Source organism: Variovorax sp. Varisp36 (genome assembly GCF_047304235.1).
In the GTDB taxonomy this organism is placed as follows: Bacteria; Pseudomonadota; Gammaproteobacteria; order Burkholderiales; family Burkholderiaceae_C; genus Variovorax.
The window spans coordinates 1-57239 of sequence record NZ_JBGLYU010000029.1 but is presented as its reverse complement, the minus strand read 5'-3'; the positions used below and the strand labels follow the sequence as shown (position 1 = coordinate 57239).

Below are 57239 nucleotides of genomic sequence, written 5' to 3'. Positions count from 1 at the left end.
GCTCACCGTGACCTTTGCAGGCAACTCGAGCGGCGGCATCTGGTCCGAGTTGTAGACGCGGCCGATGATGATCGGCCGGTCGGGATGGCCGCCGATGAAATCGACGATCACTTCCTGGCCCTTGCGCGGATGATTCACCGCGCCGTAGTTCGAGCCGGCCCAGGCGCTGGAAACGCGCACCCAGCAGGAGCTGTTCTCGTCGCTCTTGCCGTAGCGGTCCCAACGGAACTGCACCTTCACGCGGCCGTATTGGTCGACCCAATACTCCTGCCCCGCCTTACCCACCACGGTGGCGGTCTGCGGTCCGTTGGTGCGGGGCATCGGCGTCACGCGCGGCGCGCGGAACGCATACGAGGTCGGCTGCACCGCGAAATCGAAGCTGTACGAGCTGTCGGCCGCACCGGTGTCGTAGCCGCCTTCGCGCAGCGCATAAGACACCGACACGATCAGGTATTCCCGGTTGTCGTCCTGCCGCGGACAGTTCTGCATGGTGAAGCGGTAGCCCGGCGCCATGCCGCGCACGCTGGCGTGGCCCACGTCGCGCTCGGCCTGCGATTGCGCCTCCTCGAGCCGGATGCGCGAGTAGCGCTCGCCCTGCTCGGCCTCGCTGAAACCGCCGAGCCACTCGTAGATCTCGTAGGTGTCGTGTGCGTTTCCGCGCGGCTGGCTGCGCATGCTCAGCAGATCGGCCCTCGACTTCTTGAAGTCGTAGTCGTCCACCACGTAGGTGCCGGGGCGGATTTCCTCGGTGACCTGCCATTGGTCGATCACCTCCTGCAGCGGGTCCGCGTCGCGGTCGGCCGCGAGGTAGCTGATCTTCGGATAGGCCGGCAGGGTCTCGTGCGCGCCCATGTCATCGGCCAGCACCAGCGTGTGCTGATTCTTTTCGTGCTTGAAGTAGTAGTAGATGCCTTCATGCTCCATCAGCCGGCTCACGAAGGCGAAGTCGGTCTCCTGGTACTGCACGCAGTACTCCCACTGGCGGTAGGTTCCGCTGAGCTTCTTCTCGAACGCGAAGTTGTAGTCGGCGAAAACTTCCTCGAGGATGTCGACGACCGATTTGTTCTGGAATATCTTGCAGTCGCTGGTGCGCGTCAGGTACCAGAGCCAGGGTCGCACGGTGGCGCGGTACACCACATAGCGCGAACCGCCGCCCTCCTTGCCGATCATCGTGAACCGGACGATCTGTCCATTCAGAAAACGAGGCTGGCCTGCCGTCAGTATTTCGAGCGTGAGCGGCTTGCCCAGTACCGACTTCATGTCGAGCGACACGGTCGGGCTCAGCAGATCGATCTCGAATTCGAACAGCTGCGAGAGGCCCTCGGTCCCGTGCATCGAGCGGAACAGCAACTGGTCCTCCGCGAGCGGTGTGTGGGCTTTGACGACTCTGGCCATGGAGCTCTCCCTTTCTACGCTTGGTGCTCAGAAAATTCGTAGTGAAAATCGTCGCCCGCCGCGCTCAGCTGCACGCCGGCGAGCTTGCGCGCACTGACCGTGGCGCCGATGACTTCCTCGCTCAATCGCGGAAGGATCGTGTGCGTGAGGATCGCGTCGATCATCCGTCCACCCGACTCTATGGCCGTACAGCGGCGCGCCACGAGTTCGACGGCGCTGTCGTCGTAAGCCAATGCAATGCCGTGGTTCGCCTGAAGGCGCGCCGCGATGCGATCGAGCTGGAGGCGGATGATGCGATGCAATGCCTCGGCGTGCAACGGGTAATAAGGCACTACAACTAGACGGCCGAGCAGCGCCGGCGCGAACACCTTGAGCAGCGGCTCGCGCAGCGCGGTGGCCAGCGGCTCGGGGTCGGGGCGCAGGGTCGGGTCTTCGCACAGCTGCATGACCAGGTCGGTGCCGACGTTGGAGGTCATGATGATCACGGTGTTGCGGAAGTCGATGTGGCGGCCTTCGCCGTCTTCCATCCAGCCCTTGTCGAACACCTGGAAGAAGATCTCGTGCACGTCGGTGTGGGCCTTCTCGATCTCGTCGAGCAGCACCACGCTGTAAGGCCGGCGGCGCACGGCCTCGGTGAGCACACCGCCTTCGCCATAGCCCACGTAGCCGGGCGGGGCGCCCTTGAGCGTGGAGACGGTGTGCGACTCCTGGAATTCGCTCATGTTGATGGTGACGAGGTTCTGCTCGCCGCCGTACAGCGCCTCCGACAGCGCCAGCGCGGTCTCGGTCTTGCCCACGCCCGAGGGGCCGCACAGCAGGAACACGCCGACCGGCTTGTTGGGGTTGTCGAGCCGTGCGCGCGCGGTGCGGATGCGGCGCGAGATGGTCTCCAGCGCATCGGGCTGCGCGACCACGCGGGCCGAAAGGATCTCGCCGAGCTTCAACACCGACTGCGCGTCGTCGCGCACCATGCGGCCGATGGGAATGCCGGTCCAGTCGGCCACCACGGTGGCGATGGCCTGCGCATCGACGGCCGCGAGGATCAGCGGCGATTCGCCCTGCAGCTGCACGAGCTTGTCCTGTGCTTCGTTGAGTTCGGCGCGAATCTCCTGGGTCGTGCGCTGGAGTTCGGCGGGTGGCGCGTCGGGGTCCGCATCGACGTTCGCAGCTTCCACTTCCTGCGCGTCCGATGCCTCGGCCCGCGCCTGCGGCACCGCGGCCGGCGAGAGCTGCTTGCGCAAGGCCACGATGCGCTCGACCAGCGCGCTTTCTTCCACGCGCCGTTTCTCCAGCACCTCGAGTTCGGCCTGCGCCTGCGCGACCTGCGCCGCGATGTCTTCCACGCGCTGGTGCTCACCGACACCGATGGCCGCCTCGCGCCCCGCGATGCCCGACTCGATGCCCAGCACCTCGATGCGGCGCTGCAGGTCTTCGATGGCGGCGGGCAGCGCATGCTGGCTCAGCGCCACGCGCGCGCAGGCCGTGTCGAGCAGGCTCACGGCCTTGTCGGGCAATTGCCGTGCGGGAATGTAGCGGTGCGACAGGCTCACGGCCGCCTCGAGCGCGGCATCGAGGATGAGCACCCCGTGGTGCTTCTCCAGTTCGGCCGAGATGCCGCGCAGCATGATCACCGCCTTGGGCTCGGTGGGCTCGTGCACCTGGATGGTCTGGAAACGCCGCGTGAGCGCCGGATCTTTCTCGATGTACTTCTTGTACTCCGACCAGGTGGTCGCGCCGATGGTGCGCAGCCGGCCGCGCGCAAGCGCCGGCTTGAGCAGGTTGGCCGCGTCGCCGGTGCCGGCCGTGCCACCGGCGCCGACCAGTGTGTGCACCTCGTCGACGAACAGCACGATGGGCTTGGGGCTCTTCTCGACCTCGTCGATCACCTGGCGCAGCCGCTGCTCGAACTCGCCCTTCACGCCCGCGCCGGCCTGCAGCAGCGTGGGGTCCAGCACCCACAGCGACACGTCCTTGAGCGAAGGCGGCACATCGCCCGCGGCGAGGCGCGAGGCCAGGCCTTCGACCACGGCCGTCTTGCCAACGCCGGCCTCGCCGGTGAGCAGCGGATTGTTCTGCCGGCGGCGCATCAGGATGTCGATGATCTGGCGGATTTCGTCGTCGCGACCGTAGACCGGATCGAGCTCACCCGCGCGTGCCTTGGCGGTGAGGTCGCTCGCATACTTGGCGAGTGCAGAGCCGCCTGCCGCGGGGCCATCGCCCTGGTGGTGCGCCACCGCGGGTGCGCCGCCTGCCGCGCCTGCGCTCGGTGCGGCGTCGAAGTCGTCTTCGGGCGACCCCTCGGTCCACGCAGCGAGCTGCGCCACCAGCACGTCGGGCACGATCTTGTCGAACTCGCGCGAGATGCCCGAAAGCACCTGCCGCAGCCCCGGCGTCTTGATGATGCCCGCGAGCAGGTACGCACCGCGGATGGAGGTGGCCTCGAAGCGCAGGCTCGCATAGACCCATGCGCGCTCGACGGCGTTGTCGACGTGTTCGGAGATGTCGCTGATCGATGTGGCGCCATGCGGCAGCCGATCGAGCGCGCGCACCAGGTCTTGTTCGATCGCATCGAGGTTCAGCCCCGCGCGCTTGACGATGCGCAACATGTCGCTGTCCTGCAGCTGCAGGATCTGGTGCAGCCAGTGCACGAGTTCGACGTAGGCGTTGCCGCGCAGCTTGGCGAAGGCGGTGGCGGTCTCCAATGCCTTGTAGAGCATCGGGTTGAGCTTGGAGAAAAGAGAGACGCGGCGGATGTCGGTCATAAACCCATGGAAGAAGGAGCGGAACGGGAAAACAATGCTTCGGGCTGGAACACCATGTCGCCCGCGTCGGTGTCCGACATGCGCGTGCCGAGCCAGCTGCCCCAGCCGAGACGCTGGCTGCTGTTGAGCCGCATGCCGTGCGCGTCCTGCTTCTTCAGGACGAGCCGCAGATCCCACGCGAACTCGATGCCGACGTACTGTCGCACCCAGTCGACCACCTGCTGCAGCCGCTTGCTGCCCGGCAGGAACTCGCGGAACTCTTCCTGCGAGAGCGGCCCGAGTTCGAGGCGGAACTTGGCTTGAGCATCGCGCACGGCCAGGCCGATGGTGGCGCCGCCGCCGAGCCGCTGGTTGCGGCCGGAAAGGCCGATCCGGCTGACCTGGTGCTCGTCGAGCATCACCCAGTCGCTCACGAATTCCTCGACGTGCACGGGCACGTCGAAGTAGAGCTTGAGGATCTGGATCAGGCCCTCGGGGTTGCGCGTCTGGCGCACGAGGTGCCCCGCCATGAAGGTGCGCGCATGGTCGGCGATGCGGTCGCGCTCCTTCAGGCCGGGCTGCCCCATGTTCATGAGGCTGGACACATAGTCGACGAAGCGATGGCCGTCGGGACGGTCCAGGCTGTTGACCGACTGCGCGTCGGCCCAGGCCCGGTAGAACAGCAGGATCAGCCGGTGATGGAACAGGTCGGCGAACGCGCTGAGGGTGTCGTCGGCGTGATGCCGCTTGCGCTCGCGCGCGTACTCGGTCAGGTGCAGCGGCAGCGGGCCGTTGGGACCGAACAGGCCGAAGCCGTAGATCGAAATGCGTGGAGGTCCATCGCTGTCGACATCGACGCCCGACACGTTCGACGGCGCGAACGCCATCGAGGGCTCCTGCCCGAGGCGCAGCGGCTCGTCGAGCGGACGCGGTGCCCGGCCCAGCAGCGGATGGTCGCCCTGCGCGTCGAGGCGGCGCAGCAGCATGAACAGGTCGTGCTCGAAGGGCTGCTCCAACAGCCTGGCCCAGAGCACCGGATCGACCTCGGGCACGCCGCGCCGTGGCGCCGTGCCGGGCACGGGCGGCGCGACGTCGTGTTGTCGAATCTCGTCCGTATCGAGCACCACCTCGCCTTCACTGGCGGCCGGCGCGTCCTGCTGCATTCCTTCAGTGAAGCCGGTTTCGCTCATACGGCAGGCCGACGTCCCACGCGCGGCGTCCAGCGCGCGATCTCGCCGCGCTGCAGGCTGGACAGCGCGAACTCGGTGAAGGCATTGAGCGACACGTGCCGGCTGAAGAACTGCTCCAGCACGGCGCCGAAGAGATAAGGGCTCGCGCCGGAGAAGGCGACCTCGTCGATCTTGAGTGCCACCTCCACGCCGCGCCCGAACACGATCGGGCCCGGCTCCGGCAGGCGGCGGAACACCGGCGCCAGCGCCATCGAGCGCACGCCCTGGATCTGGCGGCGCACAGAGGGGTCGGCGAGGTTGCCATATAGGTCGAGCATCTCGCGCAGCGCGGCTGCGCCCTGCGCCGCATCCACGTCGGTGAGGCTCAGGTAGTTGAGCCCCAGGTGGCTGATGAGGCGCCAGGTCAGCGCGCCCTCGGCCAATGCGGGGTACGGGCGCGAGGGCCCGCGCAGGATGCGGATGGCGCGCACCGGCGCCGACACACGCAGCGTGAAGTCCGATTCGAGTCCGGTCGGCAGCAGCAGCGGGAGGTCGCGGTTGGTGCACAGCGCGTCGAGCGTGATGTGGCGCAGGCTGTGCGGAAAGGGCGCGTCGTGCTGGTCGACGAGCGACACGTAGACCTCGCTGCCGGTGTAGCTGGTGCGCGTGCCCTGCGCGCGTGCGCGGTCGGACACCAGTCGCGGTTCGCGGCGCAGCGAGAAGTAGGCGCCGAAGTCGCCGTCGTCGGCCGCGAACGAGCCGAGGAAGGGGCGGAACTCGCGCTCTTCGGAGCCGTTGGCCATGTGGCCGGTGACACGTTCGACGGTGAATATCTCGAAGTCGCGCGGGCGTGTGCGGTCGATCACCGCATGGTGCTCATGCTGGCCCGGCCCCACCGGAATGCGGTCGCTGCGGCGCGGCACGAGGTTGATGACGGGCGTGCAGAACAGCGAGAAGTGCTTGGCGTCGACCAACCGTTCGAGGTCGGCGTCGGCGCGATCGAGCAGGATCACGATCTCCATCGTGGTGCCGCCCATGGCCGCGGCCGCCGCGCGCAGCTTGTTCACGCTGAAGAACAGGTAGCGGTCGGGAAACGCGAAGTACTCGTGCAGCAGCCGGTAGCCCTGGAACGAGCGCGCGTCGTAGGGCAGCAGCGCCTGGTCGGGGTCGAAGCCCTCGTGCCTGACGGCCTCGTCGCCGAGCGGCACGATGCGCGCGGTGCTGCCCGGCCCGCTGCGGCAAACCACGCCAACGCTGTGGTGCGCCACGAGTTCGAGCACGCGCAGCGCATGCAGCTCCGCGCCCGAGAGAAAGAATTCGAGCCGATCCAGCGGCATGTCGGCAAAGCGTGCGCCGCCCACGGCTTCGAGCTTGATGGTGATCGCGCTCTTCGCCTGCCGCGCGACCATCGGCATGGCATGCGCGATCTCCGCCGGCACGGGGCCGATACCGGCCTCGGCGATCTTGATGGGCCACAGCGTGACGGCATGGCCGGTGCGGAACTCGCAGGCCGTCTGTTCGCCCTTGATCATGCGTCCGCGCAGGATGGTGTGGCGCGGCAGCTCGTAGCCGGCCTTCAGCGAACCTTCGTTGAGGTTGCCGTCGATCTGCACCACGGCCATCGCGGGCAGCGGCGCAAGGAAGTTGGGGTACACCACTTCGAGCAGCCGCTGCGAGAAGCGCGGAAATTCCGCATCCATCTTGAGCTGGATGCGCGCCGTGAGGAAGCTGAAGCCTTCGAGCAGGCGCTCCACGTACGGATCGCTGACCTCGATGCCGCGCATGCCGAGGCGGCCCGCGATCTTCGGGTAGCGCTGCGCGAACTCGGCCCCGAGCTCGTGCATGTAGGTGAGTTCGCGGTTGTAGTAGTCAAGCAGCCTGGCATCCATCAGAGGCCTCCGGTGGGCCGCAGCACCATGTGCCCGCTTTCAAGGTCGAGCTCCGAGCGCAGGATGAACTCGATCGGGTACGGCACCGACCACAGCGTGCCGCGAATCTCCAGCGCGAGCAGGTTGTGGTGTTCGAGGTCGGTGGCATCTGTCACGCAGCGCACGTCGATGCTGTCCTTCATGATGCGCGGCTCGAAGTCGATGATGGCCGATCGGATGGCCGCTTCGACGTCGGCGAAGTCGACCTCCGACATGCGCCCGCCAGCCCAGCCGCGCACGCCGAAGTTCAGCACCGAGCGGCGCGCGCGGGGCATGGTGTTGATGTTGTGGTCCGCGCCGAAGTTGGTGGTGTTGAGCAGCCACTGCAGGTCGCGCAGCACCGAGTCGCGCAGCAGCCTGCCGCTCATGAGGAAGGCGCCCGCGCGCTCCTGCCGGGTCTGCGGCGTCTTGTCGGTGAGGCGATCGAGCAGCACCGGCTGCAGGCGGTCGCGTGCAACGCTTTCCTGCTGGTCGCCGTCGGTGTCCATCATGGCGCTCATGCGTCGGTGGCCTCCCGTGCGAACTCGATGAGCCGCAGGTCGAGCAGCGAATGGTCGCCGGCTTCGCTGATCAGCGTGCGCTGCCCCAGGCCCGCGTACTGATCTTCGCCGGCCAGCGGCAGCCAGTCGGTGCGGCGGCCCAGCGTGGTCTCGTCGTCGAGCCCTTCGAGCGAGCCCGGGTAGCGCACCGGCACCAGGCCGTTGAGCGCGCGGCCATCGTGCAGCTCGAGCTCGGCGGGGGCCCACAGCAGGTCGACCAGGTGCTGCGGGCGCGAGAACTTGATGCGGCGCACCTCGGGCAGGGGCAGCCATGCATAGCCCGAAGGCGTGAGCAGCTCCAGCACCGGGCCGATGCGCACGTCGCCGTCGCACAGCCAGGCGAAGTCGCTGCGCTCCACCGGTTCGCCGTCGAACGCTTGGGTAGCGCGCGAATCGGAACGGTCGACGCTGGTGAGCGCGCCGTGCAATGCGGGCGCGGCCTGCCGCGCGGTTTCGCGCAGAGCAGCGGCTTCATCGGCGCGGTCGGCCGGCAATGCGGCGGCGGCGATCAGCTGTTCGACCCAGTCCGCATTGCCGCAGACGATGGCCGGTGCGCGCCCGCCGGACCAGAAGTCGCTGCGGTGGCGCTCACCCGCAAGCGCCATCGAACACGTGACGCTGGCAGGCGTGAAAGTGGGATCGAGCTTGGTGGCGAGCTTGAGCTGGTCTTCGGCCCGTTGCCAGTCGCCGCGCAGGGCGAGAAAGTGGCACAGGGCAAGACGCAGGCTGGCATTCTGGGGACTGGCGCGGATCTGCCGCTGTACCCATTCGGTGTGCTCGGCCACGGAGCGTTCGCCCAGCACTGCAAACCCATCGCCCATGAAGCTTCCTCGCTGACTGACTGGCACACGGCGCGAAAGGCCAGTGTGTAAAAGACGGCCGCGAAGGCCGTCGGGAAAACGTCGCGGGGGGCCCGCCGGGCCGGCCGCGCATCGGGAAAAGGGAAATCAGGATTCCCTGTTTTCCTTGATGTTCCAGCCCAGGACCGTCTCGGCGCCCTTGCCGCCCTTGTCGGTCTGTTCCCAGTACTGCTGCTTCACCTTCGCGGCCTGGAAGGCGTACTGCACGAACACGGCGTCGGAGCCTTGCTCTGCCGTGTACTGCACCGAGGTGACCAGCACTTCCTCGAGCGTGACGCGTGTGTATTCGATCTGCGAGCCCCCCGCCTTGCACACCGAAACCTCGACCTTGCTCAGGTGCTTGCCGCTGGCGCAGTTCTTCAGGACGGAGGGTGCCGCCTTGTCGATGCGCGCGAGCACCTGCAGGTCATTGAAGCTGGCCTTGCCAACGCCACCGCCACCGCCGCTGACCATGTTTCCAGGCTGCGTCGCTCCCCAGGCAAACGACTTGATGTCCGTCCACTCCTTGTGGTTCGAGTCCTTCGATTCGCCGTTTGCGCCTTCGACGCGCATGAACATGTCTACTGCCATGATTAACCCCCAAAGTTATATGTGCCCGATTACGGGACACCGTTGAATTAGCTGCTGTCCTTCTTGTTGGATGGCAGCTTCGAAACCAGCCGCAACGACACCGTCAGCCCTTCGAGCTGATAGTGCGGCCGGAGAAAAAACTTGGCGGCGTAGTAGCCCGGGTTGTCCTCGATGGCTTCCACCTGGACTTCCGCCGCCGCCAGCGGCTTCATTGCCTTCGTGTCCTGCGACGAGGTGCCGGGGCTGCCGTCGACGTAGTTCATGATCCAGTCGTTGAGCCAGCGCTCCATGTCCTCGCGCTCGCGGAACGAACCGATCTTGTCGCGCACGATGCACTTCAGGTAGTGCGCGAAGCGGCAGCAGGCGAACAGGTAGGGCAGGCGCGCCGCGAGGTTCGCGTTGGCCGTGGCATCGGCGTCGTAGTACTCGGCCGGCAGCTGCAGCGACTGCGCGCCGATGAAGGCTGCGAAGTCGGAGTTCTTGCGGTGCACCAGCGGCATGAAGCCGTTCTTGGCGAGCTCGGCCTCGCGCCGGTCGCTGATGGCGATCTCGGTCGGGCACTTCATGTCCACGCCGCCGTCATCGGTCGGGAAGGTGTGGGTGGGCAGGTTCTCCACCGCACCACCCGACTCCACGCCGCGAATGGACGTGCACCAGCCGTACTGCTTGAACGAGCGGTTGATGTTCACGCCCATCGCATAGGCCGAGTTGGCCCAGGTGTAGCGGTTATGCGCGGCCGAGTCGGTCTCTTCCTCGAACTCGAACTCGTCGACCGGGTTGGTGCGCGCGCCGTACGGCAGGCGCGCCAGGAAGCGCGGCATGGCCAGGCCGATGTAGCGCGCGTCTTCCGAGTCGCGCAGCGAGCGCCATGCGGTGTGCTCGGTGTTCTGGAAGATCTTGGTCAGGTCGCGCGGATTCGACAGCTCCTGCCACGAGTCCATCTGCATCACCGTGGGCGAGGCGCCCGCGATGAACGGGCAATGCGCGGCGGCCGCGATCTTGGCCATTTCGCTGAGCATCTCGACGTCGGGCGGGCTGTGGTCGAAGTGGAAGTCGCCGATCAGCGCGCCGAAGGGCTCGCCGCCGAACTGGCCGTACTCGGCCTCGTAGATCTTCTTGAACAGGGGGCTCTGGTCCCAGCCGATGCCCTTGTGGCGCTTGAGCGAGCGCGCCACTTCGCGCTTGGACGCGCACATCACGCGGATCTTGAGCTGCTCGTCGGTCTCGGTGTTGTTCACGAGGTAGTGCAGCCCGCGCCAAGCGCCTTCGAGCTGCTGGAACTCCTCGTGGTGCAGGATCTGGTTGATCTGCTCGGAGAGCTTGCGATCGATTTCGGTGATGATGGCCTGCACCGTGCGATAGGCATCGTTGGAGACGGTGACGGTGCTTTCCAGCGCCTGCACGGCCAGCGTCTTGACGGCGTTCTCCACCGCCTCGCGGGCCTGGTCGGTCTTGGGCTTGAACTCGCGCTGCAGCAGGTCGGCGAACTCGTTCGGCTCGAGCGCTTCGACGGTGGCGGGTGCGCGCGCGGCGCTCTGATTGGATGCGGTGCTCATGATGGCGGTCCTTGCTGCTCGCGCTTACTCTGAAGATGTGCCGGGGGCGCCGGCCTTTTCGTTCGCGGCTTCGACCGCCTTCGCCACGGCCGGGTTCGGCGCCGATGCCAGCGACTTGAGGAGGCCGGGGTTCTGCAGCGCCTGCGCGATCAGCTGCTCCGCGCCGTTCTTGCCGTCCATGTACGAGAGCAGGTTCGACAGCTCGGTGCGCGCTTCGAGCAGCTGCTGCAGCGCACCGACCTGGCGGGCGATGCGCGCGGGCGAGAAGTCGTCCATGCTGTCGAAGGTGATGTCGACGTTCATCTGGCCATCGCCGGTGAGCGTGTTGGGCACCTGGAAGGCAACGCGCGGCTTGATGGACTTCATGCGTTCGTCGAAGTTGTCGATGTCCACCGCCATGAACTCGCGCTCGCCGAGGTCGGGCATCGGGTCGATCTGCTTGCCCGCGAGATCGGCGATGACGCCCATCACGAAGGGCAGCTGGATCTTGCGTTCGCTGCCGTAGATCTCGACGTCGTATTCGATCTGCACACGCGGCGCGCGGTTGCGCGCGATGAACTTCTGACCACTGTTTCTGACACGGTTGTCTGCCATAAGCTTCCTCTTGAATCTGTAATGCGTGTGGGTGCGATCCCGGTGGCCTGCCGGCCCGCGGAGCTCCCGATGGCTTTCGCCTTGCTATTCCGTGCTGCCCCCAGCGTTCAGCGGACGTCCTGCAAGGCTCTCTATCTTTTGCAATCCCTCGGGCACGAGCTCTTCGATGATCTGGAAGAAGTTCAGGTCCATCAGCCGCTGCGCTCTTCGTATCAGCATGGGCGCCGGATGACTGGGCTCCATGCGCTCCAGGTACTGGCAGGCCTTCTCCAACACCACCTGCACATCATCACGAGTCGATATTTCAATATCTTTAACCAGCACCGTGCGCGGGCCGGTGCCGCCATTGGCGGTGGCCGCGGCGGCCCCGTTCGCCATCGGCACCGAAGCACCCGCCCCTTGCGCGTCGGCGCCGTCGCGCGCTTCACCGGCCACGGCTGCCGCGTCCTGCGCCTGTTCGGGCAACAGCTGGACCACGGTGCGCAGCGAGCGCTCGAGCCGCGAAAAGTCCGGCGCCCAGCTCTGGCCGAGCGCGCGCTCGCAGGTCTCGCGAATGCGCCGCAGCAGGTCGAGCGCCGCGCGCAACGCCACCACCGGAGGCGCCGCTTTCTCGTGCGCGCGCCGCGCCGCGTCCCGCAGCCGGCCAATGCCGCCCGGGTAATCGATCTGATGGTCGGTCTTGCTCGAATCGAGCAAGGCTTCGACCTGTCGCAGGCTCATCGATGCGCCGCCGTCCTCGAGCAGCCGGGCATCGCGCACGCTGCGCCCGAGTCCCTCGGCTTCGGCCAGCGCGGCCAGTGCATTCATGCGCGGCAGCGGATCTTCGAAGTCGCCATCGACGACGCGCGGATGCACGTCGTTCCAGAATTTCTGCAGCACGGCATCGACGAGTTGCAGCCCATCGACGTAGCCCGGCAATCCACGGTTTTCGGTCCAGGCCAGCGTGAGGGGCACCAGCACGCGCAGGTCCCGCGTGCGTGTGCACAGCTGCTTCGCGATGCGCTCCACGCGTGCCCAGTCGGGCGGCTCCGCGGGGATGATCGTCGAGCCGAATTGCTGCTCGCGCTTACCTGTTGTTGCTTGGTGCAACGCCATGAAATCGGGGTCGTATTCCAGGTCTTCCCCGCAGGAAAGCGGGCCTTCCACAGGCAACTGCAATAGATCGATCTCGCTCGTCGACAACCTCTTCTCCCTTGTTCAACCGTTTCTCAACAGCAGCGATCTTGAGGGGAACAAGAGGCGCGGTCAACAGCAACAGACTGCAACGCGAACCATATGAATCACAAAGGAGTACAACTCCTTTTAAAACTCAAACAGAACGTCTACATGTTCACACTCAGCAGTCCGCGTTCACCCAAGTTGCGCATCAATGCGCTGATGCCAAAAGTCCACATCGGCGCCTGATCGGCGTGCACCACGCGATTGACGAGGGCGCCGAGTTCGGGCGCGGCAATGCGCACGCGGTCACCCACGACATGGGTGAATCCTTGCCCAGGCCCGTGACGGTCCTGTGTCGGCGCGAACATCGTGCCCAGAAACAGCATGAAGCCATCAGGGTAGGCGTGGTGCTTGCCCACGGTCTGCGCCACGAGATCGAGCGGATCGCGGCTGATCTTCGACAGCGAACTCGAACCCTCGAGCGTGAAACCCTCGGGGCCGGTGACTTCCAGCGCGACGGTGATGCGTCGCACGTCCTCGATGCCGAAGTGCGCATCGAACAAGCGGATGAAGGGGCCGATCGCGCACGAGGCGTTGTTGTCCTTGGCCTTGCCGAGCAGCAGTGCGCTGCGGCCTTCGAAGTCACGCAGGTTGACGTCGTTGCCGAGCGCGGCGCCGAGTGTCTCGCCGCGGCTGTTGACGGCGAGCACGACCTCCGGCTCGGGGTTGTTCCACACTGAACCCGAATGGATGCCGACATCGGCACCCGTGCCCACGGCGGCGAGCACCGGGGCCTTGGTGAAGATCTCGGCGTCGGGGCCGATGCCGACTTCGAGGTACTGCGACCACACGCCTTGCGCGATCAGCACGTCCTTGACCTTCATGGCCTCGGGCGATCCCGGCACGATGTCGGCGAGGTTGTCGCCGAGCACGCCGCCGATGGCCGCGCGCGTGGCCTCGGCCTTCGAGGCGTCGCCGCGCGCCTGCTCCTCGATCACGCGTTCGAGCAGGCTCGCGACGAAGGTGACGCCGCTGGCCTTGATGGCCTGCAGGTCGCAGGGCGCGAGCAGCCAGGGCTTGCCGGCGTCGCGTGCGCTCTCGTCGCTGTTGGCGATGGCCTCGTCGAGCGAGGCGATGCGCGGTGCGCTGCGCAATGCACGGCGAACGGCTTCGGCGGGCGCCTCCTTGCCTTCGAGCAGGTCGCTCATGGTCGGCGCGAGCCTCGACAGGTCGTACAGGCCGCCTTCGTGTACGGCCACCAGCACGGGGCCCACGCCGGGTTGCCAGAGGCGGCCGACGAGGGTGGCGCGTTCGGCGTCGCGGGGCAGGCTGGAAGAAGTTGAAAGATCGAGCGGCATGGCGTGGTGTCTCCGTGAGGTTGTGTGCGCTACGTTGCATCGTAGCGGCGCAGCGGGGAGGCGACGCGGCCGGCCGCTCCTTTTGTGTCAGTGCCGCGCGGCTCGCACGCGCGCCACTTCGGCGGGCAGGTTGGCCCACGCGGGCTCCTGCGGTGCGAAGCGCGCGCGCATGTAGCCGGCGAGTTCGGCGATCTGCCGGTCGTCGAGCGCCTCGCGGAACGCAGGCATGAAGCCGATGTCGCGGCTTGCGGGCTCGCGCACGCCGTCGAGGATGGTGCGCAGCAGGTTGTCGGGCCGCGCGCTCGTGAGGCCGCTGTTGAGGGCCAGCGGCGTGTTCACGCCGAGCAGCGTGGGGCCGTCGCCGTCGTGGTGGCATGAGGCGCAGGCGCTGTCGAACATGCGCTGCGCGGGGCCGAGAAGCTGGCCCTGGGTGCGCGCCGCGTTGTCGATGGCCTGTTGCGCAAGCGCTTGCGGCTCCGCCACCGGTGCGGGATTGAGCGAGCCGAGGTACACGGCCATCGCGCGCACATCGTCGTCGGGCACCTGCGCGAGTTCGCGCACCACCTCGGCCATCGGCCCGCCCGCGATGCCGTGGCGCGGCGAATGACCGTTACGCAGGTAGCGGTACAGCGCGTCGGTGTCCCACGGCACGGCGGCCTTCGACAACTGCGTGAGTGCGGGCGCCTCCCAGCCGTCGACCATCGCGCCCGAGAGGAACGCGCTGCCGCCCTGCTCCGCGCCGAGCGCGTTGCGCGGCGTGTGGCATGCGCCGCAATGACCCAGGCCGTTGACGAGGTACGCGCCGCGGTTCCACTCGGCGCTTTGCGTGGCCACGGGCCGCACCGGCGTGGGGTCGTGGAAGAGCGCGTTCCAGCCGGCCATCAACGGGCGCATGCTGAACGGGAACTTGAGTTCGGACTTCGGCGTTTCCGCACGCACCGCAGGCATCGACATGAAGTACGCATAGAGCGCCTGCAGGTCGTCGTCGCTGGTCTTCGCAAACGCGGTGTAGGGGAACGCGGGGTACAGGTAGTGGCCGTCGCGCGAGACGCCTTCGCGCATCGCGCGCTGGAAGGCGCTGAAAGACCAGCGGCCGAGGCCCGTGTCCGCATCGGGCGTGAGGTTGGTGGTGTAGAGCGTGCCGAAGGGCGTCTCCATCGCGCGGCCGCCTGCGTTCGGTGTGCCGCCGGGCACGGTGTGGCACACGGCGCAGTCGCCGGCGGCGGCGAGCACGCGGCCGCGGTCGATGGTGGACTGGCTGTAGACGGGTGCGGTGAGCGATACGGGCGCGATGGCGGAGCGCCAGCCGAGCAGGCCGGCGATGATGCCGAGGCCGCCGATGAAGAGTGCGGCACCAGTGGCCCACAGGCCCTTCCTCTTGGGCCAGATGGCTCCCGCATTGCTCCTTCCGCCTCTGGGGGAAGGTTGTGATGGGGGCACGGCAGCGTCACCATTCGTACGCCGCTCACCCCCGCCCTCCCCCAAAGGGGGCGGGAGAAATTCCCGATTCAACTCCGCCAACACCGTCTCCGGCGTGAACGGCGGCGATCTGAACCGCACTCCCGTCGCATCGAAGATCGCATTCGCGATCGCCGCCGTCCCCGGCACCGACGACGATTCGCCCGCGCCCAGCGAAGGCTCGCCGGGCCGGGGCATGTGCATCACCTCGATCACCGGCACTTCGCGGAAATTGATGATCGGGTAGCTGCCCCACTCACGGCTCGCGACCACACCGGAAGGCAACACCCCAGGCAGTTGTGCGCCGCCAGACCCGCCCTGCGGCGCGAACTGCACTTGCTCCTTCAGCGCCCGGCTCGTGGTCTGGATCACGTTGCCGTGCACTTGGTGTTCGACACCCGCTGGGTTGACCAGCAAACCCGCGTCGTGCCCCACCACGACGCGGCGCACGTGCACCTCGCCGGTCTTGCGGTTGACCTCCACATCGGCCACCCACGCGGCCCACGCCGCGCCGAAGCCCGGCCACTTGCTGTGGATGTAGCGCGCATACGCGAAGCCCTGCCCGAAGAGGATGTCGCCGCCCTCCCCGAGCCCGCCGTCGGCGTTTTCCTGCGGTCCGGTGCGCATGCGCCAGCCGGCCTTCTGCGCGGTCGCCTGCACGAGCTCGAACGCGCGCGGATCGTCCAGGTGCCGCAGCCGGAATTGCACCGGATCGACACCCGCCGCCGTGGCGAGCTCGTCGATGTACGACTCATGCGCGAACGAACTCGGCAGCGCCGACACGCCGCGCAGCCACGAGGCGCGCACGATCGGCGCCATGTCGTTGACCTTCACGCGCAGGTTGTCGTAGCTGTATGGCGGGCGCGCAGTGCGGTCGCCCATCTCGTAGGCCTGCGCCACCGGCTCGATGGTGCGCGTGAGCAGCAGCGCGAGCGTGGGCGCGCCGTTGGACGGGTACGAGGTTTCGAAGTCGTAGGCGGCCACGCGGCCATCGGCCATCAGGCCGCCGTCGATCTCCATGAGCTGCGCGGCGCCCTTGGGCTCCCAGGCGTGCTCCTGCTCGCGCGTGAGCTGCACGCGCACCGGCGCGCCGACGGCGCGCGCGAGCAAGGCGGCATCGGCGGCCACGTCGTCGGCGCCGTTTCGGCCGTAGCAGCCTGCCGCTTCCATGCGGATGACGTCGACCTGCACGTCTTCCACGCCCATGAGCTTCGCCAGATCGGCGCGCAGCACATGCGGGTTCTGCGAGCCGGCCCAGCAGCGAAGGACGATGCCGCCGCCATCGATCGGCTGCCACTCGGCCAGCGCGCACGAGGGCCCGATGGACGCGTGCATCTGGTACGGCCACACATACGTGCGGTGCATCGGCTGCGCGGCCGCGGCGATGGCGCCATCCACATCGCCTTCATCGACCAGCAGGCGCTGCGTCGAGGGGTTGTCGCGCAGCGCCCGTGCAAGGTCGCCGAGGTCGGGCATGCCGGGCCACGGTTTCCACGCGACGCGCAGTTCGCGCAGCGCCTGCTCGGCGTGCTCCTCGCGCTCGGCCACGATGCCGATGAAATCGCGGATGACGACCACCGCGCGGATGCCGGGAATGTGCGCGATGGACGATTCGTCCACCGACTCGAGCGTGTTGCCGATGAACTCGCCATGGTCCGCGCCCGCATACGGCGGGCGCACCACGCGGCCATGCAGCATGCCGGGCACGCGCATGTCGTGCACGAACACGAGGTCGCCCGCGAGCTTGGCCGGAATGTCGACGCGCGCCTGGCGCGTGCCGACGACGCGGTAGTCCGCCGGGTCCTTGGGCTGCGCCTGGGAATCGAGCCGCAGCACGGTGCGCTGGCCGGCCACGAGCTCGGCGTAGCCGACGTGGCGATCCGGCGCCTCGGTAACGCGCACCACGCCGTTGCGCACCTGCAGCGCATCGACGTCCACGCCGAGCCGCTCGGCCGCGCGTGCGACCAGCCACGCGCGCGCCTGCGCGGCGGCGAGGCGCAGCGGCTGCGCATGGATCTGGATCGACGCGCTCGCGATGGTCGCGCCCTGGTTGGGCGCGCGCGCGGTGTCGCCGAGCATCACGCGCACGCAGGGCATGCCGAGGTCGAGCTCCTCGGCCACGATCTGTCCGAGCGCGGTCTGGATGCCAGTGCCAAGGTCGACGTGGCCGTTGAGCGCGCAGGCGCTGCCGTCGTCCCATACGGCGAGCAGGATCTCGTCGCCCTCGATGGGGTTGCCGGCGATGAAGGCTGGCTGGCCATTGGCGGTCGGCGGCGCGGGCGGGGTCTCGCGCACCACCAGCAGAACGCCGTTGGAAGCGAGGAATTCGGCGCGCGTGCGCGGCAGATCGGCGCGGCGTGTCATGGCTGTTGCCCCCTCTCCCACCGGAAGAGGGAAAAAGGCCACCGGCTCATGGAGCCACCTTCGCGCGCATGCGGAAAGCCGCGCGCTGCACCGCATCGAGTATTTCGATGTGCGTGCCGCAGCGGCACAAATTGCCCGACAGCTCGCTGCGGATGCGCGCCTCGCTCGCATCCGGATCGCGCGCGAACAAGGCGGCCGCCTGCATCACCATGCCGTTGAGGCAGTAGCCGCACTGCGCGGCCTGCGCATCTTCGAACGCGGCCTGCACCGGATGCCAATCGCCGCGCGCGCCCAGCCCTTCGAGCGTGGTGATCGCACGCCCCGCCACGCCATGCGCGGGAATCACGCACGAGCGCGCCGCCACGCCGTCGACGTGCACCGTGCACGCGCCGCACTGCCCCAGTCCGCAGCCGTACTTGGGGCCGTTCAGCCCCAGGTCGTTGCGCAGCAGGTGCAGCAGCGTCGCCTCGCGCGGCACGCCCTCGATCGATTGCGCCCGGCCGTTGACCAGCAGGTGCAGCGGCTCAGCGCCGCAACTGTCCGTCACGGGTGTACATCTCCAGGTCCACGAAGGTCGAGCCGTTGTGGTTCTTCGCGCTGTACTCGATGGGAAAGTCGCCGAAGCGCGTGCTGCCGATGCTCTCCAGCCCGGCGATGAAGCTGTCGCGCGTGAGCGTCTTGCCCGCCCGGCGCAGGCCCTCGGCCATCACGCGCGCGACGATGTAACCCTCCAGCGCGGTGTAGCTGTCGATCTTCTCGCCGAACTCGGCGCGGTCGCGCTGGTAGTCGGCCACGATGGGCACGCGCTGCGCCGTCGGCGGCGGCACGATGCTGGCCGTGACCAGCCCCGCGAGCTTGCCGTCGAGCCGCTTGGCCGAGCCGGCCGCGTCGGTGATGCCGACCGACAGCGTGTACAGCGGCGAGCCCACGCCGTTCGCGCGGTAGTCGCGCATGAACACCTCGACCATGCGGCCGGCCATGATCATCACGACCGCGCCGGGCTTGGCTTCGGCGAGGCTGGTGGCGACCTGCTTCGCGTCTTCCGCCGTGATCGCGAGCGGCAGCGTTTTCACGACCTGCACCTTGTAGTCGGCCGCCAATTCCTCGCAGGTGGCGAGGTTCGACTTGCCGAAGGGGCTGTCCTGGTACACCACGGCGATCGACGAAATGCCGATGGTCGAGAGGTGGCTGATGATCTTGCGCAGCTCCAGGTCGTAGCCCGCGCGCACGTGGAACAGGTAGCGGTTGACCTTGGCGCGGAACGAGCTGGTGCCCACCAGCGGCGCGAACATCGGCACGCCGGCCTTCTCAGCGAGCGGCATCGCGGCCGCGAGGTTGCCGGTGGCCACGTAGCCGGTGAGCGCGAAGACCTTGTCCTCATCGATCAGCTTCGCGGTGTTGGCGGCCGTCTTCGCCGGGTCGTAGGCATCGTCGTAAGTGACGAGTTCGATCTTGCGGCCATTGACGCCACCCGACTTGTTGACGCGGTCGAAGTACAGCTTGATGCCCGCGCGGTAGTCGATGCCGAAGTCTTTCGCCGGCCCGCTGAGCACGGCCGACTGGCCGATGCGGATGGTGGTGTCGGACACGCCGTTTTCAGCGCGTGCCGATCGAAGAAATCCAGGGCCGAGCGCCAGCATTGCGCCGCCCGCCACCATGGCGCGCCTTGATATCGAAAGCTTCATGCGTCTTTTTCTCAGGTTGTCGTCGTCAGGGAACGATTCGTTCGTTCAGGTGGCCTGTACATCGGCGGACTGGATGCGCTTGACGCCCTTGGCCGCCATCTGTTTCCAGGCCGCGGCGAGCGAGCCGTTGAGGTCGATGCCGCGCGTGGCGTCCTCGATTACATAGGCCTCGAAGCCGGCCTTGCGCGCGTCCATCGCGGTCCATGCCACGCAGAAGTCGGTGGCCAGCCCGGTGACGAACACGGTCTTGATGCCGCGCGCCTTCAAGTAGCCGGCCAGGCCGGTGGCCGTCTTGTGGTCGGCCTCCTCGAAGGCCGAGTAGCTGTCCATGTCCTTGTGGAAGCCCTTGCGGATGACGAGTTGCGCGGTCGGCACCTTCAGGTCCTTGCCGAGCGCCGCGTCGTCCGTGCCCTGCACGCAATGGTCGGGCCACAGCACCTGCGTTCCGTAGCTGAGCTTGGTGGTCTCGAAGGGCTTCTTGCCGCTGTAGGTGCTTGCGAACGAGGCATGGCCCGCCGTGTGCCAGTCCTGCGTGACGACGATGTTCTCGAACGCCGGTGCGAGTGCGTTGATGACCGGAATCACCTCGTTGCCGCCCTTGACCGCGAGCGTGCCGCCGTCGAGAAAGCAGTTCTGCACGTCGACCACGATCAACGCAGCCTTGGCGCCCGGCTTGATCTTGCCGGCCGCGAAAGCGTTGAAGCCGAAACTGCCGAGGCCGCCGGCCATCCCGAGGGCAGCGGCGGATTTCACGAGGGTTCTGCGATGCATGGCGTGGACTCCGGTGGGTTGATGAAGAACGAAAGACTCAGACGCTCAGATAAGCACGGCGCACTTCGTCGTTGGCCGCGAGCTCGGCCATCGTCGCGTGATAGCGGATCTGCCCCTTCTCGAGCACATAGGCGCGGTCGGACACCAGCTCGGCGAAGTGCATGTTCTGCTCCGACAGCAGGATGCTCACGCCCTGCGCCTTCAATTCGAGAATCATGTTGGCCATCTGCTCGACGATCACCGGGGCCACGCCTTCGGACGGCTCGTCGAGCAGCACCAGGTAGGGGTTGCCCATGAGCGTGCGCGCGACCGTGAGCATCTGCTGCTCGCCGCCGCTCATGCGCCCACCCGGTCGGCTGGGCATCTCGCCGAGGTTGGGAAACAGCTTGAACAGCCGCTCGGGCGTCCACAGCGGCGCGTCGGTGCCGTCGGCCCAGCGGCGCGCGGGCTGCTTGCCGACCTCGAGGTTCTCCATCACCGTGAGGTCGGTGAATACGCGGCGGTCTTCGGGCACGAAGCCCAGGCCCAGTCGCGCGGCGTGGTGCGGCTCGCTCTTCGAGATGTCGTGGCCCAGGAAACGCACGGCGCCTCGGCGCTTGGCGAGCATGCCGATCAGCGCCTTGAGCGTGGTCGACTTGCCCGCGCCGTTGCGGCCCATGAGCGCAACCACTTCGCCGCGGCGCACGTCGAGGTCGACGTCATAGAGGATCTGCGCGGCGCCGTACCAGGCGCACAGGGCCTTGGCCTGCAGAAGAGGTTCTTGCGTGCTCATGCTGCGACTCCAAGGGCTGCGGCTTTCTCTGCAATCTTCTCGAATGTCTTGCCGCTGCCGAAGTACACCTCCTGCACCTTCGGGTGATCTCGGATTTCGAGCGGTTTGCCCTGCGCGATGAGGCGCCCGCGCGCCAGCACGATCATGCGGTCGGCATACGCAAACACCACGTCCATGCTGTGCTCGGTGAACAGCACGGCCATGCCGCGCTGGATGACGAGGTCCTTGGTCAGCGCCATCAGCGAGTTGCGCTCTTTGGGCGCCATGCCGGCGGTGGGCTCGTCCATCAGCAGCAGCTTGGGCGAGTTGGCCATCGCGATGGCGAGCTCGACGCGCTTCACGTCGCCGTAGGCCAGCACGCTGCAGGGCCGGTCGGCCTGCGATTTCATGCCGACCTGGTCGAGCAGTGCCAGCGCTTCGTCGCGCTTGTGGTCGGCCGCGCGGCGCCACATCGAGAACAGCTTGCCGTCGTGCGACAGCAGCGCCATCTGCACGTTTTCGGCCACGGTGAGCGAGGCGAAGGTCTCGGCGATCTGGAAGGTGCGGCCCACGCCGCGGCGCCAGATGTCGCGCGGCTTGCGGCCCACGAGCTCGTGCCCGTCGAACAGGATCGAACCCTGGTCGGCCTTGAGCTGACCGTTCACCATGTTGAAGGTGGTGGACTTGCCAGCGCCGTTCGGGCCGATCAGCGCGAGCAGTTCGCCGGCGTGCAGCTCGAAGCTGATGCCATCGACGGCCTTCACGCCGCCGAAGGACTTGCCGAGGTTCTCGACCTTGAGAAGGGGTGCACTGGAGGTGGTCATGCCTTGGCCTCCTTCACCTCGGCCGCTGTCGGTGAATCGGGCTTGGCCCGGCGCAGCACGCGGTCGGTCAGCTGCTTTGCGAAACCCGCGATGCCCTGCGGGAACAGCAGCACGAGGAGCAGGATGATCGCGCCCAGCGTCGCGCGCCAGTAGTCGGTGTTGCGCGCCACGGTGTCGTGCAGCCAGCTGAAGGTGACGGCGCCCACCACCGGCCCCGCCAGCGTCTGGATGCCGCCCAGCAGCACCATCACCAGCCCGTCGACCGACTTGTCGACGCTGAGGCTTTCGGGCGAGATGCTGCCCTTGGAGAAGGCATACAGCGAACCCGCGAGGCCAGCCGCTGCACCGGCGATGACGAAGGCCGTCCACTGCATGCGCTTGACGTCGATGCCGATGGCATCGGCGCGCAGCAGCGAGTCGCGGCCCGCGCGCAGCGCGTAGCCGAAGGGCGAGAACAGCACGCGGCGCAGCATCAGGATGCCTGCGGCCGCGAGCACCAGCGTGAGCCAGTAGTAGGTGCGCTTGTCCGACAGCCACTCCGAGGGCCACACGCCCGTGAGGCCGTTGCTGCCGCCGGTGAACGAGTCCCACTGGTAGACGATGGCCCAGGTGATCTGCGCGAAGGCCAGCGTGAGCATCGCGAGGTACACACCCGACAGCCGCACCGCGAACCAGCCGTAGACGAAAGCGCCGATGGCCGCGACCAGCGGCGCCACGACCAGCGCCGCTTCCATCGGCAGGCCGCTCGCGCGCACCAGCAGTGCGGCACCGTAGGCCCCGAGGCCGAAGTAGGCGGCATGCCCAAACGAGTGCATGCCGGCCGGGCCCATGATGAAGTGCAGGCTCGCGGCGAACAGCGCGGCGATCAGCAGGTCGATCAGCAGCACCGTGGTGTAGGGAGAGTCGACCGTGAGCAGCGGCATCGCCATCAACACCACGCCCAGCGCGGCGACCAGCCACAGGTAGCCCTTGCTCGCGCGGCGCAGCGGCTCCTCGGCCATGCCCACGTAGCGGCTCGGCGCCTGCGGCCGGCCGAACAGGCCCCACGGGCGCCACACCAGCACCACGGCCATCACGACGAAGTCGACCACCAGCGTGAGCTTGGAGAACGACACGCTGTAGCCGAAGATTTCCACCACGCCGATCCAGATGCAGACCGCCTTGATCTCCGAGATCAGCAGCGCCGCCGCATAGGCGCCCGGAATGGAGCCCATGCCGCCCACCACCACGACCACGAAGGCCGCGCCGATGGTGTTGAGGTCCAGCGCGAGCGTGGCCGGCTCGCGCGGCAGCTGCAGCGCGCCGCCCAGGCCCGCGAGCATCGCGCCGAGCCCGAACACCGCGGTGAACAGCCAGGCCTGGTTCACGCCCAGCGCGCTGACCATCTCGCGGTCCTGCGTGGCGGCGCGCACCAGCGTGCCCCAGCGGGTGCGCGTGAGCAGCAGCCACATGAGCCCGAGCACGACCGGGCCGACGACGATCAGGAACAGGTCATACGTGGGGAACTGCCGGCCCAGGATCTCGACCGAGCCCGACAGGCCCGGTGCGCGCGGACCGAGCAGTTCGTCGGGGCCCCAGACATAGAGCACCGCGTCCTTGATGACCAGCACGAGTGCGAAGGTCGCCAGCAGCTGGAACAGCTCGGGCGACTTGTAGATGCGGCGCAGCAGCACCATCTCGATCAGCGCGCCGAGGATGCCGACCGCGACGGCGGACAGCACCACGGCCGGCCAGAAGGCCATGCCGCCGCCGAGCTTCTCGACCAGCGTGTAGGCGAGGTAGATGCCGACCATGAAGAAGGAGCCATGCGCAAAGTTGACGATGCGCGTGACGCCGAAGATCAGCGAAAGGCCGGCCCCCACAAGGAACAGCGACGAAGCCGACGACAGCCCGGTGAGGAACTGAAGCAGCAGGGACGAGAGGCTCATGGGTGCAAGCATTCCGGGAAGAAAAAGGTCAGTCGGCGGCGCGGGACTTCTTGACGTCGGCGGCGCTCGGCTGGAACTTGGCGCCGTCGAAATACGTGTAGTCGACCATCACGCCCTTGCCGTTCTCGTTCTTCGTCTTGCCGACGAAGGCGCCCATGGTGGACTGGTGGTCCTCGGCGCGGTAGCTGATCTTGCCGAACGGCGTGTCGACCTGCAGGCCCTTGAACGCGGCGACGAGCTTCGGCGTCTCGGTGCTCTTGGCCTTCTCGATGCCGGCCGCGACCGACTTGATCATGCTGTAGCCGACCACCGAACCCAGGCGCGGATAGTCCTTGTACTTGCCGTGGTAGGCGAGGAAGAAGGCCTTGTGCTCGGGCGTCTGGATGCCGTACCAGGGGTAGCCGGTCACGATCCAGCCGTTGGGCGTTTCGTCCTTGAGGGGGTCGAGGTATTCGGGCTCGCCGGTCAGCACGCTGACGACCGCGCGGTCCTTGAACAGGCCGCGCGTGTTGCCTTCGCGCACGAACTTCGACAGGTCGGCGCCGAACAGCACGTTGAAGATCGCGTCGGGCTTGGCATCGGCCAGCGCCTGCGCGACCGCGCCCGCATCGACCTTGCCGAGCGGCGGCGCCTGCTCGGCGACGAACTCGACGTCGGGCTGCGCGGCCTTCAGCAGCGTCTTGAACGCGGCCACGGCCGACTGACCGTATTCGTAGTTGGGGTACACGACCGCCCAGCGCTTCTTCTTGAGCTTGACGGCCTCGGGCACGAGCATCGCGGCCTGCATGTAGGTGCCGGGGCGCAGGCGGTAGGTGTATTCGTTGCCGCCCTGCCAGGTCATCTTGTCGGTCAGCGGTTCGCCGGCCAGGAAGAAGATCTTCTTCTGCTTGGCGAAGTCGGCCACGGCCAGGCCGGTGTTCGACAGGAAGGTGCCGGTGAGCACGTCGATCTTCTCGCGCGCCACCAGCTCCTCGGCCACGCGCACGGCGTCGCCCGGGTTGGCGTTGTCGTCGCGCGTGATGAGTTCGACCTTGCGGCCGTTGACGCCGCCCTTGGCGTTGATTTCTTCGACGGCCAGCTCCATCCCCTTCTTGTAGGGCTCGAGGAAGGCGGGCTGGGCCTTGTAGCTGTTGACCTCGCCGATCTTGATCACGCCCTGCGCATGCGCGGGAACGAGAGCAGTGGTCAGCGCGGCGAGGGCCGCGGCGCTGAAGACGTGACGCAATGGGTTCATGAGGAAAACTCCTTGGGATCGAAAGAGAAGAAAACGGCGTGAGTGGATGCGGGGCGGGCGGGACGGCGTTAGCGCAGACCGTCTTCGCCCTTGATTTCGCTGACCTGCAGGCCGCCAATGCGCGGCAGTGGACGGCCGCTGTCGGTGACTGCGACCGCCACCACGATCTCGTTGGCGCGCGGCGCATCGCTCACGCGGGCTTCGATGGCGTCGAAGTGACTGCGAACGAAGGCCGCGTCCTTATGGCCGAGCGGCACGTCGATGGCAGTGCCCAGCGTGCCCAGCTTCTTGGCCGAAGGCACGAGCGCCGCGCCCTTCTCGACCGCCGCGCGCAGCGGCGCGCCGAGCTTGGGATGCAGGATGGCAGCGGCGTGTTCGAGCTCGCCGCGCTCGCCGACGATGGCGGCCTTGCCGTAACTCTGCGCCTGGCCGGGCTCGATGTCGAGCGCCTTCACGGCCTTCTGGCCCAGCAGCGCGCCGAGTTCTTCGCCGATGGCGATGAGTTCGTCGAGGTTCTCGCTGTAGCGCCCCGCGTAGGGGTTCTCGATCACGGCGATGGCGACGGCGCGGCGCGTGGGCGGCGTGACGTCCTGGCCCATCTCCTTGCGGGTTTCGTCGACCTGAACGACGAGCTTGCGGATGTTGGCGGTCATGTCTTGTGTTCCTTCGTGTCTCTTGTTCAGGTCAGCGCAGGCCGTCCCATTTGCTGATGTCTTTGGCGAGCAGGCCGCCGACGCGGGCGTGCACGCGGTAGCCGGTGCTCATCGCGAGGATGAAGACGATCTCGTCGGCCGCAGGCGCGCCGGGCACGCGCACTTCGATGGCATCGAACTGGCCGCGCACGTAGCTCGCGTTGATGTTGGTCAGCGGCACGTCGAGTGCGGCACCGGGCGGCCCGACCTTCTTGGTCGAGGGCACGATGGACAGCGCATTGCCTGGCTGGCCGGTTTTCTCTTCGGCCTTGCCCGCGGTGTAGGCCGCGCGGCTGCCCTTCCAGCCGAGCAGTTCGCGCATCGCGTAGCCGCCGGGCACATGCCACAGTGCGCCGTGCTCCAGCTCGCCATCGGCGCCGACGATGGCGCCCTTGCCGTAGGTGGCGATCTGCTCAAGCGGCACGTCCATGGCGGCGTGCAGCCTGTGCGCCATGTCGACGCCCACGGGGTCGAGCAGCGCCATCATCGGAAGGATGTCGGGCTCGTAGCGGCCGGCGAAAGGATTGGTCAGCACCGCGCCGATGGCACCGCGCACCAACGGGGTGTCGGCACGCGGTCCGAACTCGTGGTGGATGTGCTCGACATGGGTGAAGACGCGGCGTATATCGATCATGAAAAAGGACCTTGCTTTTCGTTAAGCAAATACTGAACCAACTGCTTTCGGCAGCACTGTCTGCAGCGACTTCGAGCATAAGGGCTCGACAAGTCGAAACTGCCCCTGGCAAACGAGTAGAACGGCCCAGGCGAGCCCCCCTTTTTGCAGGACCTTGGCGCAGATCGCGCCCGTATCGAGTGCGCTTTTGACCTGCGACGGTGCGAGCGTCGGCACGTCGACGGTGACGAGCATGTCGCCGAGGTCGCTGTCGTCCTTGCATTCGTTCGCGGGGCGGCGCGCGATGGCGTCGTCGTCGACATCGACGGCGTTGGCGATCACTGTCGCGGCGGCGTCGGCCTGCGCTGCGGTGGCGGCCAGGACCGTCACGCTGTCGGCGATGCCCAGCGAAAAGCTGCGCCCGCGCCAGCCGCTGGTGGCGACGCCGCGCACGGGCTGGTCCGCGTGCAGTTCGAACTGGCCGTCGGTGATGAGGGCGCCGCCGTGGTCGCGCCAGTCGAAGCGCGCGAGGTCGGCGAACACACCCACGCGCGCCGACTGGCCGGGCGCGAGGTGCAGTGCGATGTCGCCGCCGTTGTTGATCCACGCGCGCTCGATGCCGGGGCGGTCGTAGAACGCGATCAGCTCCTGCGCGACCGAGCCCGCGACTGCTGCCATGGGCGTGATGAACATCGGCGAGAACGCGGCGCAGGCGTCCCACATGCGCCTGGCGACCACGCCTCGCGGACGCATGTCGTCGCTCACGGGCAGGCGCAGCAGCGGCAGCTCGCGCACGAGCTCGTCGAGCACATGGACGAAGCGTGCCCACGCAGCGTCGTGCGCGGCCGCCACGGCGTAGGGGTCGCCGTGCGCCTCGGCCACGATGTCGATCGGGCCGTGGTTGAAGTGCCAGCGGCCGCTGTCGAGGGCACTGCGTTGGGCGCTCATGGCTGCGCGCCCCCGTCTTTCTCCCTCCCCCTCCGGGGGAGGGTCGGGGTGGGGGCACGCGGCGTATCCATTGGGCGCTCTGCCTGCCCCCATCCCAGCCTTCCCCCGGAGGGGGAAGGAGCAACACGCAAGCCGCACATCGACGCGAGCATGGATCAGCCCAGCATGGGTGCGTGGCCGAGCGGCCACGGGTTGGCATCGTCCATTGCGAGCCATTGGCGTGCGAGCGGTGCGCCGTCTTCCTGCCATGCACCGCGCGCGAGCGCCTGCTCGAGCGAAAAGATGTGCTCCATGTGACCGCCGAGCGCCTCGTAGTCGTCGCGCCGCATGCTGAACTCGATGGGCGCGACGATGGCTGGCGTGGGCACGGTGCCGAAGCTGTTGTCGGGCATGCGCATGACATCGGCCATCACGGTGATGCCGCCGCCAGGCCACACGTAGGCCGGCGCGCCGCCGCAGGTGACGTTGACCAGCGCGCGCTTGATGGCCCGCGTGAGCAGCACCGGGTTTTCGGTGACGCCCGCGCGCAGGCTGCCACCGGCGCCGCCGAGGAACAGCACGGTGCACAGCGAAGGCTCGCAGTTCTCGCCGATGCGATCGACGATGCGCTTCACTTCGGGCGGCATTGGCTGTTCGACGGGCTTGAGCGCATCGTCGAGCACGTACCACTGCGCGTGCTCGCCGGTGGTCGAGGTCATCAGCAGGCGCAGGCCGGGCCGCGCCACGCCCTCTTCCCAGCCCTCGATGATCGCAAGCGGATCGGCGATGTCGGTGCCGCCCCAGCCGTTGCCCGGGTTGGCCACCTGGAAGTAGCGCCCCGGCGTCGACTTGCGCCCCAGCATCTGGATGCCCGAGGGCGCCATGTCGAGGCAGCGGCCGGCCTGGTGCTCGGTGAGCACGCCGGTGATGTGGTCGTCGACCACCACCACCTCGTCGGCCACGCCCGCGAACTGGCGCGCGAAGATGCCGACCGCCGCCGAGCCGCAGCCCACGCGCATGCGCTGCTCTTCCACGCCGTTGACGATGGGCGCCCTGCCGGCCTGGATGACGAGGGTGGAGCCGCCGTCGATGGTGCACTCCACGGCCTTCTTGTTGCCCAGCAGCTGCATCAGCTCGGCCGTCATGCGGCCTTCTTTCTTGCTGCCGCCGGTGAGGTGGTGCACGCCGCCCAGCGAGAGCATCTGCGAGCCGTACTCGGCCGTGGTGACGTGGCCCACGACCTCGCCGCGGTAGCGCACGTTGGCCTGCTCGGAGCCGAGGAAACGGTCGGTATCGATCTTCACCTTGAAGCTGCAGTAGCTGAAGATGCCTTCGGTGACGACGGTGACCATGTCGACGCCCCGGGCTTTCGAGGCCACGATGAAGGGGGCCGGCTTGTAGTCGGGGTAGGTGGTGGACGAGCCCACGCCGGTGACGAAGACTTCGTCGGCGTGCAGCAGGTCGCCGTTCCAGTCGGGGGCCTGCGCCGTGGCGGGCTCGGCGCCCGGGCGATCGAAAAACACCAGCGCCGGCGCCTCGCTCTCGATCGTCCGGCGCAGCAGCACCACCGGATCGACGCGCACCAGCACGCCGTCGCGATTGGCGTAGCGGTCGCAGGCGCCGGTGCGGCCGTCGGAGATCTGGCACAGCACCGGGCAGGCGTTGCACTCGACCTTGGCAGTGCTCATGCGCTCGTTGCGCGGCGGCGCCTTGCCGAAGGCGCCGCTGCCGGCTTCGGCCACCACGGGCATGTCCATGCCGGGGAGGCCATCTGTCTTGGTGTGTTCTGTCATCGGGGCGATCTCGTGGGCGTTTCGGTGATGTGCGGGGGCAAATCCTGGCTGCCGGGGTTTGCAACAAACGTGCCGTCAGCCCGCTTGTGCACCGACTTCCGTTTGTGTAGCATTCCCTACACTTTCATGTTGCGTTCACTACATTCGCAGTCAATGTAGCAAACGGGCCCGATGCTTGCAATGGTGTTTTCTCGCGCTGTCCGTCGGGGTTTTTCCGACCAACGACAATGGAGGGTTCGCAGCCGGCCGGCGGCCGCATGCCCCAAGGGCGTGCATCCCGGCCCAGCCACCTTCCACTGTTCCAACCAACTCTTGAGTTCCGTATGAGTGCATTCAGCGAAGAACGCGTCCTGAGCGTCCACCACTGGACCGACCGCCTGTTCACCTTCACCACCACGCGCGACCCGGCGCTGCGCTTTTCGAACGGTCATTTCACGATGATCGGCCTGAAGGTCAACAACAAGCCCCTGCTGCGCGCCTACAGCATCGTGAGCCCGAACTACGAGGAGCATCTCGAGTTCCTGAGCATCAAGGTGGAAGAAGGCCCGCTCACCTCGAAGCTGCAGCACATCCAGGTGGGCGACACCGTCATCGTGGGCCGCAAGCCCACCGGCACGCTGCTGATCGACTACACGCTGCCGGCCAAGCGCCTGTACCTGTTCGGCACCGGCACCGGCCTGGCACCGTTCATGAGCATCATCCGCGACCCGGACACCTACGAGAAGTTCGAGCAGGTCATCCTGGTGCACGGCGTGCGCCAGGTCGACGAGCTGGCCTACCACGACCTCGTGATCGACCACCTGCCCAAGCACGAGTTCCTGGGCGAGATGGTTGCCAAGCAGCTGCTCTACTACCCGACGGTCACGCGCGAGGAGTTCCGCAACCAGGGCCGCATCACCGACCTCATCGAGAGCAACAAGCTCACCGACGACCTCGGCCTGCCCCCGCTCAACGTCGAGGAAGACCGCGTCATGCTGTGCGGCAGCCCCGGCCTGCTGGTCGACCTGAAGCACATCCTCGAAAAGCGCGGCTTCAAGGAAGGCAACACCTCGACGCCCGGCGACTTCGTCGTAGAGCGCGCGTTCGCCGAAAAATAAGCAGGGCGCCGCGCGCAATGGCCGACAACCGCACCGCCGCCAAGCCCCAGCGCCGCACCGGCGTGCGCGAGGCCGCGGCGCAGGCCACGCGCGACAGCATCCTGAAATCGGCGACCAAGGTGTTCGCCCGATACGGCTACGACGGCGGCAGCGTGGAGAAGATCTCCAAGGCCGCGAAGTCGTATGACCGGATGATCTACTACTACTTCGGCAGCAAGGAAGGCCTGTTCATCGCGGTGCTCGAGGGCATCTACCAGCGCATGGACGATGCCGAGGCCGCCATTGCGCTCGACGCCTCGCGGCCGGTGGAGGCATTCACCGAAGTGATCCGCTTCGTGCTGGGCTACTACCGCAAGAACCCCGAGTTCGTCACGCTGCTGAACACCGAGAACCTGCACAAGGGGCGGCACATCTCGAAGTCGCTGCGCGCGCGCGAGTATTCGTCGCGGGCGGTGGCGATCATTGCGGAGATCCTCGCCAGTGGCGCGGCGCAGGGCCTGTTCCGCAAGGACCTGGTGGCGCGCGACATCTACCTGCTGATAGCGTCCACCGGCTATTTCTACACCTCCAACCGGCACACGCTCACCGCCTTCCTCGGCGAGCCGATGGAGTCGCCGGAGGCCGTCGCGCACTGGGAAGACTTCGTGATCGAGACGCTGCTGCGCACGGTGCGCGCGGACGAGCCGCAAGACAACACATCACCCCACGAGGACACATCGAAATGGCAGAAATCGCAGCCGGCGGCAAGTCGGGCAAGGTCGTCATCAAGAACATAGGGCTGCTGCTCTCGGGCGACATCGACAAGCCCATCCTCGACGCCGACACCATCGTGGTGAACGACGGCCTGATCGCGGCGGTCGGCAAAGAGAAAGACTGCGACCTCGAAGGCGCGCAGACCGTGATCGACGCACGCAAGACCTGCGTGGCACCCGGCCTGATCGACAGCCACGTGCATCCGGTGTTCGGCGACTGGACGCCGCGCCAGGGCCAGATCGGCTGGATCGACTCGACCATGCACGGCGGCGTGACGACGATGATTTCCGCCGGCGAAGTGCACCTGCCCGGCCGCCCCAAGGACATCGTCGGACTGAAGGCGCTGGCCATCACCGCGCAACGCGCCTTCGACAACTTCCGCCCCGGCGGCGTGAAGGTGCTCGCCGGTGCACCCGTCATCGAGAAGGGCATGGTCGAGAGCGACTTCAAGGAACTCGCCGAGGCAGGCGTGGGCCTGCTGGGCGAAGTGGGACTGGGCTCGGTCAAGGCCGGCTACGAGGCCAAGGAAATGGTGGCCTGGGCGCGCAAGTACGGCATCCAGAGCACGATCCACACGGGCGGCCCGTCGATCCCGGGCTCGGGCCTGATCGACAAGGACGTGGTGCTCGAAGCCGACGCCGACATCATCGGCCACATCAACGGCGGCCACACCTCGCTGCCCGAGGCGCATGTGTGCGAGCTGTGCGAGAAGAGCTCGCGCGCGATCGAGATCGTGCACAACGGCAACGAGAAGGTGGCCATCGCGGCGGCCAGGGCGGCGCTGGAGCTGAAGTGCCCGCACCGCGTGATCCTCGGCACCGACGGGCCCGCGGGCTCGGGCGTGCAGCCGCTGGGCATCCTGCGCATGGTGGCGATGCTGTCGTCCATCGCGAACATCCCGGCCGAGCTGGTGTTCTGCTTCGCCACGGGCAACACGGCGAAGATCCGCAAGCTCAACTGCGGGCTGATCGAAGTGGGCCGCGATGCCGACTTCGTGTTCATGGACCGTGCGCAGCATTCGCCCGCACCGGGCCTGCTCGAAAGCGTGCAGCTCGGCGACATTCCGGGCGTGGGCATGGTGATGATCGACGGCATCGTGCGCTGCGGCCGCAGCCGCAACACGCCGCCCGCGACCGAAATTCCGGTCGTCGTTTCCGGCGCGCACTGAGCGCGCCGTGCCGGCGGCTTCAGCCGCCGCGGTGCGAGCGAAAGACCAGGTAGCGCGCCGACAGGAAGTTGGCGCTCATGCCGGCGAGGCTGCCCAGCGCCACGCCCAGGGCCGCGGCCCAGCGCCCGTCGACCCAGTGCAGCGTCAGCACGTAGGCGCCATAGTTCAGCACTGCGCCGGCGGCCATGGTCGCCAGATAGCCCAGATATTCGCGCCAGAGGGAACGGCCGGCCGCTGCGCTGGCCGCGAAGGTGTAGCGGCGGTTGAAGGCCCAGGTGGTGGTCGCCGCCGCGAGGAACGACACCACGCGCGCCGCATACCAGCCCAGCAGCGGCGCCAGCAGGTACAGCACGACCACGTCGACCACGAGCCCGATCACGCCGACGGCGGCGAACGAGAGGAACTCGCGTGCGATCTTCATCGCGAGGCGCGTGAAGCGCGGGTCGCCTGCTCGCGCACGCCCGGAATCGCGAGATAGCGCAGCCGCTTGGCCTCCCGCCGCCCCAGCGTGATGGCCTGCATGACGACGCCGCACACGAAGGACAGCATGGCCGCCAGCATCGCGCCCGTGGCCAGCACCGCCGTGGGGAGCCGGGGCACCAGGCCGGTGTGCATGTAGGTCATGACGAGCGGCAGGACCAGCGCGACCGACATCAGCACGAGCAGCCCCCCGATGATCGAGAAGAACTGCAGCGGCCGCTCGCTCACGAACAGCTTGCAGATGGTCTTCAGGATGCGCCAGCCGTCGCGGTAGGTCGAGAGCTTGCTGACGGAGCCTTCGGGGCGCGTGCTGTAGGCGGTGCCTTCCTCTGCATAGGGCATGCGCAGTTCGAGCGCGTGCACGGTGAGCTCGGTCTCGGTCTCGAAGCCCCGCGACAGCGCCGGGAACGACTTGGCATAGCGCCGCGAGAACACGCGGTAGCCCGAGAGCATGTCGCTGAGGCCACCTCCGAACAGCTGCGCCACGGCGCCCGTGAGCATGCGGTTGCCGAGGCGGTGGCCGGTGCGGTAGGTGTGCGCGTCCTGGCCGTCGTCCACGCGGCTGCCGACCACCATGTCGAGGTTGTCGTTCACCAGCCGGTCGATGAGCCGGCGCGCGGCGCCGGCGTCGTAGGTGGCATCGCCGTCGACCATCACGTACACGTCGGCCTCGACGTCGGCGAACATGCGCCGCACCACGTTGCCCTTGCCGCGCAGGGCCACGTGCGTGACGACGGCGCCGGCCGCGCGCGCCACGGCGGCCGTGTCGTCGCTGGAGTTGTTGTCGAAGACGTGGATCTCGGCCTCGGGCAGCGCGGCGCGAAAGCCCGCGACCACCTGGGCGATGGCCAGCGCCTCGTTGTAGCAGGGGATGACCGCGGCAATGCGCAGGCCGGTGTTGCCTGGAACGGCGAGGGAATCGGTGTCGGTCATGGTGCGGCGGGAAGGATACGGTAGACCCGGCTGCCGTCTTTCTCGTACTCCACGGCGAAGTACTTGTCGAAATCGATGCGCGCGCTGAACACGGGCACCACGGAGTCCGGCAGGACCACCGCGGTGAAGCCCATGTCGCCGAGCTTGCGCGCGAGATCGCCGCCAGACAGGCGTCCGAAGTCGGTGTAGCGCCACGGCCCGAGCGTGTCGCCCCAGATGGGGTTGGGGCCGTAGTAGATCGCCTCGTTCAGCGCGATCTGGTAGACGCGGCCGGTGGCGTTGCGGCGCAGGTAGTCCATCACGGCGTAGCCCGGCACGTGCCGGCGCAGCACGGCCTCGCGAGCCTCGGGCGTGATCGAAACCATCGCGACCTTGGCGGCGGTCTGGCGCACCGAGACGGCGGCCAGCACGGCCAGCAGCAGCACGGCCACCCAGTCGCCCACGCGGGCCGGCGTGCGCCGCGTGACGGCAGCAGGCGGCGCGTCCTGCGCCGTGTTCCTGGCGCCGAACATGCGGCGAACGCCCGAGACGATCCAGCCGAACAGCACCTGCCAGCCGATCGCCGCGATCGCGGCCAGCAGCGGGAACGAGGCTGTCAGGTAGCGCGGATAGCGCGAGGTCACGACCCAGACGGCCACCGAATACAGGCAGAACCAGCCGGCTGCACGCACCGCCGCCGAACGCTTCCACCACACGCTGAACGGCGCGAAGAACACGGACCAGATCAGCGCGTTGGGCAGCTCGGCGTGCACGCGCACGTCGGCCACCTGCTGCACGTAGTCGGCCGGCGTCCACTCGGTGAAGCCGAACACGCGCGCGCCGATGGGGTTGAACGGGTCGCCCGTCATGATGGCGTTGCGCGCATACCAGTACACGCACGGAACCAGGAAGCAGGCGAATACCAGCGCCCAGGCCCGGGGCCGGCGCTCGTGCCGGACGACGAACACCGCCACCAGCGGCAGGAAGATCAACGCCTGGTACTTCGAGCCAGCGGCCACGCCGAGGCAGAACGCGGCCACGCCGAGCCAGCGCATGCCGCCGTGCGCGGGCTTGCCGGGCTCCGATTCGCGCCACCACCACAGCGCCACGCAGGCCGACAGCACGAACAGCGCCACGCCCATGTCGATCAGCGCGTTGGAGTAATCGCCGAGCCCCAGCCAGATGGCCGCGCCGATGCAGGCGGTGAGCCGGTTGGCGTGCAGGATGCCCAGGCGATAGACCATCACCACCGACAGCGCACCCGCCAGCGCATTGAGGAAGTGCGGCAGCACGTCGTCGCCGAGCTGCAGCGCGGCGGCGTAGAGCAGGTTGTAGTTGTACGGGAACCAGGGATAGCGCAGCCAGTCGTGGATGCCCAGCGAGCCCTGCTGTGCGACCTGGCGCGCGTACGGCAGGTGGTACATCAGTTCGTCGAAGGCAATCGGCGGCACGAGCGGCGCCACCAGCGCGGGCAGCGCGACCAGGGCCAGCGCAATCAGCGCGATGCGCTCGACATAGGTCCACGGCGCGGCGGGTTCGTTCGCGCGCAAGGCGCGCCGCTCGCGCAGCCACGACGGAAGCTGGAGCGCAGCGGCCACCACGCCTGCCACCACGAGCGCCACGGTCGCGCCGGCCTTGAAAGCACCGAAGATGGCCAGCGCCTGGAAGGCACAGATGTACAGGCCGACCCCGAGCGCGACGGCCATGGCCGCTTCGAGCCCCGCATCGCGGCGCGGCGGCGGGGCCAGGCGGCCCAGCAGCGCGCGGCCGAAGCCCCAGCAGCCGATCACGAAAATCGACAAGGCCGCGTAATGCGCGGCTGCAAACATCAGCTTCTGAATAACAACTCCCGGCGCCGGGCGGCCGCGCCGGCCGGCAGGTTCAAAGATTGGGCGCCAGCAGACGCTCGAGATAGGACTCGCTCTCCTTGCGCCGCGCGGCCTGGTCCTGCAGCTGGTCGTGACCGATCTTGCCGACGTTGAAGTACGTCGAATCGGGGTGACTCAGGTAGAAACCACTCACGCTGGCGGCGGGCATCATAGCGAGGCTTTCCGTCAGGGCCATGCCAATGTCCGCGCAACCCAGAAGGTCGAACATCGGGCCCTTCACGCTGTGGTCCGGGCAGGCCGGGTAGCCGGGCGCGGGGCGGATGCCGCGGTATTTCTCCGCGATCATGTCGTCGTTGCTCAGGCTCTCGTCGCTCGCGTAGCCCCAGAGGTCGGTGCGCACCCGGTGGTGCAGCGACTCGGCGAAGGCCTCGGCCAATCGGTCGGCCAAAGCCTTGAGCATGATGGCGGAGTAGTCGTCGAGATCATCGACGAAGTACTTCTCTTTTTTCTCGACGCCCAGGCCGGCCGTGACGGCGAACATGCCGACGTAGTCCTTCACGCCGCTGTCCTTCGGCGCCACGAAGTCGGCGAGGCAGCGGCTCGGGCGCATCACGCCGTCGATCACCTGCTTCTCGGTCTGCTGGCGCATGCCGTACCAGGTGAGCGCGACTTCGCTGCGCGACTCGTCGGTGTACAGCTCGATGTCGTCGTCGTTCACCGTGTTGGCGGGCCAGAAGCCGACGATGCCGCTCGCGCTGAGCCAGCGGCCTTCAATGAGGCGCTTGAGCATGCGCTGGCCGTCGGCGTACACGCGCACGGCCTCGGTGCCGACGATCTCGTCCTTCAGGATGGCCGGGAACGGGCCAGCCAGGTCCCAGGTCTGGAAGAACGGGCCCCAGTCGATGTACTTGGCCAGATCGGTCAGGTCGAAGTTCTTGAACACGCGCCGGCCAATGAACTTGGGCACCGGCGGCAGGTAGTTCGCGAAGTCGATCGGGGTCTTGTTGGCGCGCGCCTTGGCCAGCGGCCACATCGGCACCTGCTTCTTGTTGGCGTGCTGCTGGCGCACCTTGACGTAGTCGGCGTTGATCTCGTCGATGTACGCGGTGGCCTGGTCGGAAAGCAGCGACTGCGCCACGCTCACGCTGCGCGAAGCGTCGGGCACGTAGACCACGGGGCCTTCGTAGTGCGGCGCGATCTTCACGGCCGTGTGCACGCGGCTGGTAGTGGCGCCGCCGATGAGCAGCGGAATCTTCTTGATGCGGAAGTGGTCGTCCTTCTGCATCTCGCCGGCCACGTACTGCATTTCTTCGAGGCTCGGCGTGATGAGGCCCGACAGGCCCACGATGTCCGCCCCCTCGACCTTCGCCTTGGCGAGGATCTCGTGGCACGGGACCATCACGCCCATGTTCACCACTTCGAAGTTGTTGCACTGGAGCACGACGGTGACGATGTTCTTGCCGATGTCGTGCACGTCGCCCTTCACGGTGGCGATGATGATCTTGCCCTTGGTGCGCACGTCGCGGCCCGCGGCCTCGTCCTGGCGCTTTTCTTCCTCGATGTAGGGAATGAGGTGGGCCACGGCCGACTTCATCACGCGCGCCGACTTCACCACCTGCGGCAGGAACATCTTGCCCTGGCCGAACAGGTCGCCCACGATGTTCATGCCGTCCATCAGCGGGCCTTCGATCACATGCAGCGGGCGGCCGCCCTTGGCCAGAATGGCCTGATAGGCCTCCTCGGTGTCTTCGACGATGAAGTCGGTGATGCCGTGCACCATGGCGTGCGACAGGCGCTGGTTGACCGGCACCGGGTTCTCCGGCGTGCCGCGCCATTCGAGCTTCTTGCTGTCGTCTTTCGCGCCGCTCTTGGCGGTCTCGGCCACCTCGACGAGGCGCTCGCCAGCGTCGGGACGGCGGTTCAGCACCACGTCCTCGACGCGCTCGCGCAGCTCGGGTTCGAGGTCGTCGTACACGCCCACCATGCCGGCGTTGACGATGCCCATGTCCATGCCCGCCTGGATGGCGTGGTACAGGAACACGGTGTGGATCGCCTCGCGCACCGGGTCGTTGCCGCGGAAGCTGAAGCTCACGTTGCTCACGCCGCCCGAGACCTTGGCGCCCGGCAGGTTCTGCTTGATCCAGCGCACGGCGTTGATGAAGTCGACCGCGTAGTTGTCGTGCTCCTCGATGCCGGTGGCAATCGCGAAAATGTTGGGGTCGAAGATGATGTCCTCGGGCGGGAAGCCCACCTCGTCCACCAGGATGCGGTAGGCGCGCTCGCAGATCTCGATCTTCCGCGCGTAGGTGTCGGCCTGGCCCTTCTCGTCGAAGGCCATGACCACGGCGGCGGCGCCGTAGCGCTTCACGAGCTTGGCCTCGTGCTTGAACTTGTCGACCCCCTCCTTCATGGAGATGGAGTTGACGATGCCCTTGCCCTGGATGCAGCGCAGGCCGGCCTCGATGACCTCCCACTTCGAGCTGTCGACCATCACCGGCACGCGCGCGATGTCGGGCTCGCTGGCGATGAGGTTGAGGAAGCGCACCATCGCCGCCTTGCTGTCGAGCATGGCCTCGTCCATGTTGATGTCGATCACCTGCGCGCCGTTCTCGACCTGCTGGCGCGCCACGGCCAGGGCTTCTTCGAACTGGCCGTTCAGGATCATCCGCGCGAAGGCCTTGGAGCCGGTGACGTTGGTGCGCTCGCCGATGTTGACGAACAGCGTGCCCGCTCCGATGGCGACCGGTTCGAGGCCGGACAGCTTCATGGGCGGGGGAACAACGGGGGCGGAATCGGGGGTAGCTGGAGCGGGAATCTGGGACATGGCCTCACCTGCGGAAGAGTCGGACAGGCGAGCGTCGTTGTCGCCCCAAGCCTGACGGCCGGCCTGCGAGGCCCACCGCTGCAACGCTCCTTGGGAAGTGGTGCATTTTAGGTCGATTCAACCGGCCAAGGTAAAAGCCCCCGTTTCCGCTCCCGCCCGCCGGCTCAGGCGGGTTGCGCCTCGCCCATGGCCGAAGCCGGCAGGCCGAACACGCGATCGAAAGCCCAGTTGAAGACGAAGGTGTAGACCAGGAAAAACACCACCAGCCCCAGGTCCATCACCAGCGCCTGCCAGAGCGACACGCCCAGGCCCCAGGCGAACATCGGCACCAGGAAGGCTATCAGCCCGCCCTCGAAGCCGATGGCATGGGCGACGCGGCGGCGCACGCTGCGCCCGCGCACGGCCTGGCGCGACTCCCAGCGCTCGAAGAGCGCGTTGAAGACCAGGTTCCAGATCACCGCGATGACCGAGGCGGCCACCGCAAGCACGCCGGAATGGCCCAGGCCGGCGTCCGTCATCAAGGCCAGCCCGGCGCTGGCGGCGACGATGGCGATGCCTTCATAAAGGGTGATGTAGACGATGCGACGCTGAATGCCCTGCATGACGCTTTTCTCCTGGTTCGTGGCTGCGATGTCTGGACTTTATGTGTCAACCGCTGATATAAAAAGTTAACTTGTTTCAGTTTTATTGAAAGATCGGGCGCCATGGCCTTCTCCAGCGACAACATCGAAGTCTTCCTGGCCGTGATCGACCACGGTTCTTTCTCTGCCGCGGCGCGGGCGCTGCGCAAGGTGCCATCGGCGGTCAGCATGGCCATCGCCAACCTCGAGGCCGAACTCGCCCTGCCGCTGTTCGACCGCAGCGGCCGCGAGCCCCAGCCCACGGCCGCGGCACGTTCGCTGGAGCCTCAGGCGCGGCTGCTGGCGGCACAACTCGGGCAGCTCCAGGTGCAGGCGCTGGCGCTGACCCAGGGGCTGGAAGACCGGCTCACGCTGGCCATCGCGCCCGAACTGCTGGCCGCGCCCTGGAGCGGCCCGCTGGCCGAACTGGCACGCGAACACCCGCTGCTGCAGGTGGAGGTGCTGGCGGCCCCGCAAGCGGATGCATTGGCGCTGCTGCACAGCGGTCGCGCGCAGCTGGCGCTGGTGTTCGAGCGCCCGAGCCTCGACGGCCGCGAAGGCTTCCAGGAAGTCGGCAGCGACCTGATGGTGGCTGTGATGGCGCCCGACCACCCCGTGCTGCTCGCGGCGCCGGGCGGCCGGCTGCGCGAGGAGCATCTGACGAACACCCGGCAGATCGTCGTGGCCGGCCGCGACCTCGCCAACAGCGATCCGCGCTTCGTGTTCGCGCGCCACGTCTGGCGCACCGACAACGCGCTGGCCGCGCTGAGCCTGATCACCGCCGGGCTGGGCTGGGGCTGGCTGCCGCGCAATTTCGCGCGGCCGCACGTGGCGGCCGGGGCGCTGGTCGAGATTCCGTTCGAGAACCTCAGCAACGGGTTGGACCTGTGGGTGGACGTCGTGTGGTCACGTGAGCGCCCACTTGGGCTGGGAGCCCAGCGCTTCGTGGCGCTGATAGGGAAAGACCGGGTAGCCCCCGGCGAGTGCAGCCCCAAGACCGGCGGAAACTAGCTGCCGGCCTCTTCAGCGGTCGTGGCCGCGGCCGCCGCCATGGCCACCGCCATGGCCACCCCCGTGCCCGTCGCCATGGCCACCCCCGCCATGACCGCCACCCCCGTGCGGTCGTCCGCCGCCACCACCGGGATGCGAATGCGGCATGCCAGGCGCCGGCCCCGGACGGAAGCTCGGCTGCGGCCGCGGCGGCCTGATGCCGGGGTCCGGCGGCGGACGGAATCCAGGGCCCGATGGCCGGAACCCGGGGCCAGGCTGCCAGGGACGCGGCTGCCATGCCGGCCTGGCTGGCGGCGGCGGACGCCAGCCCGCCACGGGCGGCGGTGGGCGGCCGCCCCACCAGCGCCGCTCGCCGTACCACGGCCGGTCGCGGTAGTAGCTGGCCCAGTAGCTGCCGATCGCGAAGCTGATGATCGGCACGCCGATCACCGCGCCGTAGGTCGCCAGCGGCACGCGCCGCTCCTGGTAGGCGTAGTCGAGGCTGCGCGCCCACACCCAGCCGCGCCCGCCGTCGGGCAGCACCACGTCGCACCAGCCGTAGCCGCTGGTGCAGCCGATCACGTCGAGCGGCTGGCCGGGCCCGAGCCGCGCCACCAGCGGATAGTCGCCCGAGGGGCCGGCGCGCAGGTTGACCGTGCCGCGGGTGAAGGCCTGCTGCGCCGCGGCCGCAAGCGGCAGGATCAGGGCAAGCGCGCCGATGCCGATCCAGCGTGGGGCGAGTGTGTTCATGGCGGGCTCCTGTTCTTGTGCCAGCCAGCCTAGGCCGGGGCAGGAGCGCCTGTCAATCGGCCGGAGGCGCGATCAGGCAGCCTCGCGGTAGAAACCCGCGTTGTGGCTGCCCAGTGCGCGGCCCGCGACCGGCGCAACCGCCTTGCCGATGGCCGCGATGTGGTCCGGCGTGGTGCCGCAGCAGCCGCCCACGATGTTCACCAGCCCTTCGGCCGCGAACTCGTGCAGCAGGCGCGAGGTGACGTCGGGCGTCTCGTCGAAGCCGGTTTCGCTCATCGGATTGGGCAGGCCCGCGTTCGGATAGCAGCTGATGAAGGTGTCGCCCGCCACCTTCGACAGTTCCTGGATGTAGGGCCGCATCAGCGCCGCGCCCAGCGCGCAGTTCAGGCCGATGGCCAGCGGCTGCGCGTGGCGCACGCTGTGCCAGAAGGCGGTGACGGTCTGTCCGCTGAGGATGCGGCCGGAGGCATCGGTCACCGTGCCGCTGATGATCAGCGGCAGGCGCTGGCCGCTGTTGTCGAAATACTCGTCGACCGCGAACAGCGCGGCCTTTGCGTTGAGCGTGTCGAAGATGGTCTCGACCAGGATCACGTCGGCGCCGCCCTCGACCAGCGCTTCGGTCTGCTCGTAGTAGGCCGCGCGCAGTGCTTCGAAATCGACGTTGCGCGCGCCCGGGTCATTCACGTCGGGGCTGATGCTCGCCGTCTTGGGGGTTGGGCCGAGGGCGCCGGCCACGAAGCGCGGCTTGTCCGGCGTGCTGAACTTGTCGCAGGCCGCGCGCGCCAGCCTGGCGGATTCGAGGTTCATCTCGCGCGCGAGATGGGCCATCTTGTAGTCCTCCTGTGCGATGGTGGTCGCACCGAAGGTGTTGGTCTCGATCAGGTCGGCGCCGGCCGCGAGGTAGCCCTCGTGGATGTCGCGGATCACGTCGGGGCGCGTGAGCGAGAGCAGCTCGTTGTTGCCCTTCACGTCGCGCTCGAAGTCCTTGAAGCGCTCCCCGCGGTACTGCGCCTCGGTGAGCTTGAAGCGCTGGATCATCGTGCCCATCGCGCCGTCGAGGATCGCGATGCGTTGCGCGAGGATGCCGGGCAGTGCCTGGCCGCGGGTGTAGGTGAGGGGCTTCGTCATTCCCGCGATTGTAAAAACCCCGGCCTGGCCCGGCTCCCGGGCGGGTCTTGGCGGGCCCGGCCGCAGGGCGCTAGTCCGACCCGCCCGCAATCTCGGTCAGCGCCTGCACGAAGCGCGCGTTCTCCTCGTCGGTGCCCACCGACACCCGGATGAAGGTCTCGAAGCCCGGCTCCTTCCAGGGCTTGACGATGATCCCGCGCGCCAGCAGCGCCTCGTTGACCGGCCCGTTCGGCCGTGCGAGGTCGACGAACAGGAAGTTGGCCGCCGAGGGCGCGATGCGCAGGCCCGGAAGGACCGACTGCGCGAGCGTGCGAAGCTGCGCCGCCAGCACCTCGCGCTGCCGCACGGTGCGCTCCACCGCCCGCGCCATATGAGGCTCGTCGCCCCAGGCCGCCAGCGCCGCGGCCTGTGCCGCGAGGTTGACGTTGAAGGGCGTGCGCACCCGGTCGAGCAGCTGCACCAGCGCCTCGTCGGAAGCGATGCCGTAGCCCACCCGCAGGCCCGCGAGCGCCCATGCCTTCGAGAAGGTGCGCAGCACGATCCACGGACGGCCTGCGGCTGCGTCGGCCCCCTCCCACGCGCGCAGCATCGAAAGCACGTCGGGATAGCCGGGCGCCAGCCGCGCGTACTCGTGGTACGCCTCGTCCACCACCAGCAGCGTGCCCGCCGGCACCGCCGCGAGCAGGCGCGCGAAGTCGCCGGCATCGAACATGCAGCCGACCGGGTTCGAGGGATTGGCCAGCATCACCATCTTGGGTCCGCGCGCGAGCGCCGCGCACCAGGCATCGAGGTCGAAGCCGAGCGCCGGCGTGAGCGCCAGCAGCTCGACCTGTGCGCCCATCATGCGCGGGTAGATCTCGTGCAGTCCGAAGGCGGGGCGCTGCGTGAGCACGCGGTCGCCTGGCGAGAGCAGCGCCTGGCACAGCATCTGGAGGATGTCCTCGGAGCCGTTGCCGATCACCACCTGCGCGGGCTGCGCACCCGTGCGCCCGGCGATCGCGGCGCGCAGCGCGGTGCAGTTGGCGTCGGGGTAGGTGCCAGCACGCGCGGCCAGATCGACCAGGGCGCGCGCCACAGCGGGGCTGGCACCGTACGGGTTCTCGTTGCTCGCGAGCCGCGCGATCTCGGTGGCGCCGTAGCGCGCGCGCACGGCGTCCGAGGAAAGGCCCGCGTTGTAGGGCGGCAGCGGCGGCACTTCGGGGCGTGCGAGGGCGTGGATGGTGGTTGTGTTCACAGGTCGAATACCTTGCCGGGATGGAGCGGGTGAAGGAAATCGAGCGCCTGGCCGGGCGCAGCGAGAAAGTCCGGCGCGTTCACCCGCGGCGGCCTTCGACGAAACCGAGCACCGCCTCCAGCATCCTGCGCACATGCGGTTGCACGCCCGCCGCCACCTCGGGCAGGTAGTCGAACGGCAACTGCTCCTGCATGTAGCTCGACTGCGTCATCTCCAGCTGCACCGCGTGCACGCCGCCGGCCGGATTCCCGTACTGGCGCGTGATGTGGCCGCCCGTGAAGCGGCCGTTGAGCACGCCGGTGTAGCCCGTGGCCGATTTCGCGATGCCGAGCAGCGTTTCGGCCAGCGCCGGGTCACAGCTCGCGCCGTTGGCGGTGCCGAGGTTCAGGTCGGGCAGCTTGCCCTCGAAGAAGCGCGGCAGCACCGAGCGGATCGAGTGCGCGTCCCACAGCGCGATGGTGCCGTGCGCGGCCTTCAGGCGGTCGAGCTCGGCCCGCAGCTGCCGGTGGTACGGCACCCAGATCGCATCGCGGCGCGCGGCGACTTCGTCGTCGTCCGGCACGTCGGCAGGGTTGGCGTAGACCGGCGTGTCGTCGAAGGTGTCGACGGGGCACAGGCCGGTGACGCTCTGGCCCGGGTACAGGCTCGCGCCGTCCGGCGGACGGTTCAGGTCGACCACGTAGCGCGAGTGCGTGGCCGCGAGCACCGAGGCGCCCAGTTCATCGGCGAAGTCGTAGAGCCGTTCGAGGTGCCAGTCGGTGTCGGGCACGTGGCGCGCTTCGTCGGTGAAGCGGGCGGCGAGCGCGGTCGGCACGTGGGTGCCGACGTGCGGCATCGAGATCAGCAGCGGGCGTGTGCCCTGGCGGAAGCGGAAGGCGGGTTCGGTGGTCGTGAAGGCCATGGGAATTCAGTCCTTGAGAAGTTGAGTGCGCGCGGCCACGAAGGCGGCCGCGGCGTCGTCATGCAGCGTGTGGCGTCCGGCCGCCACACGCGCGCGGCCCGCGGCCCAGACGCTGTCGATGGCGGAGGTGCGGTGGCTCGCGAAAACGTGGGCCGAGAGCATGTCGGGCGCCGACAGGCCCTGCAGCGCGAGGTGCGCGGCATCGAGCACGACGAAGTCGGCCTGCTGCCCCACGGCCAGCCCGCCGACGGCACGGCCCGAGGCTTGCGCCCCGCCCTGCACCGCCTCGAGCGTGAACGCGGTCGCGACATGCGGCTGCACCGCGCTCGCGCCGACGTTGCGCTGCCGCCGCGACAGGCGCTGGCCGTATTCGAGCATCAGCAGTTCTTCGGCCGCGTTGACGCTGGCGTGGCTGTCGGAGCCCACGCCCCACGCGCCGCCATGGCTGCGCCACTGGGGAAAGTCGAAGATGCCGTCGCCCAGATTGGCCTCGGTCGTCGGGCAGAGGCCCGCGACCGCGCCGCTCTTGGCGGCGTACTCGTACTCGGCGGCGTTCATGTGCGTTGCATGGACAAGGCACCAGCGCGCATCGACCGGTGCATGGTCGAGCAGCCACTCGACCGGGCGCAACCCGCTCCACTCCACGCAGTCGTCCACTTCCTTCGTCTGCTCGGCGATGTGAATGTGGATGGGGGCGGTGCGGTCGATGGCTTCGAGCCCCGCGATCGCATCGCGCAGCGCCTCGGGCGGCACGGCGCGCAGCGAGTGCGGCGCCATGCCGAGCCGAGCCCCCTGTTCGTCGCACGCTGGCTTCAATGCGTCGAGCAGGCGCAGCATCGAGTCGGTCGACCTGATGAAGCGGCGCTGCCCTTCCGTGGGCGGCACGTCGCCGAAGCCGCCGGTCTGGTAGAGCACCGGCAGCAGCGTGAAACCGATGCCGGCCTTGCGCGCAGCACGCAGCAGCGCAAGGCTCAGGGTCGCGTCGTCGGCATAGGGGCGGCCGTCGGTGTCGTGATGCACATACTGGAACTCGCACACGCTCGTGTAGCCGGCTTCGAGCATCTCGGCATAGAGCCAGGTCGCGATGGCTTCCATGTGCTGCGGGCCGAGGCGTGCGGCAAAGCGGTACATCAGCGTGCGCCAGCTCCAGAAGCTGTCGTGCTGCTCGGCGCGGTGCTCGGTCAGGCCCGCGAAGGCGCGCTGGAAGGCGTGCGAATGCAGGTTGGGCATGCCGGGGATCAGCGGGCCTTTGACAGTTTGCGCGTCGGCGGGGCGTTGCGCGCCGGCCTGCACCTGCGTGAGCCGGCCGGCGTCGTTCCATGCCAGCAGGACGTTCTTCGCCCAGCCTTCGGGCAGCAGCGCGTCGGCTGCGAAAAGCGTTTGTGTCATGCCTGGACTCCTGCCGCGATGCGGCCTTGGCGCACCACGGTGCGCACGGGTTGCTGGCCGAACCAGTACGCCAGCTCGGCCGCCTCGCGCACGTTCCACAACACGAAGTTGGCGGGCATGCCTTCGGCGATCGCGCCGTGCGTGGCCTGCAGGCCCAGCGCACGCGCCGCATGCCGCGTGATGCCGGCCAGTGCCTCGGGCACCGTCAGCCGAAACAGCGTGCAGGCCATGTTCGCCATCAGCAGCAGGCTCAATGCCGGCGAGGTGCCGGGGTTGTGGTCGGTGGACACGGCCATCGGCACGCCGGCGGCGCGCAGTGCGTCGATCGGCGGCAGGTGCGTGTCGCGCAGGGTGTAGTAGGCGCCGGGCAGCAGCACGGCCACGGTGCCCGACCGGCGCATCGCCTCGATGCCGTCGGCCGACAGGTGTTCGATGTGGTCGCACGACAGCGCACCGTAGCGCGCGGCCAATGCCGCGCCGCCCATGTCCGACAGCTGCTCGGCATGCAGCTTCACCGGCAGGCCCAACGCCTGCGCGGCCTGGAAGACCTGCTCGGTTTCCGCGAGCGAAAAGGCGATGCGCTCGCAGAACACGTCGACCGCATCGACCAGCCCCTCGGCCGCGAGCGCCGGCAGCATCTCGCGGCAGACGAGGTCGATGTAGTCGCCGCTGCGGTTCGCGTATTCGGGCGGCAACGCATGCGCGCCGAGGAAGGTAGTGCGCACCGTCACGCCATAGGCTTCGCCCAGCCGCCGTGCCACGCGCAGCTGCTTGCGCTCGTGTTCCAGCGACAGGCCGTAGCCCGACTTGATCTCGATGGCGCAGACGCCATCGGCCAGCAGCTGTTCGAGCCGCGGCACGGCCTGTGCGAAGAGCGTGTCCTCGTCGGCCTCGCGCGTGGCGCGCACCGACGACACGATGCCGCCGCCGGCCTTGGCCACTTCTTCGTACGTGGCGCCTGCGAGCCGCATCGCGAATTCGTTGGCGCGCTGGCCGCCGTAGACGAGGTGCGTGTGGCAATCGACGAGGCCTGGCGTGACGAGCGCTCCGCCGCCGTCGTGGGTGGGCAGTGCCGCAAATTCGGCCGGCAGCGCGTCGCGTGCGCCGGCCCAGCGGATCGCGCCCTGAATGACCACGATGGCGGCCTCGACGCCGTCTTCCAGCGCCACGCCGGATGCGGCATCGGGCGCAAGGCGCAGGCCGGTCCAGAGGCCGTCGGCCGAGGGATATTCGCTGACAGATTTCATCATCGTCATCTTTCTTTCTGCGGGTTACGCCGGCAGGATTCGAACCGCCACCAGCCGCGCGCCGTCGCTCTCGGGTGTCGCGCGCCATGCATGGGCCGCGTCGGTCCAGCACAGGCCCTCGCCCTCGCGGCAGGCCTCTTCGTTCAGGCGCCAGGTGCCGCGCAAGGCGAGCAGCACGCCGTGCGGCGCCGCATCGACGGCCGACGCGCGGTCCAGCACCTGCACATCGGCACGCCACTGCCCGCGCCGCGTCATCACGTTGAAGTCGTTCGATGCGCCGCCGAGCAGCGCGCAGTCGATCGCGTCGTCGCCGCTGAAGGCGAAGGGCCGATGCGGTGCGTCGAGCCAGTGGCTGATGCGCCCGTCGTGCGTGAACAGGCGAACGCCATCGCCCTCCAGCAGCATGATGCTGCGGTCGATGCCCTCGAACACCGAGAACGGTCCGGCCGCGGCGATGGTCGCGATGCTCACGCGCCAGCCGAAGCCGTCGAGCGCCGCGCCCTGCGGCCAGCTGGCGATCTCCTGCGTGGTGCCGCCGCCGTTTTTCCAGGGGGTGACCGGGAGTGTGCTGCGGGAGAAATGCTGTACGCCGCTCATGCCCACCTCCAGAGGGGGAGGAAGAAATGCAAATACGGAACCCGCGCTCATCGCATCAACCCGCCCTGCCGCAGTTTCTGCTCGAAATGCCGCAGCACCAGCGTCATCGTGCCCGTGAGCACGAAGTACACGACGGCGATGGCCAGGTACACCTCGAGCGAGCGGTACGACACGCTGATGATCTTCTGCCCCTCGTGCATCACGTCGTGAATCGTCAGCAGCGACACCAGCGCCGAGTTCTTGATGAGCGCGATGAACTCGTTGCCCAGCGGCGGGATCATGCGCACGACCGCCTGCGGCAGCACGATCTCGCGCATCGCCGTGCCGGGCGTCATACCCAGCGACTGCGCCGCCATGGTCTGGCCCTTGTCGATCGACTGGATCGCGCCGCGCACGATCTCCGATACGTATGCACCCGAATACACACCGAGCCCCAGCACGCCGCACAGGAAGGCCGGCAGCAGGATGCCGAAGTGCGGCAGCCCGAAGAACAAAATGAACAGCTGCACCAGCAGCGGCGTGCCGCGGATGGCCGCCACGTAGGCGGTGCACGCGCCGTAGAGCCAGCGCCGCTTCGGGTTCAGCCGGCCGATGCCGACCAGCAGGCCCAGCACGCAGCCCAGCGCCAGCGCGCACGCGGTGATCTCCACCGTGACGAGCGCGCCGCGCAGCAGGTCGGTCCAGCCCTGCCAGACGGGCGAGAAATCGAAATCCATGGCTCGCTTACTTGGCGCTCGCGCTGAACCACTTGCTCACGATCTTTGCGTAGGTGCCGTCGGCCTTGAGCTTTTCGATCGCGCCGTTCACGGCCTTGGTGAGCTCGGGCGTGTCCTTGCGGATGGCCATGCCGTATTCCTCGGTGGTGATCTGCTCGGGCAGCACCTTGAGGCCGCCGCGCGTGCGCACGTACTGGTAGGCGGCGGGCTTGCCGGTCACGGCGGCGTCGGCGCGGCCGATGTCGACGAGGTTGAACATCTCCTGGTTCTTCTCGACCTCCATCAGCTGCACCTGCGGGAATTTCTCCCTGGTGTAGGCCACCGACTTGGTGCCCACCTGCACGCTGACCTTCTTGCCGTTGATATCGGCCGGCGCCTTGATCGCCGTGTTGCCGTCCTTCACCATCACGACGAGGCCGCCCGCGTAGTACGGCGCGGTGAAATCGACGACCTTCTTGCGCTCGTCGGTGATGTAGATGGCCGAGACGGCCATGTCGAAGCGCTTCGAGATCAGGCCCGGCACGAGGCCCTTGAAATCGATGTCGATCCACTCGATCTTGCGGCCCAGTGTCTGGCCGATGGCCTCGACCAGCTCCACGTCGAAGCCGGTGCGCTTGCCGTTCTCCACGAATTCCATTGGCGGGAAGGTGGCGTCGGTGGCCACGCGCAGCGGCTCGCCCTGCGCATGCGCGGCACCCGCGAAACCGAGAATGGCAAGGCCGGAGAGTGCGGCGGCGACGAGAGAGCGGCGGGTGTTCATGGCAGGAGCTTTCGTGGTGAGGATGAAGGAGGAAGAAAAGGAGAGACGCGGCTACTGCAGCGCCCGCGAGATGCGCGCCGCCGTGACGACGGTCATGTGGAGCAATGCAGCTTCCATGCCCTCGACGCGCGTGAGCGGCGCCATGAGCGTGATCGCGCCGCGCAGGTGCCGTCCCGGGGCGAGCACCGGCGCGCTCGCGCCCCAGACGCCGGCATCGACCTCGCCGTGCGTCACGGCATGGCCGGCCTCGCGGATGGCGTCGAGCTCGGCGGCGCGTTCGGCGCGGCGTTCGGGGCTTTCGCCGAGCCCGTCGAGCAGGGCGTCGCGCTGGTCGAGCGGCATGTGGGCCAGCAGGCACTTGGCGCTGGCGCCGTCACGCGCGGGCACGCTGCGGCCGCGGTCGAAGGAGCAGCGCAGCGACTGCTCGCTGTCGATCATCTCCAGGCACACGACGCGCTCGTTCACGGCCGTGACCAGCGCCACGCTCTCGTGCGTCTGCTGGGCCAGCGCCCGCATGTCGGCACGCGCGGCCATCACGAGGTCGGAGTTGCCGTCGAAGCCGGTGGCGAGCTGCACGCTCACCGGGCCCGGCGAGTAGCGGCCATCGGCCTCCATCACGAAGCCCCAGCGGCGCAGCGTGGCGATCTGCCGGTACAGCGTGCTCTGCGACAGGCCGGTGGCCTGCACCAGCTCGGCCGCTGTCATCGCCGCCTTGCTTTGCGCCAGCACCGACAGCACGAACAGGGCGCGGTCGTTGTGGGCGGGGGCGTCGATCGGGGGCGTCATCGGAAGCAATCGCTGGAGGTCGAAAGTGGATGCGGCGTGCAGTATCTTGCTCGCCGTTCTCACTTCCAAGCGTGGATTCCCACGGAGTGGGAATGGCCGCGTTTTTTCTTTCTACCTTCGTCTTACCTTCTCAATCCACCAGCAGAGGAAAGAGCGGATCGTCCATCGGCGCACCGGCCGGCAGCCGCTCGGCGAGGCCGGGGAAATCGGGCGAGGTCTTCCAGCTGCGCGGCGCATGGCGGATGTCGTCGCCCAAAAAACGCACCGAGAACACGCGGCGCCGGTTCGGCCCCTCGACGCCAGCGGCCGCATGCAGCGTGAGCATGTGGAAGCAGACGAAGTCGCCGGGCTCGATGTTCCAGCCCACGATGGGAAAGCGCTCGCGCGCGCCCTCGATGTCGGGCAGGTCTTCGAGGCTGCCTTCGGGGAACCACTTGGCGTGGTTGTCCATGAAGGTGCGCGGCATCAGCCACGGCCCCTTGTGGGAGCCGGCCACGAACTCGAGCGTGGCCGCACGCGACACCGGATCAACCGGTATCCACATGCTGACGTTCTGCTCGCCCTCGATGTTGTAGTAGGGCTGGTCCTGGTGCCACGGCGTGCGCTGCCGGGTACCAGGCTCCTTGACCAGCAGGTGGTCGTGATAGAGCCGCACGGTGTTCGAGCCCATGAGCCGCTGCGCCAGTTGCGCGAGCGGCGCCTCGAAGATGAAGCGGCGGAAGGCGTCGATGTCCTGCCAGTTGCAGAAGTCCTCGAAGAAGCGGCCCGGGTCGTCGGGCCGGCTCGCGATCTTGGCGCGCGGACTGGGTGCCGCGAGGTTGGCCTCGATGCCATCGCGCAGCAGCGCCAGCTCGTCGGCCGTGAGCAACTGACGGATGCACACCGCGCCGTCGCGCTGAAACTGCGCGACGAGCGCGTCGTCCACGCGCGCCTGCACGCGGCGCTGCAGTTCCTGGGCGTCGGGGAGAACGACGCCCGCCATCACTTCACCATCGGCAGCTTGAGCCCCTGCTTCTTCGCGGTGGCGACCGCGATGTCGTAACCCGCGTCGGCATGGCGCATCACGCCGGTGGCCGGGTCGTTGAACAGCACGCGCTCGATGCGCTTGGCGGCCGCGTCGGTGCCGTCGCACACGATCACCACGCCCGAGTGCTGCGAGTAGCCCATGCCCACGCCGCCGCCATGGTGCAGGCTGACCCAGGTGGCGCCGCCTGCGGTGTTGAGCAGCGCGTTGAGCAGCGGCCAGTCGCTCACGGCATCGGTGCCGTCCTTCATGGCTTCGGTCTCGCGGTTCGGGCTGGCGACCGAACCGGTGTCCAGGTGGTCGCGACCGATGACGATCGGCGCCTTCAGCTCGCCGTTCTTCACCATCTCGTTGAAGGCCAGGCCCGCGATGTGGCGCTCGCCCAGGCCCAGCCAGCAGATGCGTGCCGGCAGGCCCTGGAAGGCGATGCGCTCGCGCGCCATGTCGAGCCAGCGGTGGGTGTGCTTGTTCTCGGGGAACAGCTCCTTGATCTTGGCGTCGGTCTTGTAGATGTCTTCCGGGTCGCCCGAGAGCGCCACCCAGCGGAACGGGCCCTTGCCTTCGCAGAACAGCGGGCGGATGTAGGCCGGCACGAAGCCCGGGAAGTCGAAGGCGTTCTTCACGCCCTCGTCGAACGCCACCTGGCGGATGTTGTTGCCGTAATCGACCGTGGGGATGCCCATGGCCTGGAAGTCGAGCATGGCCTGCACGTGTACGGCGCATGATTTCGCGGCCGCCTTCTTGAGCGCGTCGTGCTGCGAAACGTCCTTCATCGCTGCCTGCCATTGCGGCACGCTCCAGCCCGAGGGCAGGTAGCCGTTGATCAGGTCATGCGCCGAAGTCTGGTCAGTCACCAGATCAGGCTTGAGGCCGCCGGCCTTCGCGCGCTTGACCAGCTCGGGCAGGATGTCGGCCGCGTTGCCCAGCAGCGCGATCGACACGGCTTCCTTCGCGTCGCAGTGCTGCTTGATCAGCTCGAAGGCATGGTCGATGTCGCGCGCCTGCTTGTCGACGTAGCGGGTGCGCAGGCGGAAGTCGATGCTCGACTGCTGGCATTCGATGTTGAGCGACACCGCACCGGCCAGCGTGGCCGCCAGCGGCTGCGCGCCGCCCATGCCGCCGAGGCCCGCCGTGAGGATCCACTTGCCCGCGAGGCTGTTGTTGTAGTGCTGGCGGCCGGCTTCGACGAAGGTTTCGAAGGTGCCCTGCACGATGCCCTGGCTGCCGATGTAGATCCAGCTGCCCGCCGTCATCTGGCCGTACATGAAGAGGCCCTGGCGGTCGAGCTCGTTGAAGTGCTCCCAGTTGGCCCACTTCGGCACGAGGTTCGAATTAGCCAGCAGCACGCGCGGTGCGTTCTCGTGCGTCTTGAACACGCCGACCGGCTTGCCCGACTGGATGAGCAAGGTCTCGTCGTCGTTCAGCTCTTTCAGCGACGCGAGGATCTGGTCGTAGCAGGCCCAGTTGCGCGCGGCGCGGCCGATGCCGCCGTACACCACGAGGTCTTGCGGGCGCTCGGCGACCTCGGCGTCGAGGTTGTTCTGCAGCATGCGGAACGGGGCTTCGGTGAGCCAGCTCTTGCAGTTGAGCTCGCTGCCGCGCGGGGCGCGGATCACGCGGGTCGGGTCATGGCGCGGGTCGGTACCGGTGGATTTGTTCAGGTCGATCTTGTCGGGTGCGTTCATGGCGTGGTTCTCCTTGTCGGGGGATGTTTTACGAGTGACTGGGCAGGATGTCGAGCAGCGCGGCCGGCAGCTCGGCCTTCAGCGCCCACTGGCGCATGGCTTCGATGTCGGGCGCGAGGTAGCGGTCGGTTTCGAGGAAGGCGACCTTCTGGCGGATGGCGGCGAATTCGGCCTCCACCAACGGCGAACTCTTGAGCTTGCGCTTGAGTTCGATGCCTTGCGCGGCGGCCATCGCTTCGATGCCGACGACCACCGCCGTGTTGTTGACCATGTCGCCCAGGCGGCGGCCCGCGAAGGTGGCCATCGACACGTGGTCTTCCTGGTTGGCCGAGGTCGGCAGGCTGTCGACGCTTGCGGGGTGCGCGAGCGACTTGTTCTCCGAGGCCAATGCTGCGGCCGTGACTTGCGCGATCATGAAACCGGAGTTGAGGCCACCGTCGCGCACCAGGAACGGCGGCAGGCCCGACAGGCCGGTGTCGAGCAGCAGCGCGATGCGGCGCTCGGCGATGGCGCCGACTTCGCTGATGGCCAGCGCAATGATGTCGGCCGCGAAGGCAACGGGCTCGGCGTGGAAGTTGCCGCCCGAGATGACTTCGCCGGTGTCGCAGAACACGAGCGGGTTGTCCGACGCGGCATTCGCTTCGATCACCAGCACACGCGCGGCGTGCGCGAGGTTGTCGAGGCAGGCGCCCATCACCTGCGGGATGCAGCGCACCGAATACGGGTCCTGCACGCGGCCACAGTCGGCATGCGAGGGAACGATCTCGCTACCTTCGAGCAGCGTGCGCACTGCGCCCGCGACGGCGATCTGGCCCAGCTGGCCGCGCGCCGCATGAATGCGTGCGTCGAAGGGCTTGATCGAGCCCTGGATGGCCTCGAGCGACAGCGCACCCGACATCAGCGACGACGCGAACACGTCTTCCGCGCCGAACAGGCCGAACAGCGCGAGCGCGGTCGACACCTGCGTGCCGTTGAGCAGCGCCAGGCCTTCCTTGGGGCCGAGCACGAAGGGCGCGAGGCCGATGCGCTTCATCGCCTGCGCACCGCTGACCACAGTGCCGTCGGCCAGCGTGGCCTCGCCTTCGCCGATCAGCACGCAGGCCAGGTGCGCGAGCGGCGCGAGGTCGCCTGACGCGCCGACCGAGCCCTTGCACGGAATGCGCGGCATCACGCCCGCGTTGAACAGCGCCAGCAGCGCATCGGCCAGCGCCGGGCGCACGCCCGAATGGCCACGCGCCAGGCTCACCGCCTTGGTCGCGAGCACCATGCGCACCACCGGTGCCGCCAATGGCTCGCCCGTGCCCACGCTGTGCGACAGCACGAGGTTGCGCTGCAGTTCCGCCAGGTGGTCGTTGCCGATGCGCGTGCTCGCGAGCTTGCCGAAGCCGGTGTTGATGCCGTAGACGACCTGGTCGTTCTCGACGATGTGGCGCACGGCGGCTTCGGCGCGAAGCATGCCGTCGCGCACCGACGGGTCGAGCGACAGCTGCACGCCGCCGGCCTGGATGCGTCGCAGCATCGCCAGATCGACCTGGCCGGGCGTGAGGATCAGGGTGGCATCTGGAGTAGCGGTGTGTTTGCTTGTCATGTGACCCTGTCTATACAAGTAGTTGCGAGTGAAAACTGAGGCCTCTGAGGACGAAAAAATCAACCGAAGCTAGGGTTGCCGTCTGCCTTGAAACGGCTGCCCAGGCTGTAGCGCGAGGCCGGGTGCAGGCAGCGCACCCAGGTCACGGGTGTGTTGCGTGACCAGGTGCGGCGCGTGAGCAGGAGGCAGGGGGCTGTGGGTTCCATGGCGAGCCTGTCGGCCTGTTCCTGGTTGGGCAGCACGGCGTCGACCACGTGTTCGATCTGGTCGAAGGGCACGTTGCGCACCAGGTACTCGCTGGGCGGCATGGCGCTGAAGTCCTGTTCGAGGTAGTCGGGCACGACCTGCGGATTGACGTAGCGCTCTTCGAGCTGCACGGGCGTGCCGTTCTCGAGGTGCAGGCACACGCTGTGGAACACCGAGGTGCCGGCGCGCATGTCGAGCCAGGCGGCCACGTCGGGCGAGGCGGCGATGCGCTCGACCTCGATCATGTCGCAGCGATAGTCGTGTCCGCGCTGGCGGATTTCGCTGGCGATATTGGCGATCTGCAGCAGCGTGGACTGCGGCTTGTTTTCGGCGACGAAGCTGCCGACCCCGGCCACGCGCACGATGCGGCCCTGTTCCACCAGCTCGCGCAGCGCACGGTTCACCGTCATGCGCGCCATGCCGAACTGCGCGACCAGTTCATGCTCCGAGGGCAGGCGGTGTCCGGGCGGCCACGTGCCGTCCTGGATCTTGCGGGAGATGTGATCCTTGACTTGCGCGTAGAGCGCGAGGGTGGGGAGGTCGCGTTTCATGCTTGCTGTTGTAGCTCTTGTTTTGAGCGCTGCTGTTCGGGGCGCGTGCACAGGCCGCCGGGTACTCCCCTGCGCGAATGTTCCCCGCTTCGCTCAAAGGCCGCCGTGCCGGCGTGGGCGCGCACCGAACAACGGCGCACGCCAAGCACAACGGAATGAAGGCAAGGCGCCATCCTCAATGCTCCGCAGCCGCCATCGACTCCGCGCGAATCTCTTCCGTCAGCCGCGCCTTGATGTCCATGAACTCCGGCGAGGTCTTGATGGTGTAGCTGCGCGGATGCGGAAAATCGACCGCGATCTCGGTCTTGATGCGCCCCGGCCGCGCGCTGAACACCGCCACGCGGTTGGCCATGAAGATCGCCTCGTCGATGTCGTGCGTGACGAACAGCACCGTCTTGCGCGCCGACTCCCAGATGCCGAGCAACAGCTCCTGCATCAGCACGCGGGTCTGGTTGTCGAGCGCACCGAAGGGCTCGTCGAGCAGCAGCATCTTGGGGTCGTTGGCCAGTGCGCGCGCAATGGCGGTGCGCTGCTGCATGCCGCCCGAGAGCTGCTTCGGAAAGTGATTCTCGAAGCCGCGCAGCCCCACCTTGGCGATGAAGAACTCGCTGCGCTCCTTCTGGTCGGCCTCTCTCATGCCGCGCTCGCGCAGGCCGAAGCGGATGTTCTGCGCCACCGTGAGCCACGGAAAGAGCGTGTAGCTCTGGAACACCACGCCGCGATCGGCGCCCGGGCCTTCGATGCGCTCGCCGTCGAGCATCACCTGGCCGGTGGTCGGGAAGTCGAGCCCCGCCACGATGCGCAGCAGCGTCGACTTGCCGCAGCCCGAGGGGCCGAGGATGGTGACGAAGTCGTTCTCCTTCACCTCGAAGTCGATCGGCTGCAGCGCTTGCGTGCGCTGGCCCTTGGTGCCGGTGAAGACGCGCGAGACGCCCTGGATGGAAAGTTGGTTCTTCACAGTGCGGCCCATGCGAACAGACGGCGGTTGAGCGCCTTGAAAGCGAAGTCGGACAACAGGCCGATGACACCGATCACGATGATCCCGAAGATGATCTGCCCGGTGTTCAAGAGCGCCTGGCTGTCGGTGATCATGTGGCCGATGCCGGACGAGGAGCCGATCAGCTCCGCCACGATCACGTAGGTCCATGCCCAGCCGAGCACGAGGCGCAGCGTCTCGGCGATGCCTGGTGCGGCGCCCGGAATGAGCACGCGCGCCACGATGCCGCGGCTGTTCGCGCCCAGCGTGTATGCGGCCTCGACGAGGTCGCGCCGCGCGCCGCCCACGGTGACGGCCACCATCAGCACGACCTGGAAGAAGGAGCCGATGAAGATCACCAGCAGCTTCTGCATTTCGCCCAGGCCCGCCCACAGGATCAGCAGCGGAATGAAGGCCGAGGCCGGCAGGTAGCGGCAGAACGAGACGAAGGGCTCGAAGAAGGCCTCGACGGTCTTCCAGGTGCCCATCGCGATGCCCAGCGGCACCGCGAACACGGCCGCCAGCAGGAAGCCGCCGAATACGCGCCACACGGTCATGCCGATATCGCCGATGAAGCCGTACTCGGTGAAGAGCAGCCAGCCTTCCTTGACCATGGTCGGCGGACTGGCGAGGAAGGTCGGCGACACGAAGCCGCCGAGCGTGGCCAGCGACCACACCAGCACGAACACGACGAAGAAGCCGAGCCCGAGCAGCACGCGGGCACGCGCACCGACGGGTTCGAGCGGCGCGAATGCGCGGCGCCGCACGGGCGCCACGGGCAGAGAGGAGACGGCGGTGGAGGCCGATGCCGCGCGCGGCGGCACCTGCGGCAGCGCCTTACTTGACGTAGCTTGCATCGAAGGTCACCGCGTAGTCTTCAGGCGCCTTGCGGATCACGCCGGCTTCCAGCAGGATGGCCGCGGCTTCCTTCATGAAGGTCGTGAGTTCGCTCGAGAAGAACTTCTGGTTGGCCGCCTTGTCCTGCCAGCGCAGGTAGGCTGACGATTTGGCGAACTGCTCGCCGCTCTGCTTGACGGCCGAGCCCATGAGTTCGTTGGCTTTTTCGGGCTCGGCCTTGATCATGTCGAGCGCGTCGAAGTACGACTTGGTGAGCGCGGCGGCGGCCTTGGGATTGGCCTTGAGCCAGGTGGGCGCGCAGCCGACGGTGTCCATCACCATCGGGTAGTCGAGCGTGGTGGCCAGGATCTTGCCGGCGGCGGGGTTGGCGCGCACGGTCGACAGATATGGCTCGTAGGTCATGGCGGCGTCGTTCTGGCCGGCCACGAAAGCTTGCGCGGCGGGCTGCGGCTCGAGCGAGACCACCTTCACGTCCTTCAGGGTCATGCCGTTCTTGCTGAGCATCCAGGCCAGGCCGAAGTAGGGCGCGGTGCCGGGGGCGCTCACGCCGATGGTCTTGCCCTTGAGGTCGGCGAAGCTCTTCACGTCGTTGCGCACCGCGATGCCGTCGGCGCCGTAGGACTTGTCCATCTGGAAGATCTGCACGATGGGCACGCCGTTGGCGTTCCAGGCCACGTGCGTCTCGACCGTGGTGGCCGCGCACTGGATGGCGCCGGACGCGAGCGCCAGGTGGCGGTCCTTCTGCGGAATCATCTTGAGTTCGACGTCCAGGCCGTTCTTCTTGAAGATGCCCGCCTTGTCGGCCAGCGAGAGCGGCGCGAAGCCGGTCCAGCCGGACATGCCGAGCGCGATCTTGGTTTCCTGGGCGGCGGCCGTTCCGGCCATGCCCGCTGCACATGCACCTGCTGCCAGCAGCGAAGCGACTTTCACAACTACCGTCGTCTTGACCATGGGTACTCCTGGTTCCGTTCTTGAGAGATGGCTCGGCGGCGCGCCTCGGTGGCCGGGCTGCGCACGCCTCGCATTGTTGCCAAGCGCCCCAACTTGTATATACAGGATAACCCGAAAGGTCATTTCTGGTGCAATTCCTTGGGAAATGCACCGATTTGCTGTCTAGACAAGAAAGGTTGCAGGACGGGGGCCACCATTGCAAACCTTGTGCCACAGTCATATCTGCGCGGCTGGGGGACAATCGGCGGCCCTCCCCTCGCCCCCTTCCGAC

At 67.9% G+C, this 57239-nt stretch carries 49 protein-coding genes and 1 riboswitch (1 of these 50 running past the window's edge); of the genes, 4 read left to right on the top strand and 45 right to left on the bottom strand.

The window, feature by feature from the left end; translation table 11 throughout:
• The 23 genes from ACCD11_RS17955 to ACCD11_RS17845 form a co-directional block, all read right to left on the bottom strand.
• A protein-coding gene (locus ACCD11_RS17955) for a type VI secretion system Vgr family protein (protein WP_413314906.1) crosses the window boundary here: on the bottom strand, window positions 1-1395 show its 5' portion. Its footprint begins 984 nt before the window's first position; the window shows 1395 of its 2379 coding nt (coding positions 1-1395); it begins with the start codon at window positions 1393-1395; its stop codon lies beyond the left edge, outside the window.
• 14 nt (window positions 1396-1409) lie between these two features.
• Window positions 1410-4157, bottom strand: coding sequence for a type VI secretion system ATPase TssH (tssH, locus tag ACCD11_RS17950; RefSeq protein WP_413314905.1), 2748 nt, complete (start codon window positions 4155-4157; stop codon window positions 1410-1412).
• Window positions 4154-5326: a type VI secretion system baseplate subunit TssG gene (gene tssG / locus ACCD11_RS17945; protein WP_007831838.1), complete on the bottom strand. Its 1173-nt coding sequence runs from the start codon at window positions 5324-5326 to the stop codon at window positions 4154-4156. The genes tssH and tssG overlap by 4 nt, the downstream gene beginning before the upstream one ends.
• The gene (gene tssF / locus ACCD11_RS17940) at window positions 5323-7194 is read right to left on the bottom strand and encodes a type VI secretion system baseplate subunit TssF (protein WP_413314903.1); all 1872 of its coding nucleotides are present in this window, start codon (window positions 7192-7194) and stop codon (window positions 5323-5325) included. Before tssF ends, tssG begins: the two co-directional genes overlap by 4 nt.
• Window positions 7194-7721, bottom strand: a complete 528-nt coding sequence (gene tssE / locus ACCD11_RS17935; RefSeq protein WP_042673168.1) for a type VI secretion system baseplate subunit TssE — start codon at window positions 7719-7721, stop codon at window positions 7194-7196. Before tssE ends, tssF begins: the two co-directional genes overlap by 1 nt.
• A gap of 8 nt (window positions 7722-7729) precedes the next feature.
• A complete protein-coding gene (locus tag ACCD11_RS17930; RefSeq protein WP_413314901.1) occupies window positions 7730-8593 on the bottom strand; it encodes a type VI secretion system accessory protein TagJ in 864 nt (287 codons plus the stop codon).
• 126 nt (window positions 8594-8719) lie between these two features.
• Window positions 8720-9202 (bottom strand): Hcp family type VI secretion system effector, encoded by a 483-nt coding sequence (locus tag ACCD11_RS17925; RefSeq protein ID WP_007831853.1) that lies wholly within the window; start codon window positions 9200-9202, stop codon window positions 8720-8722.
• A gap of 47 nt (window positions 9203-9249) precedes the next feature.
• The gene (gene tssC / locus ACCD11_RS17920) at window positions 9250-10758 is read right to left on the bottom strand and encodes a type VI secretion system contractile sheath large subunit (protein WP_007831855.1); all 1509 of its coding nucleotides are present in this window, start codon (window positions 10756-10758) and stop codon (window positions 9250-9252) included.
• A 24-nt stretch (window positions 10759-10782) separates the two neighbouring features.
• On the bottom strand, window positions 10783-11352 hold the full coding sequence (gene tssB, locus ACCD11_RS17915) for a type VI secretion system contractile sheath small subunit (RefSeq protein WP_007831857.1): 570 nt from the start codon (window positions 11350-11352) through the stop codon (window positions 10783-10785).
• 84 nt (window positions 11353-11436) lie between these two features.
• Entirely contained in the window at window positions 11437-12534 is a 1098-nt protein-coding gene (tssA, locus tag ACCD11_RS17910; RefSeq protein ID WP_413314900.1) for a type VI secretion system protein TssA, read from the bottom strand.
• Window positions 12535-12674: 140 nt separating this feature from the next.
• Window positions 12675-13868 (bottom strand): fumarylacetoacetate hydrolase family protein, encoded by a 1194-nt coding sequence (locus ACCD11_RS17905; protein ID WP_007831861.1) that lies wholly within the window; start codon window positions 13866-13868, stop codon window positions 12675-12677.
• Window positions 13869-13955: 87 nt separating this feature from the next.
• Window positions 13956-17690 (bottom strand): molybdopterin cofactor-binding domain-containing protein, encoded by a 3735-nt coding sequence (locus ACCD11_RS17900; RefSeq protein ID WP_413314899.1) that lies wholly within the window; start codon window positions 17688-17690, stop codon window positions 13956-13958.
• 46 nt (window positions 17691-17736) lie between these two features.
• A complete protein-coding gene (locus ACCD11_RS17895) occupies window positions 17737-18237 on the bottom strand; it encodes a (2Fe-2S)-binding protein (protein WP_413314898.1) in 501 nt (166 codons plus the stop codon).
• A complete protein-coding gene (locus ACCD11_RS17890; protein WP_413314897.1) occupies window positions 18215-19375 on the bottom strand; it encodes an ABC transporter substrate-binding protein in 1161 nt (386 codons plus the stop codon). The genes ACCD11_RS17895 and ACCD11_RS17890 overlap by 23 nt, the downstream gene beginning before the upstream one ends.
• A 45-nt stretch (window positions 19376-19420) precedes the next feature.
• Entirely contained in the window at window positions 19421-20146 is a 726-nt protein-coding gene (gene pncA, locus ACCD11_RS17885; protein WP_413314896.1) for a bifunctional nicotinamidase/pyrazinamidase, read from the bottom strand.
• A gap of 37 nt (window positions 20147-20183) precedes the next feature.
• Complete coding sequence (locus ACCD11_RS17880) at window positions 20184-20918, bottom strand: ABC transporter ATP-binding protein (protein ID WP_413314895.1); 735 nt, start codon at window positions 20916-20918, stop codon at window positions 20184-20186.
• Window positions 20915-21721, bottom strand: coding sequence for an ABC transporter ATP-binding protein (locus ACCD11_RS17875; RefSeq protein ID WP_413314893.1), 807 nt, complete (start codon window positions 21719-21721; stop codon window positions 20915-20917). The genes ACCD11_RS17880 and ACCD11_RS17875 overlap by 4 nt, the downstream gene beginning before the upstream one ends.
• On the bottom strand, window positions 21718-23649 hold the full coding sequence (locus tag ACCD11_RS17870) for an ABC transporter permease (RefSeq protein ID WP_413314892.1): 1932 nt from the start codon (window positions 23647-23649) through the stop codon (window positions 21718-21720). The genes ACCD11_RS17875 and ACCD11_RS17870 overlap by 4 nt, the downstream gene beginning before the upstream one ends.
• A gap of 28 nt (window positions 23650-23677) precedes the next feature.
• The gene (locus ACCD11_RS17865) at window positions 23678-24883 is read right to left on the bottom strand and encodes an ABC transporter substrate-binding protein (protein ID WP_007831879.1); all 1206 of its coding nucleotides are present in this window, start codon (window positions 24881-24883) and stop codon (window positions 23678-23680) included.
• Window positions 24884-24951: 68 nt separating this feature from the next.
• Complete coding sequence (locus ACCD11_RS17860; RefSeq protein ID WP_413314891.1) at window positions 24952-25536, bottom strand: amino acid synthesis family protein; 585 nt, start codon at window positions 25534-25536, stop codon at window positions 24952-24954.
• Window positions 25537-25567: 31 nt separating this feature from the next.
• Window positions 25568-26209: an amino acid synthesis family protein gene (locus ACCD11_RS17855; RefSeq protein ID WP_007831883.1), complete on the bottom strand. Its 642-nt coding sequence runs from the start codon at window positions 26207-26209 to the stop codon at window positions 25568-25570.
• Window positions 26210-26230: 21 nt separating this feature from the next.
• Window positions 26231-27136, bottom strand: coding sequence for a UPF0280 family protein (locus tag ACCD11_RS17850; RefSeq protein WP_413314890.1), 906 nt, complete (start codon window positions 27134-27136; stop codon window positions 26231-26233).
• Window positions 27137-27291: 155 nt separating this feature from the next.
• Window positions 27292-28908 carry a 6-hydroxynicotinate reductase gene (locus tag ACCD11_RS17845; protein WP_413314889.1) on the bottom strand — a complete coding sequence of 539 codons (1617 nt, stop codon included), beginning with the start codon at window positions 28906-28908 and terminating at the stop codon, window positions 27292-27294.
• 323 nt (window positions 28909-29231) lie between these two features.
• Here ACCD11_RS17845 and ACCD11_RS17840 point away from each other — a divergent pair, with 323 nt between their 5' ends.
• From ACCD11_RS17840 to ACCD11_RS17830, 3 genes are read left to right on the top strand one after another with little or no spacing between them, the layout of a single operon-like run.
• The gene (locus tag ACCD11_RS17840; RefSeq protein ID WP_007831891.1) at window positions 29232-30005 is read left to right on the top strand and encodes a ferredoxin--NADP reductase; all 774 of its coding nucleotides are present in this window, start codon (window positions 29232-29234) and stop codon (window positions 30003-30005) included.
• Between the two features lie 17 nt (window positions 30006-30022).
• Complete coding sequence (locus tag ACCD11_RS17835; RefSeq protein WP_007831892.1) at window positions 30023-30781, top strand: TetR family transcriptional regulator; 759 nt, start codon at window positions 30023-30025, stop codon at window positions 30779-30781.
• Window positions 30727-31926 (top strand): amidohydrolase family protein, encoded by a 1200-nt coding sequence (locus tag ACCD11_RS17830; protein WP_413314887.1) that lies wholly within the window; start codon window positions 30727-30729, stop codon window positions 31924-31926. The genes ACCD11_RS17835 and ACCD11_RS17830 overlap by 55 nt, the downstream gene beginning before the upstream one ends.
• A gap of 19 nt (window positions 31927-31945) precedes the next feature.
• Here ACCD11_RS17830 and ACCD11_RS17825 read toward each other — a convergent pair whose 3' ends face one another.
• The 5 genes from ACCD11_RS17825 to ACCD11_RS17805 all read right to left on the bottom strand — a co-directional run bounded on the left by ACCD11_RS17825 (window position 31946) and on the right by ACCD11_RS17805 (window position 38573).
• Window positions 31946-32347 (bottom strand): GtrA family protein, encoded by a 402-nt coding sequence (locus ACCD11_RS17825; RefSeq protein ID WP_007831902.1) that lies wholly within the window; start codon window positions 32345-32347, stop codon window positions 31946-31948.
• Window positions 32344-33339, bottom strand: coding sequence for a glycosyltransferase family 2 protein (locus tag ACCD11_RS17820; protein ID WP_413314886.1), 996 nt, complete (start codon window positions 33337-33339; stop codon window positions 32344-32346). Before ACCD11_RS17820 ends, ACCD11_RS17825 begins: the two co-directional genes overlap by 4 nt.
• Window positions 33336-35147, bottom strand: a complete 1812-nt coding sequence (locus ACCD11_RS17815; protein ID WP_413314885.1) for an ArnT family glycosyltransferase — start codon at window positions 35145-35147, stop codon at window positions 33336-33338. Before ACCD11_RS17815 ends, ACCD11_RS17820 begins: the two co-directional genes overlap by 4 nt.
• Window positions 35148-35199: 52 nt before the next feature.
• Window positions 35200-37914 (bottom strand): methionine synthase, encoded by a 2715-nt coding sequence (gene metH / locus ACCD11_RS17810; protein WP_413314884.1) that lies wholly within the window; start codon window positions 37912-37914, stop codon window positions 35200-35202.
• 79 nt (window positions 37915-37993) lie between these two features.
• Window positions 37994-38069: riboswitch (S-adenosyl-L-homocysteine riboswitch) on the bottom strand.
• 66 nt (window positions 38070-38135) lie between these two features.
• Window positions 38136-38573, bottom strand: a complete 438-nt coding sequence (locus ACCD11_RS17805; protein WP_007831914.1) for a PACE efflux transporter — start codon at window positions 38571-38573, stop codon at window positions 38136-38138.
• A gap of 102 nt (window positions 38574-38675) precedes the next feature.
• Here ACCD11_RS17805 and ACCD11_RS17800 point away from each other — a divergent pair, with 102 nt between their 5' ends.
• On the top strand, window positions 38676-39602 hold the full coding sequence (locus ACCD11_RS17800; protein ID WP_007831915.1) for a LysR family transcriptional regulator: 927 nt from the start codon (window positions 38676-38678) through the stop codon (window positions 39600-39602).
• A 12-nt stretch (window positions 39603-39614) separates the two neighbouring features.
• Here ACCD11_RS17800 and ACCD11_RS17795 read toward each other — a convergent pair whose 3' ends face one another.
• From ACCD11_RS17795 to ACCD11_RS17715, 17 genes are all read right to left on the bottom strand, one after another.
• Complete coding sequence (locus tag ACCD11_RS17795) at window positions 39615-40331, bottom strand: SH3 domain-containing protein (RefSeq protein ID WP_413314883.1); 717 nt, start codon at window positions 40329-40331, stop codon at window positions 39615-39617.
• 72 nt (window positions 40332-40403) lie between these two features.
• On the bottom strand, window positions 40404-41459 hold the full coding sequence (locus ACCD11_RS17790; RefSeq protein WP_007831925.1) for a homocysteine S-methyltransferase family protein: 1056 nt from the start codon (window positions 41457-41459) through the stop codon (window positions 40404-40406).
• A gap of 70 nt (window positions 41460-41529) precedes the next feature.
• Window positions 41530-42693, bottom strand: coding sequence for a histidinol-phosphate transaminase (locus ACCD11_RS17785; RefSeq protein WP_413314882.1), 1164 nt, complete (start codon window positions 42691-42693; stop codon window positions 41530-41532).
• Window positions 42694-42772: 79 nt separating this feature from the next.
• Window positions 42773-43594, bottom strand: coding sequence for an N-formylglutamate deformylase (gene hutG / locus ACCD11_RS17780; protein WP_413314881.1), 822 nt, complete (start codon window positions 43592-43594; stop codon window positions 42773-42775).
• 6 nt (window positions 43595-43600) lie between these two features.
• Entirely contained in the window at window positions 43601-44983 is a 1383-nt protein-coding gene (locus tag ACCD11_RS17775) for a formimidoylglutamate deiminase (RefSeq protein ID WP_413314879.1), read from the bottom strand.
• A complete protein-coding gene (gene hutI / locus ACCD11_RS17770; protein WP_413314920.1) occupies window positions 44980-46230 on the bottom strand; it encodes an imidazolonepropionase in 1251 nt (416 codons plus the stop codon). Before hutI ends, ACCD11_RS17775 begins: the two co-directional genes overlap by 4 nt.
• Window positions 46231-46254: 24 nt before the next feature.
• On the bottom strand, window positions 46255-46827 hold the full coding sequence (locus ACCD11_RS17765; RefSeq protein WP_413314878.1) for a HutD family protein: 573 nt from the start codon (window positions 46825-46827) through the stop codon (window positions 46255-46257).
• A 47-nt stretch (window positions 46828-46874) separates the two neighbouring features.
• Window positions 46875-47543, bottom strand: a complete 669-nt coding sequence (locus ACCD11_RS17760) for an amino acid ABC transporter permease (RefSeq protein WP_413314877.1) — start codon at window positions 47541-47543, stop codon at window positions 46875-46877.
• 7 nt (window positions 47544-47550) lie between these two features.
• The gene (locus ACCD11_RS17755; protein ID WP_413314876.1) at window positions 47551-48303 is read right to left on the bottom strand and encodes a transporter substrate-binding domain-containing protein; all 753 of its coding nucleotides are present in this window, start codon (window positions 48301-48303) and stop codon (window positions 47551-47553) included.
• 51 nt (window positions 48304-48354) lie between these two features.
• Entirely contained in the window at window positions 48355-49089 is a 735-nt protein-coding gene (locus tag ACCD11_RS17750) for an IclR family transcriptional regulator (protein ID WP_413314875.1), read from the bottom strand.
• 130 nt (window positions 49090-49219) lie between these two features.
• Entirely contained in the window at window positions 49220-50071 is an 852-nt protein-coding gene (locus ACCD11_RS17745; protein WP_413314873.1) for a phytanoyl-CoA dioxygenase family protein, read from the bottom strand.
• Window positions 50071-51798 (bottom strand): urocanate hydratase, encoded by a 1728-nt coding sequence (gene hutU, locus ACCD11_RS17740; RefSeq protein ID WP_413314871.1) that lies wholly within the window; start codon window positions 51796-51798, stop codon window positions 50071-50073. The genes ACCD11_RS17745 and hutU overlap by 1 nt, the downstream gene beginning before the upstream one ends.
• Window positions 51799-51826: 28 nt before the next feature.
• A complete protein-coding gene (gene hutH, locus ACCD11_RS17735) occupies window positions 51827-53386 on the bottom strand; it encodes a histidine ammonia-lyase (RefSeq protein ID WP_413314869.1) in 1560 nt (519 codons plus the stop codon).
• 59 nt (window positions 53387-53445) lie between these two features.
• Entirely contained in the window at window positions 53446-54183 is a 738-nt protein-coding gene (gene hutC, locus ACCD11_RS17730; RefSeq protein ID WP_007831953.1) for a histidine utilization repressor, read from the bottom strand.
• Window positions 54184-54358: 175 nt separating this feature from the next.
• Window positions 54359-55153 carry an ABC transporter ATP-binding protein gene (locus ACCD11_RS17725; RefSeq protein WP_007831954.1) on the bottom strand — a complete coding sequence of 265 codons (795 nt, stop codon included), beginning with the start codon at window positions 55151-55153 and terminating at the stop codon, window positions 54359-54361.
• Window positions 55138-56016 carry an ABC transporter permease gene (locus ACCD11_RS17720; protein ID WP_413314868.1) on the bottom strand — a complete coding sequence of 293 codons (879 nt, stop codon included), beginning with the start codon at window positions 56014-56016 and terminating at the stop codon, window positions 55138-55140. Before ACCD11_RS17720 ends, ACCD11_RS17725 begins: the two co-directional genes overlap by 16 nt.
• A complete protein-coding gene (locus ACCD11_RS17715; protein WP_056515793.1) occupies window positions 55997-56968 on the bottom strand; it encodes an ABC transporter substrate-binding protein in 972 nt (323 codons plus the stop codon). Before ACCD11_RS17715 ends, ACCD11_RS17720 begins: the two co-directional genes overlap by 20 nt.
• Between the last annotated feature and the right edge of the window lie 271 nt (window positions 56969-57239).

Bases quoted from the DNA above. Each gene is read 5' to 3' on its own strand.
- ACCD11_RS17875 (WP_413314893.1), bottom strand. From the start codon at position 21,721: ATGACCACCTCCAGTGCACCCCTTCTCAAGGTCGAGAACCTCGGCAAG.
- ACCD11_RS17760 (WP_413314877.1), bottom strand. From the start codon at position 47,543: ATGGATTTCGATTTCTCGCCCGTCTGGCAGGGCTGGACCGACCTGCTG.
- ACCD11_RS17840 (WP_007831891.1), top strand. From the start codon at position 29,232: ATGAGTGCATTCAGCGAAGAACGCGTCCTGAGCGTCCACCACTGGACC.
- ACCD11_RS17795 (WP_413314883.1), bottom strand. From the start codon at position 40,331: ATGAACACACTCGCCCCACGCTGGATCGGCATCGGCGCGCTTGCCCTG.
- ACCD11_RS17755 (WP_413314876.1), bottom strand. From the start codon at position 48,303: ATGAACACCCGCCGCTCTCTCGTCGCCGCCGCACTCTCCGGCCTTGCC.
- ACCD11_RS17800 (WP_007831915.1), top strand. From the start codon at position 38,676: ATGGCCTTCTCCAGCGACAACATCGAAGTCTTCCTGGCCGTGATCGAC.
- ACCD11_RS17815 (WP_413314885.1), bottom strand. From the start codon at position 35,147: ATGTTTGCAGCCGCGCATTACGCGGCCTTGTCGATTTTCGTGATCGGC.
- ACCD11_RS17845 (WP_413314889.1), bottom strand. From the start codon at position 28,908: ATGACAGAACACACCAAGACAGATGGCCTCCCCGGCATGGACATGCCC.
- hutU (WP_413314871.1), bottom strand. From the start codon at position 51,798: ATGAACGCACCCGACAAGATCGACCTGAACAAATCCACCGGTACCGAC.
- ACCD11_RS17865 (WP_007831879.1), bottom strand. From the start codon at position 24,883: ATGAACCCATTGCGTCACGTCTTCAGCGCCGCGGCCCTCGCCGCGCTG.
- ACCD11_RS17925 (WP_007831853.1), bottom strand. From the start codon at position 9,202: ATGGCAGTAGACATGTTCATGCGCGTCGAAGGCGCAAACGGCGAATCG.
- ACCD11_RS17725 (WP_007831954.1), bottom strand. From the start codon at position 55,153: ATGGGCCGCACTGTGAAGAACCAACTTTCCATCCAGGGCGTCTCGCGC.
- ACCD11_RS17750 (WP_413314875.1), bottom strand. From the start codon at position 49,089: ATGACGCCCCCGATCGACGCCCCCGCCCACAACGACCGCGCCCTGTTC.
- ACCD11_RS17880 (WP_413314895.1), bottom strand. From the start codon at position 20,918: ATGAGCACGCAAGAACCTCTTCTGCAGGCCAAGGCCCTGTGCGCCTGG.
- ACCD11_RS17870 (WP_413314892.1), bottom strand. From the start codon at position 23,649: ATGAGCCTCTCGTCCCTGCTGCTTCAGTTCCTCACCGGGCTGTCGTCG.
- ACCD11_RS17745 (WP_413314873.1), bottom strand. From the start codon at position 50,071: ATGGCGGGCGTCGTTCTCCCCGACGCCCAGGAACTGCAGCGCCGCGTG.
- hutG (WP_413314881.1), bottom strand. From the start codon at position 43,594: ATGGCCTTCACGACCACCGAACCCGCCTTCCGCTTCCGCCAGGGCACA.
- ACCD11_RS17805 (WP_007831914.1), bottom strand. From the start codon at position 38,573: ATGCAGGGCATTCAGCGTCGCATCGTCTACATCACCCTTTATGAAGGC.
- ACCD11_RS17775 (WP_413314879.1), bottom strand. From the start codon at position 44,983: ATGACACAAACGCTTTTCGCAGCCGACGCGCTGCTGCCCGAAGGCTGG.
- ACCD11_RS17820 (WP_413314886.1), bottom strand. From the start codon at position 33,339: ATGACCGACACCGATTCCCTCGCCGTTCCAGGCAACACCGGCCTGCGC.
- ACCD11_RS17715 (WP_056515793.1), bottom strand. From the start codon at position 56,968: ATGGTCAAGACGACGGTAGTTGTGAAAGTCGCTTCGCTGCTGGCAGCA.
- ACCD11_RS17860 (WP_413314891.1), bottom strand. From the start codon at position 25,536: ATGACCGCCAACATCCGCAAGCTCGTCGTTCAGGTCGACGAAACCCGC.
- ACCD11_RS17930 (WP_413314901.1), bottom strand. From the start codon at position 8,593: ATGGGCGATGGGTTTGCAGTGCTGGGCGAACGCTCCGTGGCCGAGCAC.
- ACCD11_RS17890 (WP_413314897.1), bottom strand. From the start codon at position 19,375: ATGAAGCTTTCGATATCAAGGCGCGCCATGGTGGCGGGCGGCGCAATG.
- pncA (WP_413314896.1), bottom strand. From the start codon at position 20,146: ATGCATCGCAGAACCCTCGTGAAATCCGCCGCTGCCCTCGGGATGGCC.
- tssC (WP_007831855.1), bottom strand. From the start codon at position 10,758: ATGAGCACCGCATCCAATCAGAGCGCCGCGCGCGCACCCGCCACCGTC.
- tssE (WP_042673168.1), bottom strand. From the start codon at position 7,721: ATGGACACCGACGGCGACCAGCAGGAAAGCGTTGCACGCGACCGCCTG.
- tssH (WP_413314905.1), bottom strand. From the start codon at position 4,157: ATGACCGACATCCGCCGCGTCTCTCTTTTCTCCAAGCTCAACCCGATG.
- ACCD11_RS17855 (WP_007831883.1), bottom strand. From the start codon at position 26,209: ATGATCGATATACGCCGCGTCTTCACCCATGTCGAGCACATCCACCAC.
- metH (WP_413314884.1), bottom strand. From the start codon at position 37,914: ATGAAGCTGTCCGGCCTCGAACCGGTCGCCATCGGAGCGGGCACGCTG.
- tssG (WP_007831838.1), bottom strand. From the start codon at position 5,326: ATGAGCGAAACCGGCTTCACTGAAGGAATGCAGCAGGACGCGCCGGCC.
- ACCD11_RS17790 (WP_007831925.1), bottom strand. From the start codon at position 41,459: ATGACGAAGCCCCTCACCTACACCCGCGGCCAGGCACTGCCCGGCATC.
- ACCD11_RS17830 (WP_413314887.1), top strand. From the start codon at position 30,727: ATGGCAGAAATCGCAGCCGGCGGCAAGTCGGGCAAGGTCGTCATCAAG.
- ACCD11_RS17850 (WP_413314890.1), bottom strand. From the start codon at position 27,136: ATGAGCGCCCAACGCAGTGCCCTCGACAGCGGCCGCTGGCACTTCAAC.
- ACCD11_RS17765 (WP_413314878.1), bottom strand. From the start codon at position 46,827: ATGAGCGGCGTACAGCATTTCTCCCGCAGCACACTCCCGGTCACCCCC.
- ACCD11_RS17825 (WP_007831902.1), bottom strand. From the start codon at position 32,347: ATGAAGATCGCACGCGAGTTCCTCTCGTTCGCCGCCGTCGGCGTGATC.
- ACCD11_RS17900 (WP_413314899.1), bottom strand. From the start codon at position 17,690: ATGACACGCCGCGCCGATCTGCCGCGCACGCGCGCCGAATTCCTCGCT.
- hutH (WP_413314869.1), bottom strand. From the start codon at position 53,386: ATGACAAGCAAACACACCGCTACTCCAGATGCCACCCTGATCCTCACG.
- tssB (WP_007831857.1), bottom strand. From the start codon at position 11,352: ATGGCAGACAACCGTGTCAGAAACAGTGGTCAGAAGTTCATCGCGCGC.
- ACCD11_RS17720 (WP_413314868.1), bottom strand. From the start codon at position 56,016: ATGCAAGCTACGTCAAGTAAGGCGCTGCCGCAGGTGCCGCCGCGCGCG.
- tssF (WP_413314903.1), bottom strand. From the start codon at position 7,194: ATGGATGCCAGGCTGCTTGACTACTACAACCGCGAACTCACCTACATG.
- hutI (WP_413314920.1), bottom strand. From the start codon at position 46,230: ATGAAATCTGTCAGCGAATATCCCTCGGCCGACGGCCTCTGGACCGGC.
- hutC (WP_007831953.1), bottom strand. From the start codon at position 54,183: ATGAAACGCGACCTCCCCACCCTCGCGCTCTACGCGCAAGTCAAGGAT.
- ACCD11_RS17905 (WP_007831861.1), bottom strand. From the start codon at position 13,868: ATGCCGCTCGATCTTTCAACTTCTTCCAGCCTGCCCCGCGACGCCGAA.
- ACCD11_RS17835 (WP_007831892.1), top strand. From the start codon at position 30,023: ATGGCCGACAACCGCACCGCCGCCAAGCCCCAGCGCCGCACCGGCGTG.